The sequence below is a fragment of the Fischerella muscicola PCC 7414 genome, from assembly GCF_000317205.1.
In the GTDB taxonomy this organism is placed as follows: domain Bacteria; phylum Cyanobacteriota; class Cyanobacteriia; order Cyanobacteriales; family Nostocaceae; genus Fischerella; species Fischerella muscicola.
In genome coordinates this window covers 1-57,671 of the sequence record NZ_AJLK01000020.1, presented here as the reverse complement: position 1 = coordinate 57,671, position 57,671 = coordinate 1, and the positions used below count along the sequence as shown (strand labels likewise).

Genomic DNA, 57,671 nt, shown 5'->3' with positions numbered 1-57,671 from the left:
TTGACTGAGAATTTGTATTTATTTTTCCTAATATTAATATACTGGACAAAAATACAATGCACCATATTTTTAGCAGTTATTTTTATAAAGAAATATAAAATATTTTTTGCCTAAATTTAAAAATAGTTTATGAAAAAATAATTGTAAACATCAGCGTTTAGTTTGAAACTAAACGCTGATTAATTAAAGATCGTTATTGGTTATCGCAAGGAAATTATATGTGGGCGAGATTCTAAATTTTTAGTGGCAGTCAAAACTTCTTGCCTAGCCCATTGATCGGCAAGCAAAATGTCATCTAAAGTGGGATTTGAACGGTTATTGGGTGAGAAGCGATCGCACACCGATTCAATACACCGGGCAATATCTAAATAACTAATTTTTTCTTCCAAAAATAATGCTACGGCTTGTTCATTTGCCGCATTCAAAACAGCGGGCATAGAACCACCAGCTTTACCAGCAGCATAGGCCAACTGCATACAAGGATACTTCTCGTGGTCTGGTTCCCGGAAGGTCAAATTGCCAGCTTTTACCAAATTTAATCGTTCCCAGTCGGTGTAAATGCGTTCCGGCCAAGATAAAGCATAAAGCAAAGGTAAGCGCATATCAGGCCAGCCGAGTTGAGCTAACACCGAGGTATCCTGAAGTTCTATTAAAGAGTGAATAATACTTTGGGGATGGATGACAATTTCAATGTCCTCATAATCCAAGCCAAACAAAAAATGAGCTTCAATTACTTCCAATCCCTTATTCATCAAAGTGGCTGAGTCTACAGTAATTTTCCGCCCCATCGACCAATTGGGATGTTTCAGGGCATCAGCAACAGTCACTTCTGCTAATTTTTCTGTAGGCCAATCGCGGAAAGCGCCACCAGAAGCTGTAAGTAAAATTTTTCGCAAACCACCTTGTGGTACGCCTTGTAAACACTGAAATATTGCCGAATGTTCTGAATCTGCTGGTAATAATTTTATCCCATGTTTCTCAATCAGAGGTAGAACAATAGGCCCGCCAGCAATAAGAGTTTCTTTGTTAGCTAAAGCGATATCCTTACCAGCTTCAATGGCGGCGATCGTCGGTAATAATCCTGCACAGCCAACAATACCCGTTACCACAGTTTGGGCATCACCGTAACGGGCGACTTCTACAATTCCCGCATCACCAGCCATGAGAATTGGTTGGGGATCAAGATCAGCGATCGCTTCCTTGAGTGCTGGTAATTTTTCCTCTGCACAAATCGCTGCTATACTCGGTCGAAACTGCCGAATTTGAGCAGCTAACAATTCCACATTATTCCCAGCCGCTAAGCCAACAATCCGAAACTTATCGGGGTTATTAGCGACAATATCTAAGGTTTGAGTACCAATAGAGCCAGTAGAACCAAGAAGAGTTATTGCTTTCACAATTATTTAGGGATCGACAGACAACTCAATCTTAAATTGCTTAGGACTCTCAAATAACAACAAATAAATTACATTTTTCGTTAATATTTGTCATTTGACCAATGACAAATGATTTTTCCCTAATCACCTCTTCTGAGATTTTGCAGCAGCTTTTCATGCCGCCAATAAATAAATTTCAAAGGCTCACAGCTCAACTAAGCTAAAGCTTACTGAAAATACATTTGCTCTTCCCCAATAACCAATGACCAATGACCGATGACTAATGACCAATAACAAAAGCTTATTCAAAAACGATTTATTCTTTCCAGCAACAATATGGCTAACCAGTAGGCTGGTGATTTGGAGTGTCATGTTATTGCTTGCTCCTTTTTTGGATGCACCGCCAGGAGGTAAAGACGCGATTTTTGGCTGGGGGGTTTTTGATGCTTGGGATAGTGTTCATTACCGCAATATCGCCACCTTAGGATATGAATACCTCAATGATGGCAAGGGTCACAATGTAGCCTTTTTTCCCTTATTTCCTCTGATTGTGCGGGGGATGATGAATTTTGGCTTGCCATTTGAAGTCGCAGGGGTAATAGTAAACAATGTTGCTTTTTTAGCCGCACTTTACTGTGTGTACTTTTGGGTAAAGGAATTTCACAATCTCCAGGGAGCAAGATGGGCAACAGCTGTACTGGCATGGTGTCCGCTGTCAATGTTTACAGCAGTAATTTATACTGAAGGACTGTATTTATTTTTGAGTACAGCAGCTTTACGGGCTTTTGATCAACATCGGTACACTTGGACTGCTGTTTGTGGGGCAATGGCAACAGCGACACGTCCCACAGGATTAGCATTGATCCCAGCTTTTTTAATTACTGCTTGGAAACAAAAGCGATCGCCTATTGCTTATCTTGCTGGTTTAGCCACTTCTGGTGGCATACTGCTGTTCAGCCTGTATTGTCAAATCCAGTTTGACGATCCTCTGGCATTTATTCATGCCCAAAAAGGCTGGCGTTCAACTGTGGGATTTGATTGGCAAGGTTGGTGGAAAATGCTAATGCAAATTACAGTAGGCACAGCTAATTGGAAACATGGCTGGATTAAAGATCCCCTGCATCCGCTATTATTTGCTGCGATCGTGATTATTGGTTTTTTGATTTGGCGCGATCGCCAACGCCTGGGTGCAGCCAAGGCAGATTATGGATTTGCAGCTTTATTTTTACTTTTATGGATACTGGCAGGTGATCCTCTGCTGAACACTATTTCGGTTTTAGGTAGTGCTTACTTGTTATGGCATTTGCGCACAAAATTAACCCTGATCACAGTAATCTATGGTTTTTGTGGTTTGGGATTAATTTTTGCCTCTGGCGGTACTTGGTCACTTAGTCGCATTGCTTACGGCATTGTGTCATTCAGTATCGCCCTTGGTGTGTTATTGTCTCGCTATCCTCGTTACGGATATTTAACCTTATGCTTCTTCACAATTTTACTCGCCAGTTTCTCTATGCGGTTTGCCCAGGAACTTTGGGTGGGGTGATGGGGAGGTGGGAGGTGGGGCTGTGGGGAGGTGGGGAGATGGGGAGGTGGGGAACTCACCGGCCCCCGCGACCGACAGGGAGTGGGGATTAGGGGCAGTGGGGAGGTGGGGAGATGGGGAGGTGGGGAGGTGTGAGGAGTGTGAGGAGTATGAGGAGTGTGAGGAGTATGAGGAGTGTGAGGAGTGTGAGGAGTAAAGAACTAAACACTAACCACTAATGTAGAGACGCGAGGAACATCGCGTCTCTACAACCAACAACCAACAAACAACCACCAACAACCAACAACAACCAACAACAACCAACAATCAACAACCAACAACCAACAAACAACCACCAACAACTAACCAATAACCAGTGAAAACATTACCTTTTCGGCTTGGCACTGTTGGTTTCATAACTGGCGCTAGTGCCTTAGTGTTATTTGGGTGTAGCAGTTTACGACATGTACTGTTTCACTCAGCCGCTTGGGATTTGGGAATTTTTGATCAAGCCGTCTACTTGATTAGCCAAGGACAGTCCCCTATTTCCTCATTCTTGGGGTTTCACATTCTTGGGGATCATGCCGCTATAATTTTCTATCCATTAGCTTTACTTTATAAAATCTATCCTACTGTTTACTGGTTGTTGCTTGTGCAGGCAATTGCCTTAGCATCAGGTGCGCTGTTTACCAATTTGATCGCGCGTCAAACTGGACTCACGACGCGGCAAGCCATAGCGATCGCAGTAGTTTATCTGTTATATCCATTGGTATTTAACGTTAATCTGTATGACTTTCACCCAGAAGTCATCGCCCTACCTGCACTCTTAGGAGCAATTTTAGCTGCTCGTTTAGCAAAATTTGGCTGGTTTTGTTTCACTATCTTCTTAGTGTTGGGATGTAAGGTAGTATTGTCTCTCACAGTTGCAGCAATGGGAGTCTGGCTACTGGTATTTGAAAAAAGGCGGCTATGTGGTGCGATCGCTGTACTTAGTGGTATTGTTTGGTTTGCGATCGCGACCAAAGTAATCATCCCTTTTTTTGGTGGAGAAGCAGCCTCAGTCACTCGTCACATCTCACGCTATAGCTACCTGGGGAATTCCTTTGCTGAAATAGTCCAGAATCTGCTGTTCAATCCAAACTTAGTTCTGGGAAAAATTTTCTCCCTCGATACTCTAGAATATTTAGCTTTACTGTTTGCACCAGTTATTTGGGGAATTGCACCTCGATATCTGCTACCCCTGATTGGTGCAATTCCCACACTCATGTTGAATATTCTTGCTGATGCTAGCCAGCAAAGAAACTTAGTGCATCAGTATTCTCTCCCAATATTACCTTTTTTGTTAGTGGTCGTCATCCAAACCCTAGCTGCTGGCCAAGGATGGATACAAAAACCAAGAAAAATTATCCTCTGGTCTTTAGTAGCTTTTTTTGCATTAGGTAAATACGGTTATTTCTGGACAATTTATCTGGATTCGTTGGATACTTGGCAAGCGACACGGCAAGCGATCGCCCAAGTTCAAACTCAAGGAGGTGTTTATACTACTGCCGAAATTGCCACTCATTTAGCCCATCGCCCACAGATCGAGTTTACAGATGCAAACTCGCCGCAAGCAGATCTGACGAAATTTGAATATATACTCTTAAATGCCCGTCATCCTGGTTGGCTAAGTAATCGCGATTTTGCGATCAATTTGATCAATCAACTCAAAAATACTAAACAGTTTCAACTCAGCTATCAGCAAGACGACGTTTATTTATTTGTGAAAAACTCTTCTGTTAGAGATAAAACGAGTTAATTTAAACTTAAAAATCTCTAAATAAGTCGATGAGAATAAACATAACTATGTCACGAAAAGTAAACATACTTAAAACCCTTACCAATGACAAATGACGAATGACGACCCCAACTTGTACCAGACGTGCCATGCCACGTCTGGTACATTCGTGCCGACTTACTTCTGTCTTTTTTCCAGAAAACCGTAAAATAATTAGGTTAAGAAAACATTAACAATCTTTTTTACTGTTTACGAGGAGTGAAAAAACAACTTTTTCAGCTTGGCATTATAGGTTGGATGACTGGCATTAGTGCCTTAGTGTTATTTGCGTGCAGCAGCATCAGGCATACACTGTATCAGTCAGGAGTTCTCGATCTGGGAATTTACGATCAGGTTGTTTACTTAATCAGCCAAGGACAGCCGCCTATTTCCTCTTTTTTGGGCTTTCATCACATGGGGAACCATGCAGCTTGGGCAGTCTATCCATTGGCTTTACTCTACAAAATTTATCCCAGCGCCTACTGGTTGTTAGCTGTACAAGCTGTTTCTTTGGCTTTGGGTGCTGTACCAACTTATTATCTTGCCCTACAAGCAGGACTGAAGGAAAGCCAAGCAGTGGCAATGGCAGCAGTTTATCTGCTGTATCCATTGATTTTTAATGTCAATCTCTTTGAATTCCACCCAGAAGTGATGGCAATTCCTGTATTTTTAGGGGTTGTTTTGGCAGCACGGTTAGGTAAGATAGTGTGGTTTTGCCTTGGCACTATTTTTATTTTGGGTTGTAAAGCCGTGTTATCGCTGACGGTAACGGCAATGGGTTTTTGGTTGCTGGTATTTGAACGACGGCGTTTTTACGGTACATTCGCCCTGATTGCTGGCATCAGTTGGTTTTTAATAGCTAGCCAAGTGATCATTCCCTTTTTTAGTAATAGTGAGGTAGCAGCAGTTTCACGTTACAGCTATTTAGGCGATTCTGTAATCGCAATTGCTAGCAATCTTGTGCTGAAGCCAAATATTGTTTTAGAGAGGGTATTTTCACTCAAGACGCTGGAATATTTAGCATTATTAGTTGCACCCTTAATTTGGGGACTCACACCTAAACATTTAACTCCTTTGGTAAGTGCAATTCCAGCATTAGTTTTGAATATTCTTTCTGACAAGCCAGCCCAACGTGACTTAATTCATCAATATTCTTTACCTATACTGCCTTTCTTAATAGTGGCTGTAATTGCTAGTCTTGCTGCTGATAAAGGATGGCTGCGTACCAGAAGGGCAATAATTTTGTGGGCATTATTGGCTTTTATGGTGTTAGGAAAATACGGCTATTTTTGGTCACGATATCTCAGAACAGTTGACAATTGGCAAGCAACGACCGAAGCGATCGCTCAAGTGCAGACAAAAGGCCCTGTTTTAACTACCCACAGCATTGCCCCACATTTAAGTCACCGTCCGATGATTCAATTTGTGGATGATATTAGTGGCCAGCCCGTAAGCTTCACTCCATTTGATTATATATTGCTAAACGTGCGTCACCCAGACGGTACTCGCAACCCAGAGTTTGCCGCCAACTTAGTAAATCAACTGAAAAATAATCAATTATTTCAACTGGTTTACCAACGCGACGACGTTTATTTATTTGTGAAGCAGTCTCAATAAAATTAGTTAGAAATTGATGGTAATCACTAAGTTTTATAGGCAGGGCTACTTCATTTTTGGCTAATAGCCAAAGTACAATCTTTGTGGACTAAAAGATTTTTTAGTCGTCTTTACACAACTTTAACTCTAAGCCAAGAATTAAAATTATTGACAGACTTTATTAACTAAAATATTTATCAATACTCGACCCTAGCAACTATCTCCAACCTACAATTGGCAAGAGTATGTCCAAACTAAAGAATATTTTATTGCAGCTATCTCTCATATTACTTTTTATAAGTTTGGTCATTGCCATTAGATTTGCGCCGATGACAGAAACTTTTCAATTTGACTATGATGAAGGCTTTAATTTAATGAAAGCCGTTCTTTACTCCAAAGGTTTTTCGCTTTATAGCCAAATTTGGAATGATCAACCACCTCTTTTTACAGTGATTTTATCAAAATGGCTAAATTTATTTGGTCATTCTATCTTTGCTGCCCGCTTACTAACGCTTTTATTTTCAGCGATATTAATCTGGTGTTTTTATCAAATAGTCTTTTTTGAATTAGGTCATTTTCCAGCTATAGTAGCAACATTTTTATTATTTACCTCTTGGTTATATATTCGTCTAAGTATTTCTGTAATGATAGGCATTCCCTCATTGGCTTTAGCAATGCTAGCTATTTATTTTTTATATAGATATAAACAAAATTACTATAAAATTTATCTAATTTTATCTGGTGGATGCTTGGCATTATCTTTACAAACGAAATTATTCACTGTATTTTTAATTCCTTTAATATTGTTGCAGATATTAGATTTTTGTAGCAAAATCAAGAAAATTAAAAACAATCGGTTATTCTTTTTCAAATCTATATCTTTATGGCTAATTTCTTTAGGATTAATTTATAGCCTGCTTGGAGTTTTCTATCAGCAATTCTGGAATAAAGAACAATTACTTCTTACCCATCTCCAACAACCCCCAGATTCCAGAGTAGAAAATTTTAATAACCTGCAATATCTCAATTACATGAGCCATCAAGATTATGATTATATATTTCTCGCTGCCATCGGTATCTGGGCAATTATTTCTCAAAAACAAAAGAAAGGAGTATTACCGTTGACTTGGCTAGTTACCGCCACATTAATTTTACTGAAACATCAACCGCTTTGGTATCACTATTATCCCTTACTTGCTATTCCTATATGTTGGCTTGCTGCTTATGGAGTGTGCTTATTATATAATTTATTTTCTCAAAAAATACAGAAAAAATTTCAGCTGATCAATATAAAAAATTAATTTTACCTGCTTCTTTAGTTGTAATACTCATTGGCTTAATAATTATCACTCCCCCAAATCCTCGTGGTAGTGTACCCAAAAATTTAGAGTTAATGCAAATGATTCTAAAATACAAAAGTTTGACAAATTGGGTATTTACTGATAATCCTATGTACGCTTTTTACAATGATTTAATTGTGCCGCCTGAAATTGCTGTTATCTCCTATAAAAGAATAAACTCTGGAGATTTGACGTTTGCAGAAATGCTTGCCATATTAAACAAATATCACCCAGAACAAATTATCTTGACCAGATGGACTACTCAGATGAAAAGTGATAAAAATCTTATGGATTATATCAATGCTAATTATTCCATAACTTACACAAACTCAACCAAAACTGAAGAACACTATGTTTTGAAAAATCTCTCAACAATCCTAAACCATTTGTAAAATTATTTGTTCTTTGCCCTCTCTTCCTCTGCTTACTCTGTGTCTGGTGCGGTTTTTTACTCCAATTTAATTTTCACAAATCGGATAGAACTAAAATAGCGATCGCACCTCTATTTGTAGCTGTATATCATCAAGATTGAGGATTATTATGGCAAAGTAAGATGAAGTTTTTATCCTTAAAAATTGTTAATATCAATACCATAATTGTGCATATAAATTATTAGGATATTATCAATAATATTTCAGCATTAACTACTGAATATAAACTTCAAAAATATTAGTTGCTTGAATTGCTTTTCAGTAGATGATTGAATTTGGTGGAGGAGTGAAATGTACAAAATATTGCCAAGAGACATTTCGTTTGCAGTCATAAGCAAAAACATTTACTAAGGAGTTTAAAGATAAATGCTTATGGCTCAAGTTCAGATATTTATCAAAAAAAGTATATGGGAAAGTGATTTCCTTTTTCCAGGAGCAATTTGGTTAATCAGCCGATTATTTATTTGGATTGCCATGTTGCTTATTGCACCAAACCTACCCAAACCTGTGGAGGGAGTATTACCCAGTTTTGGTTTGGGAGTATTTGATGCTTGGGATAGCGTACATTATCGTAGCATTGCCACTTCTGGATATGAATTTATTAATGACGGGCGTCAACACAATATTGCTTTTTTCCCATTGTTTCCCCTCATGGTTCGTGGTGTCATGAATCTAGGCCTGCCGTTTGAAGTGGCAGGGTTACTAGTGAATAACATCACCTTTTTAGCAGCCCTTTATTGTGTATACTTTTGGGTTGCAGAACATCATGGAACAAACGGGGCTAGATGGACAACTACTGTGTTAGCTTGGTGTCCTCTTTCGTTATTTGGAACAGTAATTTATACCGAAGGGCTATATCTGTTTTTAAGTGCAGCAGCTTTGCGTGCCTTTGATCGTCAGCAATATCGCTGGACTGCCTTTTGGGGTGCAATGGCGACAGCAACACGCCCTACAGGTATGGCATTAATTCCAGCCCTGTTACTTGCAGCTTGGAGAGAACGTCGTCCCAGGATCGCCTACCTAGCTGCTGCTGCTACGACGATAGGTCTGCTTCTGTTCAGTCTATATTGTGCAATTGATTTTGGTGATGCGATCGCTTTTATCAATGCCCAAAAAGGATGGCGTCCTTCTTTAGGATTTGATGGGCAAGGTTGGTGGAATATGCTGTTAGAGATCGCACTAGGTAAATCAGACGGACAGCACAGCTGGATTCAGAGATTATTACATCCACTGTTGTGTAGCATTATAGTTAGCAGTGGTTATCTGTTGTGGCGCGAACAACAAAAGTTAAGTTCTGTCATTAAGATTTACGTCTTTTACGCTGTAGTAACAATTTCTCTCATACTGGCTAGCGATCGATATATTACTAATCTACTCAACGCAGTCATGGTGCTAGGAGGTGCTTACCTTTTATGGCGCTTACGTAAAGAATTGACCTCGGTTACTGTTTTTTACGGTTTTTGCGGTATTGCTTTGTTACTAGCATCTGGTGGTACGATATCCCTGAGCCGTCTCGCCTACGGTATTGTACCCTTGAGTATAGCTCTGGGTGTTTTTTTGGAGCGTTATCCTCGTCAAGGATACCTGATTATAGGCTGGTTTTCTGTTTTGCTAGCCAGGATTGCCATCGGCTTTGCTCAGGATCGGTGGGTAGGTTAAATAAAATACATGGTCAGAGACGGTTATTAGGTATTGCCTCATACCCAACTCTGACTAGTTTCAAAATCAATATTATTAAAATTTGTTACAGAAGTATTTACATACCTAGAAAGCGCATCAATCATCAGATAATTAGAGGGCTTTAGTATTTATACTGTATAGGTATGTGTTTAATTGTAATCTTGATGATGTAAACAATATGGTTTACTTTAAATTAGTAGATAGTAAGATTCAATTCTTACTCATCTTTAGAACAGGAGTTAGCATCATAACTTGAGATCAAGAAACTGAGTTTGTTTACTACACCTAAACAAAGCTCAATTTTTGTTGCTTCTAATCCAAAGGAGCATCCTAAATGTTTAAAAGCCCCATAAGCTCGAAGTCTGTAGCTATACAAACCAAGTCCGCCTTTACGGACTAATCGCAGCCTGCGTAGGCAAGCTTTCTTTGTGTAGCTGTGATTTCTAATCGCCAGAGATTTTTCAAAAATTGGGATGCTGACTAAGTTTTTGGGATCAACAAATTATTATTTTAGTGACTAGATTACTAAAGTATCGGCATCAAAAATAGTACTTGAGTTAACTGTCCACAAATTCAGCTATTGCTAAAATAGCACTTGTTGACTCGCTTAAGAGTAGCTGTACATATATATTGCACATTGCTTTCATAAAGCCTATCACTAAAGTTCTAGGCTTCTAGCAAAACTCATCTAAGAATGAATAAGATTAATCTGTCTACTAAAGTAGATTGAAGATATTAGCCAACAAATTTATTGGCTAAATAAAATCTGTGCAAGATGATGATGGTATAGCTTAAATTTTAAATGTTTAAAATAGACAAGAAACTATTTTGACCGATACACGTCTAGCTAGTTTACGTAGATTTAATTGCGAAACTAGACTCGAAATTTAAGATTTTTTTCAAGCTCAAAATATTATCTAGCCGTAGAATATAATTGAATAGATTATGAAATCAATACTTTAAAATCTTAAAAATCAAGAAATATTAATAAATATAGTAAATTACAAGCATTGGCCTTCCAAAGCTAAATCATATAGGATTCAGTTAGACTTCTGTAATATCTCTGTCCAATATCTAATTTTCTGTTAATCTGTGTGAATTTTTTAGGATTAACAGAAAACAGCAGGCTATTTCAAAAATATCTGAAAAACTGTGTTATAAATTACCGTCAGCAAGGTGACTGATGGTTAATTCTGTGAAGGAGTTATGAAGTGGAAAACAATAAGTCTGTTGTCTGGCCGCAAGGAATACTAATTTCACTAATTGCACTGTGCGGCAGCTTGAGTCTTGGTTTGATTATGCCTATTAATCAGAGTACCTCTGAGATTAACACTAAACATAATATAGAAAATACAAATGACAAAGAAGTCAAAACAGGGACTCAAAAACGACTCAAACAATTCAAAGTTGCAATGCTAGCAAGTTGGCAACAACAGGCAAAATTAAAGGGTATTTCTTATATCATACCATCGCGTTTTCAAGGAGCAGTAATTAATCAGGCAAAACTTCCTCCTAAGGATAAAGTCATAGCTCTTACCTTTGATGATGGCCCTTGGCCTGACCACACTGCACAAGTCCTAAATATATTAAGAGAAAATAATATTAAGGCTACATTCTTTGTTGTTGGACAAAATCTTAAGAATTATCCCAATTTAGGCAAACAAATTGTGGCAGAAGGTCACGTCATTGGCAATCACACTTGGCATCACTGGTATCACTTTTTTAATCCACAAGCAGCAGCTTTTGAAATTGACAATACATCAGAATTAATCTCTCAAATTACAGGTGCAAAAACAACTTTGTTTCGCCCTCCTGGTGGGATGCTGCACAATGGTTTAGCTAGTTATGCGAAAAGCAATAAATATACAGTAGTAATGTGGTCGGTTGATTCAGTAGATTACAGTCGTCCAAGTGCCCCTATTTTAACGAGTCGAGTTCTAAAATCTTCTAAACCTGGTAGTATTGTGTTAATGCATGATGGTGGCGGCAATCGTTCTCATACAGTAGCAGCTTTACCGCAAATTATTAGTAAATTAAGGCAACAAGGCTATCGTTTTGTCACGATCCCAGAATTATTAGAATTACAAGATAAGAACTATAAGTTGATTGCAAATACAAAGAAATAGTTTGCTTGATTAAAATAAGTATTACTTGTAGTTAGTTATTGTTAATTGATAGGGTGGTCTGGTTTTACGCTTGGGCAATTATCTTTTTTAAGTCGAACACAGATGCACACAGATAAACACCGATGAATGCAGATAGATTTTGCGTTAGTGGTTATTATTTATTAACAATAATCGCTATAGCAGTCCTAAATTAGTTGTTAAATTCTCTTGTATCTCTTTCTCTGCGTCCTCTGCGTCTGGTGTGGTTAGTTCCTTAACTAAAAATAGAAAAGGCGCAGATTTTTGCGCCTTTTCTCTATCAATCTGAAAAAATCAAGGCAAAATCACAACGATAAGTGCCTTCTGCCTTTTGAATTAAACTGGACTCAACTGCTTTTCTTGTTGAGGATTAGCTTCTGGACCATCGGCTTCAGAAGGTGGAACTAACTGCCAGAATTTAGGCAAGAATTCTTGCCAATTTTCTAGGATCATCTTCGCCTTTGGTGATTCGGTGCGATACAGATGAGCTGTGATTAACTCTTTGAGTTGCTTTTCACCAGCTGCTGTCATAACTCGCTGAATTGTCACAATTTCCCGGTTGACTAATTCTGGGAAGTTACCATCTTCATCCAAAAAGTAAGCTAGTCCGCCAGTCATACCAGCACCTACGTTACGTCCGACTTTACCAAGGACAACAACTACCCCACCAGTCATATACTCGCAGCAGTGATCACCTGCTCCTTCAATCACGGCTGTACCTTTCGAGTTGCGGACAGCAAAGCGTTCTCCAGCCAAACCGTTGGCAAATAATATTCCACCAGTAGCACCGTAGAGACAGGTATTACCAATAATTACGTTTTGTGATGAGTCGTAGTTGGCAATCGCAGGCGGTTTAATGATAATTTCACCGCCATTCATCCCCTTGCCTACGTAGTCGTTGGCTTCGCCTTCCAAGGTAAGAATCATTCCGGGTAGGTTAAAAGCACCAAAGCTTTGTCCCACACTACCTTGGAAGTTGAGGTGAATCTGTCCACCAAAGCCATCGTCGCCGTATTGAGAAGCGATCGCTCCTGCTAAGCGCGCGCCGACGGTTCTGTCAGTGTTGACAACAGGTACAGTCTTCGTGACAACAGTATGATTACTAATCGCAGCTTGGATATCAGGATCAGCAAGCAATTGATCATCCAAAACCACACCATTGCTGTGGACTTCTTCATGCACTAACCAGCTACGGTCTGTTTTAGTGTTTGGTAGCTGTAATAAGCAGTCGAGGTTCAATGCTTGGGTTTTGTTCAGATGCACATCTTGCCGTGCTTTCAACAAATCAGCGCGTCCAACTATATCTAGCAATGAACGATAACCAAGTCTTGCTAGCAAGCTCCGCACTTCTTCGGCGATAAAGTAGAAGAAGTTGACTACGTGTTCTGGCATACCCGTAAACCGCCTGCGTAGTTCTTCTCTCTGGGAAGCAACGCCCACAGGGCAATTATTGGTATGACAGATGCGGGCCATGATACAACCTTCGGCAATCATGGCGATGGAACCGAAGCCGAATTCTTCTGCTCCCATCAACGCACCCATAATTATATCCCAGCCGCTCTTGATCCCACCGTCTACACGCAGAATCACGCGAGCCCGCAAGCTATTCTCCATCAGGACGCGATGCACTTCTGTTAAACCGAGTTCCCACGGCGAACCAGCGTGCTTAATCGAACTCAGTGGTGATGCGCCTGTACCACCATCGTGACCGGAAACCTGAATAATATCAGCGTTGGCTTTCGCTACACCAGCTGCGATCGTGCCGATCCCGATTTCTGCAACTAGTTTCACCGATACTTGGGCTTTGGGGTTAATTTGGTGCAAATCAAAAATTAGCTGCGCTAGGTCTTCAATCGAGTAAATATCATGGTGTGGTGGTGGTGAAATCAGGGTGACACCAGGCTTCGAGCGCCGCAGCATGGCAATGTAGGGGCTGACTTTTTTCCCTGGTAGTTGTCCGCCTTCCCCTGGTTTTGCACCTTGGGCGATTTTGATTTCAATTTGTTTAGCGCTCATCAGGTACTCTGGTGTGACACCAAAGCGTCCCGATGCTACTTGCTTGATGGCGCTGGAAGCGGTATCACCGTTGCGTAATCCTTTGAGGTGAGCGAGGGTCGGTGAATGACCAGAAGTGTCTACATCATCCAAGACTGTGAACCGGACTGGATCTTCACCGCCTTCTCCAGAATTAGATTTACCACCGATACGATTCATGGCGATCGCCAAAGTTTCATGAGCTTCCCGTGACAACGCCCCTAAGGACATACCGCCTGTACAGAAGCGCTTGACAATTTCGCTGACTGGTTCTACTTCTTCTATCGGAATGGGCGCGCGATCGCTTTGGAAATCTAGCAAGTCCCGCAGTGCAGTTAACGGTCTTTGTTGCAGATACTTCTTATAAACTTCGTAGTGGTCGTAGTTTTTGCCATCAACAGCTTTGTGCAGTGCTTTCGCCAGTTCCGGGCTGTTCATGTGGTACTCGCCACCGGGACGATAATTGACAAAACCAAGGTTTTCTAGCTTCTTGGTTGTCAGTTCCGGGAAAGCCTTGCTGTGGAAAGATAACACCTCTTGGGCTAGGTCGCTGACACTCAAACCGCCGATGCGGGAAGTTGTACCCTTGAAACCCAGTTGCAGCAGGTCGCCACCAATACCAATCGCTTCAAATATTTGGGCTGCTTGGTAGCTAGCGAGTAAGGAAATTCCCATCTTTGAGAGAATTTTCAGCAAACCACCTTCTACAGCTTGACGATAGTTACCGATCGCTTGGTCTAGGGTGAGGGTAGCAATTTTACCGCGCTCCATGAATTGCTGTGTTTTCGGATCTGCCCACCAATCACGCACTGTTTCTAAAGCCATGTACGGGCAAACCGCACCTGCACCGTAGCCAATTAAACAAGCAAAATGATGAGTACTCCAGCATTGCGCTGTATCAACCACCAGGGATGCTTTCATCCGCAATCCCTCCTCAATGAGGTGATGGTGTACTGCACCCACCGCCAACAAGGGAGGAATGTAAGAGTATTCTGAACTGATGCCTTCACCAGCGCGATCGCTGAGGACTAAAATCTTGGCGCCAGCACGCACTGCCTCTGTTGCTTTGATTTGCAAAGCCTTGACTGCGGCTTTTAACTCTTCTGGGCCTTTGGCGATTGTAAATAGTGTGGATAACTCAGCTGTCGTAAACTCGGAATTTTTAATGGCTTCCAGTTCCGCTTCTGTCAATACTGGTGACTCTAGTTTCAACCGTCGCGCATATTCGGGTTTGGGGTCTAACAAATTACCCCGTTCGCCTAGTTCTACTTTTAACGACATCACCAATTTTTCCCGCAATGGGTCAATAGCGGGGTTTGTCACCTGGGCAAAACGTTGCTTGAAGTAGTCGTACAGCAGGTGGGGTTTTTCTGAGAGAACTGCTAAAGGAATATCATCACCCATGCAGAAAGTTGGTTCTTTGCCATCTATTGCCATTGGCTGAATTACCATTTCCACATCTTCTGTGGTATAGCCAAAGGCAATTTGATGCCGTAGCAGGGTTTGTCTATCTATATGGGGTGTTGGTTGATCGTTGGTGGTTGTTCGGAGTCCATTGCCATTTCCGTTGGCGTGGATTCCATTACCATTAACTGATGACCAATGACCATTAACCAAAGTTTTAAGTTCTTGCCGATGTTGCCGCAACCATTCTCCATAGGGTTGTTTTTTCGCAATGCGCTGCTTGATGTCCCAGTTTTTCAGGACTTCATTGCTTTCTAAATCTACAGCAATCATTTGTCCTGGCCCGAGTCTGCCTTTTTCGATGATGTTGGCTTCATCTAATGACACAACTCCAGCTTCGGAAGCAACGATGATGTAGTCATCTTTGGTGATGCAATAACGCGCAGGTCTTAAACCATTCCGATCCAGGGTTGCGCCTACTTTGCGACCATCGCTAAATACTAAAAGTGCTGGCCCGTCCCATGCTTCCTGGAGACCACTATAGTATTCATAGAAATCGATAATCTCCGGGTAATCACGCAGAGATGGTTGATTTTGATAGGCTTCTGGAACCATGATCATCAAGGCTTCCAGGGGGCTACGACCGGAACGAACCAGTAACTCAAAGACATTATCTAAAGTTGCCGAGTCACTGTTATTAATATTGACAAAGGGCTTGAGTTCCTCAATGCGATCGCCCCACACTGGATGCTCTAAACTTGCTTGTCTAGCTGTCATCCAGTTGATATTACCCAATAAGGTGTTGATTTCGCCGTTATGACCCAAAAGCCGCATCGGTTGTGCCAATGGCCACTTAGGCATGGTGTTGGTGCTAAAGCGACGGTGATATACAGCAAAAGCACTTTGATAAGCTGAGTTTTTTAAATCGAGATAAAAATCTCCCAAAACAGCTGAACGCACCATGCCTTTGTAGACGATTGTGCGAGTAGACAGGGAACAAATATAAAATTCTTCTGACCAGTTGTGATTGTGATTGCGGATAGCTTTAGCGATCAGGCGACGGGTAATATACAATTGCCGTTCCAGTTCGTCACCACTTTTCTCAGCAGAGACTAAAAAAACTTGTTCGATTTGGGGTTGATTTTCTTTTGCTTGTATACCCAATAACTCTGGTTGTACTGGTACTACTCTCCAACCCAGTACAGTCAATTTTTCTTCTGCTGCTACTTGCTCAACTACCGCTTTAGCCTTTTGTGCGGCTTGGGGATTTTGTGGTAAAAATATCATCCCCACAGCAACATTATTATTACTAGGAAATTCTATTCCCCGTGTGGCAAAATCTTGTTGGAACAACTCCCAGGGAATAGCGGTCAAAATCCCTGCACCGTCACCAGAGTCTTGATCAGCACTGCAACCACCTCGGTGTTCTAGACAAGTCAAAGCTGCTAAAGCTTTTGAGACAATTTCGTGACTAGCATGATTTAAACGATGGGCAATAAAACCCACACCACAAGCATCTCTTTCTTCAACTAGCCACCTTTGTCCTTGGTAGGTACACTGCTGTGAGTTATCCACAAATCTCATGTCCTGGTCTTGATTCACCGATTTTTTATTCATAGACTATCCCTGTCATCCTAATGCCGATATGAATTCACAATTGGGTCTTTGCTAGTGAGAAAAATTATCTAAATTGACAGATGAAGAAATTCACAACCACCGAAATTTAAGGAAAAAAAATTTTAACTTCGGGCTGATATTTGCTAGGCCCGTGTTAAAATCTATGCGTCGTTTCTTATGGGTTTTTGCTGAGTAAAGCAAACGAGGTTTGCTCACCCAGTATTTTATTTATTTCGTGAAGCTATGTACTCCTCAATGCCCTTTATTTTCCAATAAAATTCACTACTTTTGTGTAGCCTTTTTCGGCTTAACTAAAAAAATCAAATTCTTGAGTTGTCTATCTTTTGAGACAAAAATGATCCTGATTCAAAAACAAAATCAGCGTATTACACTATATACCCATTTGGCAATTCCTAAATATCTCTGGAGTAACTCTCTAGATTTTTACTGACCACCCTTTGTCACCTGTGTTGCTGCTAGCTAAACCTCACTTAAGTAGCAAGTAATTAGTGAGGATGGCCCACCTAGATCCAGCTTAAAAGCTTTTGACTGCTGTCATGTATTTGTTTAGCGCTAGTTGTGATTTAGCGCTCTTAAAATCGCAGTCTTCATAGTGGCAGAATTGCTTGTTGCTTTAACAAGAGACAAAAAGCCCATATATACATTATCACGTTCGTGTTCCAAACTCACGTCATGATTTTTTGATATTTGAAAAAGTTTGGTTAGTTTGTGTGTGAGTTGATTGTTTTCAAAAATACCTGATCATATATGGTAAAAACATCGAATTTTAGCCGATACAATCGCAGTTATGTTGTAGTTGTTAACATCAGCAAGCTTGTCAAGTTTTTGGCATCACCAATGGTTTTATCTGTACTGTGCTTAACAGCACTTGGAGATAGTGCGATCGCTTATAGTAGTGTTTCTCAAAAGTTAATCACTTCGGAAAAACAAACCAAGACAAAAATTACCCAATCCCCAAATGTAACTCAATCAAAACCAACACTGATTCCCAAACCACCTGCACCTCCTTTGCAAGGGGTAATATACTATGGTAATCAAATTTCTCTCAATGGTCGAATCGTGCCAGGGGCATGGTTACAAAGACGTCTGAAAGCTGGTCAATTGACAACTCACATCAGCGATGCAGCAATTAGGCAATTCATCGGCGTAGATTTATTAAACAGCAATATTTCTACTAAACAACCAATCCAGTGGTATTCATCTGCGACTAAACCACCGATTTTAGTTAGCACATTGGCAGGAGGGTATCGCTACTTGGATATGACCAATTTTGCCAAAACATCTGGATGGCAAATGCAAGTGCAGGGTAATACCTTAGTCATATCCACACCCAACACCAAAATCACAGATATTACTCAGACAAAACAATCTTTAATAGAACGCATCACCGTCAATTTAGATCGTCCTACTCCTTGGCAAATTAACCAAGAACCACTAGTTAAACAAAATCAACCTTTAAGCGACGATCCAAATAACCCAGTTCCCAAACCAGCTGCTCCCACTACAAGAGACTGGACAATAACCTTAAATGGCATCGCCGATCCAGTTTTAATCCAACGTTACACCCCTCCACCACCACCCCCGGTAGAAAAAATTCCTACTCCTGCACCATTTCCAGAAAACCTACTCAAACAGTTATTGCCACCAAATGAGAATCAACAAAACACTCCTCCACCTCCCCCGCCATTAATCAAGCAAGTGCAGGTAGTTAACAACCAAACAATTATTCGTCTCCAAGTTCCGATTGGGTTAGCTCCCTTAGTTAGCACTGTACCCAATCCTAACCGCCTGCTCATCGATATTCGCCCTGATACACTACTACCACGAGCAATTACTTGGGCTCCGGGATTAAACTGGCGTCAGCAGTATATCAATTTAGGTCAAGAACGCTTTCCACTCGTGTGGTTAGAAATCAATCCGCGTACCGTCGGCTTAAAAATCAAACCCATTTTAACCAACTCCAATACTCTGGAAGGAACTGCTCCCCTATTGCAGACAGCGCAACAGCAATTAGCAGTCGCAGCCATTAATGGTGGTTATTTTAACCGCAATAATCGCTTACCTTTGGGGGCAATTCGTCGGGATGGTCAATGGCTGTCAAGTCCAATTTTGAATCGAGGTGCGATCGCTTGGAATGATTCTGGACAATTTTACATGGGTCGTCTGGCTCTGTTGGAAAATTTAATCACTCCTAACAACCAAAAATTGCCGATCTTAACCCTCAATAGTGGTTATGTCCAAAGTGGCATAGCTCGTTATACTCCTGCATGGGGAGCGAACTATTCTCCCTTAACCGACAACGAAATTATCCTTACTGTCCAGAAAAATCAAATTATTAATCAGTTACCAGCAGGCAAAGTTGGTCAAAGTACTTTTCCGATTCCTGTAGATGGATATTTGCTCACCTTACGCGGTAATGGTACAAATATTGCTTCGCTGTTACCTGTTGGTTCTTCAGTTCGCATCGAAAGTTCCACCACTCCTGCTGAATTTAGCAATTACCCCAATATTTTAGGAGCAGGGCCCCTGCTAGTACAAAATCGTCAAATTGTCCTTGATGCCAAAAGCGAACAATTCAGTAATGCCTTTATTGTCCAAAAAGCAGTCCGTAGTGCCATTTGTAAAACTACAACAGGCAACCTCATGATCGCTGCTGTTCATAGTCGTGTTGGTGGTGCTGGCCCTACCTTGGCAGAACACGCTCAACTAATGCAGCAAATGGGATGCGTAGATGCGTTAAATCTGGACGGTGGTAGTTCTACCAGTCTTTACTTAGGAGGGCAACTTCTAGACCGTTTCCCCAATACCGCAGCTCGTGTTCATAATGGCATAGGAATTTTCTTGCAACCACGTTGAAGAAGATGGGGAGATGGGGCAATGGGGTGATGGGGAGATGGGGAGATGGGGGGAGTGTGAGAAGTAGGCATTGAAGATTAGTTATTTCTCCTTTGTCTCCCTTGTCTGGTTTATCCCCCAAGTCGTCCCCCTTGTCCCTGATCCCCTATCCCCTATCCCCTATCCCTTAATTTAAAGCTAACTAAAAGTTGACAGCTAATTTGATGAAGACTTGATATAGATACGTTAGCGATCGCAGTTATTGATTACACCCTAGACAGTGATTTTGCTATGTTTGGCAGGTGTGGGCTAGATTGCTGATTTATACGGTTGCAACATAGCGCCATATTTTTACATCAATGGTTAAGAGTACTAACGGTTTTGTTATGTCTCCAAACGAGGTAACTATGGCTCAATACCAAGAAACAACACAAACTAATGCGCTGCCTTTGCCTTCAGCTATTACTGCCAGGGGTGTTGCAGCAACAGAACTGCGTCCTTGGGGTTCTTTTACAGTTTTGGAAGAAGGGCGCGGTTATAAAATTAAGCGTATCGAAGTTAAGCCTGGACATCGGCTAAGCCTACAAATGCACCATCACCGCAGCGAACACTGGATAGTTGTTTCAGGTACAGCAAAGGTGGTTTGTGGTGATCAAGAAGTGTTGCTGGGCAATAATCAGTCTACATATGTACCCCAATGTACAGCCCATCGTTTGGAGAATCCTGGTGTAATTCCTTTAGTTTTAATTGAGGTACAAAACGGAGAATACTTAGGCGAAGATGATATTATCCGTTTCCAAGACGATTATGCTCGTACAGAAGATTAAAGCCATAACAGTCACGTACTAGATTCAATTACTCACAAATTTTGAATTTGTTGGTTTTAATCTAGAACTAGAAATAGAACAATATTTCATTGCATAAAGATTTTTCTTTAACTATTGCGCGCGGTATGCTCCTGTTGTTGTCAGGTTTGGTATGCCGCGCGTTAATAATGAGAGGAGGTGGGGTGATGGGGGGCTAGGGGTCCCCACTTTGTGGGGTTGGGGGGCAATGGGGTGATGGGGTGATGGGGGGAGTATGAGGAGTGTGAAGAGTCGAGAATTACCACTAACCAATGTACAGACGTGCCATGGCACGTCTGTACAACAACCAACAATTAACAATCAACAACCAACAAACAACCACCAACAATTCACTGATACATGTAATATTTTTAAGATCAAGCTTTCAATTCCCAGACCCATTCTATGATTCATCTGAGTCCAGCAGCCGTAAGTGAGATTAAAAGATTAAAATCTAGACAGCAGCAACCAAATCCGTTGTTTCGGTTGGCAGTTAAACTCGGTGGTTGTTCTGGTTGGTATTATGATACTTCTTTTGATGAAATTGCTTCATCAGGCGATCGCACCTTTGAATGTGAGGGCATTCAAGTAGTCATAGATGCTGAAAGCTTTAATTACGTTGATGGCTTAACCATCGATTATTCTGAAGACCTCATGGGTGGAGCTTTTCGCTTCCACAACCCTCAAGCAAATGCTAGTTGTGGCTGTGGTAATTCATTTGCTATTGGTTAGTGGTTGGTGGTTGTTTGTTGTTTGGCATCAACAACCAACAACCAACAATCAACAACCAACAATCAACAATCAACAACCAACAACCAACAACCAACAATCAACAACCAACAAATTTCCCTTGACTCTTGACACCCAAAAAAGATATAATCAGAATTTGTTGTCAAAAGTTAAACTATAAGCAGCTTCACGCGCTGTAACTCATGCCCACAATACAGCAGCTAATACGTAACGAACGCGAAAAAGCGCGTCAGAAAACCAAGTCCCCAGCTCTGAAACAATGCCCACAACGTCGGGGCGTTTGTACCAGAGTATACACGACCACACCGAAAAAACCTAACTCGGCTCTGCGTAAAGTCGCAAGGGTAAGACTGACATCTGGATTTGAAGTCACAGCCTACATTCCAGGAATTGGTCATAACTTGCAAGAACACTCTGTTGTGATGATTCGTGGCGGTCGGGTTAAGGACTTACCAGGCGTGAGATACCACATCATTCGTGGCACTTTAGATACAGCCGGAGTCAAAGACCGCAAGCAAGGTCGTTCCAAATATGGAACCAAACGTCCAAAACAATAGAGAAGGCGCGATTAATCGAGTATTCACGCGATTAATTGCGTTTGTCGCTAATGCGCCTTTACATTAATGTATGGAGCGGTAAGTCATACAGACTAGCCTTTAGTTTAAATCCTTCTGCGGAAGGGCATCACGTGGAAGTAAAACAATACTCGTGTAGGCGAGAAGCTCATGCCGTTAAATCGAGTAGCCCAGGACTCCGAACCCGCGCAGTATGCATAGCATCAGCGTCGGGTAGAGGAGAAACCGGGATATGCCACTAACTAACTGAAGCGTCTGTCTACATCAGCAAAAATAAAAGTTTACTTTTTGTTTTTGCGATGCTTGTAGTACTGCTGTTCTAATAAACTCGGTGATAGAATTTGAATTGGTTCCGTGCAAACACACGAAAATAATTTTCACGGAAGCTAGTTGCAGTCCCGAAGTTTCCTGAGGGATAAAAGTTATGTACATCAGAACGTAAGACCTGAATGAAAGTAATTACTCACAGGCGGTTTGAAGTTCAAGCAGCTAGCTTCTATGAATCAAGTGTGAGTATCACTAGAACTCTAAGTTAAATTTGTTAGGTGTCCTACACCTGTTTGCTGTGAGTGTAGGAATTTTTTAGAATGCTATCAGCGACAACAGCATTTTAAATAGGGTTTTATTAGCTATTAAATTAGCTATTAAGGTATATAATTATTGTCGCCTTGTATGTCAGTTGAGGGCAGCAAGTTATATAGGTCAGTGTGATTGCGATTTCAGCAATAAAAACTGCCTAAACACAAACCATCTAGTAGCTAAATTCAAAAATCTAAGGTTTAAGTATGTCTCGTCGTGGTGTTACTCAAAAGCGCCCAGTTCCACCTGACTCTGTTTATAACAGTCGCTTAGTGAGCATGATGATCCGTCGGGTGATGCGTAGTGGCAAAAAATCACTTGCCGCACGGATTGTTTATGATGCGATGAAAAATATCGAGGAAAGAACCGGAAGCGATCCATTGGAAACGTTTGAAAGAGCAGTGCGGAATGCAACGCCATTGGTAGAAGTAAAAGCTCGACGAGTAGGCGGTGCGACCTATCAAGTCCCAATGGAAGTACGTGCAGAACGTGGCACAAGTTTGGCATTGCGTTGGCTAGTACAGTTTTCTAGATCTAGACCTGGTCGGACAATGGCTGGCAGACTCGCTCAAGAATTGATGGATGCTGCCAACGAAACTGGTAGTTCAATTCGTAAGCGTGAAGAAACGCATCGGATGGCAGAAGCAAATAAAGCCTTTGCACATTATCGCTACTAAGTGTAGGGACGCGCCTCTTGCGCGTTTCTACAAAGGGCAAAAATATATCGTGGTATTTACTAAAAGAAAAAGACGGTTTACCGAAAAGATAGAATCTTAACAAAGTGTAATATACAAGATATCATGAGGCGAAAAGTATAGGAGGCAGCTGTGGCACGTACGAACCCGCTAGAGAAAGTACGCAATATCGGTATTGCGGCGCATATAGATGCGGGCAAGACAACAACAACAGAGAGAATTTTATTTTACTCTGGCATAATTCATAAAATTGGTGAAGTCCATGAGGGAACCGCTGTCACAGACTGGATGGATCAGGAGCGAGAGCGGGGAATTACTATTACAGCTGCTGCCATTAGTAGCAGTTGGAGAGATCATCAAATTAACATTATCGACACTCCAGGACACGTAGACTTCACAATTGAAGTGGAACGTTCCATGCGCGTTTTGGATGGTGTAATCACAGTTTTATGTTCTGTGGGTGGTGTGCAACCGCAAACAGAAACAGTATGGCGTCAAGCGGATCGCTACAGGGTTCCCCGTATCGTCTTTGTTAACAAGATGGATCGCACAGGCGCAAACTTCTACAAAGTTTACGAACAAGTGCGCGATCGCTTGCGGGCTAACGCTATTCCTGTTCAACTGCCTATTGGTAGCGAAAGCGATTTCCTGGGTCTAGTTGATCTTGTGAAGATGCGGGCTTATATCTACACCAATGACCAAGGAACAGACATCAAGGAAGAGGATATTCCCGCAGACATGCAGGAACTGGTCGAAGAGTACCGTACCAAGCTAATTGAAGCGGTAGCTGAAACTGATGACGACTTGATGACCAAGTACTTTGAAGGTGAGGAACTCACAGAGGAAGAAATCCGTACTGCTCTACGTAAAGGCACGATTGCTGGTACGATTGTGCCCATGCTTTGTGGTTCTGCCTTCAAAAACAAAGGTGTACAATTACTCCTTGATGCAGTAGTAGATTACCTGCCTGCCCCCCCTGACGTACCTCCAATTCAAGGTACACTGCCCAATGGCGAAACAGTGGAACGCCATGCCGATGACAACGAACCCTTGGCAGCGCTGGCGTTCAAGATTATGGCAGACCCTTACGGTCGTCTGACTTTCGTTCGTGTTTATTCCGGCGTTTTGAAAAAGGGTAGCTACGTCCTTAACGCCACCAAGAACAAGAAAGAAAGAATTTCTCGTTTGGTGGTTTTAAAGGCAGATGACCGGATTGACGTAGATGAACTCAGAGCAGGGGATTTGGGAGCCGCACTAGGTTTGAAAGAGACTTTAACAGGTGACACCCTCACTGATGAAAGTTCACCAGTAATTCTGGAATCTCTATTCATTCCAGAGCCTGTAATCTCGGTAGCGGTAGAGCCTAAAACCAAAAACGACATGGACAAACTGTCCAAAGCTCTACAAGCTCTCTCCGAAGAAGATCCGACCTTCCGCGTCAACGTCGATCCGGAAACCAACCAAACCGTGATTGCTGGAATGGGAGAGTTGCACCTAGAAATTCTGGTAGACCGGATGTTGCGGGAATTCAAGGTAGAAGCTAATGTCGGTGCGCCACAAGTAGCTTACCGTGAAACCATTCGCAAACACGTCAGCAGAATTGAAGGTAAATTCATCCGTCAAAGCGGTGGTAAAGGTCAGTATGGTCATGTAGTAATTGACCTAGAACCAGGAGAACCAGGAAGCGGCTTTGAATTCGTCTCCAAGATTGTTGGTGGTGCTGTACCGAAAGAGTACATCTCGCCAGTAGAAGCAGGTATGAAAGAAACCTGTGAATCGGGTATTCTAGCTGGATATCCGCTAATTGACGTCAAAGCTACCCTGGTTGATGGGTCTTACCACGAAGTGGACTCCTCGGAAATGGCCTTCAAAATCGCTGGCTCAATGGCAATGAAAGAAGCTGTAATGAAAGCTTCACCTGTCCTTTTAGAGCCTATGATGAAAGTTGAGGTTGAAGTTCCCGAAAACTTCCTTGGGGATGTGATGGGCGACCTCAATTCCCGTCGTGGACAAATTGAGGGGATGGGTTCCGAGCAGGGTATCGCCAAAGTGACTGCTAAAGTCCCATTGGCAGAAATGTTTGGCTACGCCACTGACATCCGGTCGAAGACCCAAGGTCGAGGCATATTCTCGATGGAATTTAGCCACTACGATGAAGTGCCTCGCAACGTGGCTGAGGCAATCATAGCTAAAAGCAAAGGGAACGCTTAATTAAAAAAGGAAACGAGCATTCATGGCACGCGCAAAGTTTGAAAGGACTAAACCCCACGTTAATATCGGCACTATTGGCCACGTTGACCACGGTAAAACCACATTAACAGCAGCTATCACCATGACTTTGGCTGCGATCGGTAAGGCTACCGGTAAAGGTTACGACCAAATCGATAACGCACCCGAAGAAAAAGCGCGGGGTATTACTATTAATACCGCTCACGTTGAGTATGAAACCGACAATCGTCACTATGCTCACGTTGACTGTCCCGGACATGCTGACTATGTGAAGAACATGATCACTGGTGCGGCGCAGATGGATGGTGCAATCCTCGTGGTTTCCGCAGCGGATGGCCCAATGCCCCAAACCCGCGAACACATTCTACTAGCACGCCAGGTGGGTGTACCCAACCTAGTAGTCTTCCTAAACAAAGAAGACATGGTGGATGACGAAGAATTGTTGGAACTGGTAGAGTTGGAAGTTCGTGAACTACTTTCCAGCTATGATTTTCCTGGTGACGACATCCCTGTGATCAAAGGTTCTGGTCTACAAGCTCTAGAACAAATGACAGCTAACCCCAAAACACAACGGGGTGAAAACAAGTGGGTAGATAAAATCTACGAACTGATGGATGCTGTAGATTCTTACATCCCCACACCAGAGCGTGATGTTGACAAGCCCTTCTTGATGGCTGTAGAAGACGTGTTCTCAATTACAGGTCGTGGTACAGTAGCAACCGGACGTATTGAACGGGGTAAAGTCAAAATCGGCGATAACGTGGAACTGGTTGGTATTAAACCAACTCGTGCTACCACCGTCACTGGTATCGAGATGTTCAAGAAGAGTCTCGAAGAAGGTATGGCTGGAGATAACGCCGGTATACTGTTGCGCGGTGTCCAAAAAACCGATATTGAACGGGGCATGGTAATCGCTAAGCCTGGTTCTATCACTCCTCATACTGAGTTTGAAGGGGAAGTGTACGTTCTCACCGAGAAAGAAGGCGGTCGTAAAACTCCTTTCTTCGCAGGTTATCGTCCCCAGTTCTATGTACGGACAACCGACGTAACTGGCACTATCAAGACCTTTACCTCCGATGACGGCAGTGCCGCAGAAATGGTTATGCCCGGAGACCGGATTAAGATGACAGTAGAACTGATCAACCCGATCGCTATCGAACAAGGAATGCGCTTCGCTATCCGTGAAGGTGGTCGTACCATCGGTGCTGGCGTTGTTTCCAAGATTGTCAAATAGCATCTGTTTATCTTGATTAAACAAGGAGCAGAGGTGGTATAATTCCTCTCTGCTCCTTTATATTCCCCCAAATATTTAAGGGTGTAAGGGGGTAAGAGTTTAAGGGTTTAGGGGAAAATAATTACCCTACTCATCTACACCCCCACACTCTCATACCCCTATACCCCCAATTACAATTCATCAGAACCAGGACAACCGAAAATGGCTACTTTGCAGCAGCAAAAGATTAGAATTCGCTTACAGGCATTTGACCGTCGCTTACTAGATACATCTTGCGAGAAGATTGTAGATACTGCAAACCGTACCAATGCTACAGCGATTGGCCCGATTCCCTTACCTACAAAACGCCGGATCTACTGTGTGCTGCGATCGCCACACGTGGATAAAGATTCACGAGAACACTTTGAAACCCGCACCCATCGCCGCATTATTGATATTTATCAGCCTTCTTCTAAAACTATTGATGCTTTGATGAAACTAGATTTGCCCTCAGGTGTGGATATTGAAGTAAAACTCTAAATTAGTTGGTAGTTGATAGTTGTTTGTTGGTTGGATGTGCCAAACAGCAAGCTCAATGAGTCGATTGTTGATAGTTGTTTGTTGGTTGGATGTGCCAAACAGCAAGCTCAATGAGTCGATTGTTGATTAGACTTCTTGTCAAAATCGAATTAACCCCCCTTAATCCCCCCGAAACGGGGAAATCTTACTCCCTCCCCGTTTCGCTTAAGGTTGGGGAGAGGTTATTTTTATTTTTGCAAGAAGTCTATTGTTTTCATCCAAACAACAACCAACAACCAACAATCAACAAATAAATGTGTGAATATTTACCTTGCCCTGAAAGATATATCTTCAGGGCTTTTTATTAGCTGGGAAACAGATGATAGAATGTAGACATAGTGCGGCAAAAGCAAAAAATAAAAGAATATTTTAAAGAGAATCATCAGATAAAACTTATACCAAAGTCGTAACAAGGTAAAAATGACATCCTCTTCTAAAATTGCCGTTCGTGAGCTACCTCTGTTCCCTTTGTCAGAAGTAGTTTTGTTCCCCACAAAGCAGTTACCCCTGCACATCTTTGAATTTCGCTACAGAATTATGATGAACACAATTCTGGAAAGTGATCGCAGGTTTGGTGTATTAATGGTCGATCCGGTTAAAGGCATGATCGCAAATGTCGGTTGTTGTGCTGAAATTGTTCATTTTCAGCGACTACAAGATGATCGGATGAAAATGATCACTTTGGGGCAACAAAGGTTTCGCGTTTTAGAGTATGTGCGTGAGAAGCCTTACCCCGTTGGTTTAGTCGAATGGATTGAAGATCACCCGCCAACAAAAGATTTGCGTCCTTTGGCTAGCGAACTAAGTCAGTTGTTACGAGATGTTGTTCGTCTGTCAGCCAAGTTAACTGAACAACAGATCGAACTACCAGAAGATTTACCTGATTTACCTCTAGAACTATCCTATTGGGTAGCAAGTAATCTCTTGGGTGTACCTTTAGAGCAGCAAGCGTTACTAGAAATGCAAGACACTGTTGCTCGTTTAGAACGGGAAACAGAAATTTTGACTTCTACTCGTAATCACTTAGCAGCTCGTACTGTTCTCAAAGACACTTTTAATCAGAAGTTGTGAGTGGTTAGTAGTTAGTAGTTAGTAGTTAGTAGTTACCACTAACCACTATCAACTAATAACTAACCCATAGGCAAAACACCATAACTGCCAAAGATTTTTAGTATTTCTGTGTATTTAGTTAATTCTTGTAAAGCAGATTGCATTTGGGCTTGAGATGTGTCTGCTTCTGCGTCGATAAAAAATAAGTATTCCCCTAACGATCGCTTTGTCGGACGAGACTCAATTCGACTCAGGTTAATACCTAATTCGGCAAATACTTGTAGTGGCTTAACTAAGGCTCCCGGTACATTAGCACCAACGCTAAAACCTAGGGAAGTGTGGCTAATTTTGAGAGAAGATTTTTCATAACTATTAGGCATATCACCCTGACTTACTACCCAAAAGCGAGTACAGTTTTCTGGGTAATCGTTGATGCCATTGACTAGTACAGGTAAATTATAAAGTTGTGCTGCTCGCTCAGAGGAGATAGCTGCTGCTGTCAAATCTTGCTTGAGTGTTTGCAATGCCTCGGTTGTAGAATTAGCAGGAATTATCTGCACCCTTGGCAGAAATTCCTCCAACCATTTTTGGCATTGTGCTAAAGCTTGCGGGTGAGAATAAACTGTTTTAATGCTTTCTAGGCTATGAGCGCAGGAAATCAAAGTGTGAACAATTGGTATCACTAAAGCCAACTGAATTTGTAAATTGTCCAGTTGCCATAGGGTGTCCATAGTCATAGTCACACTGCCTTCAATCGAATTTTCTACAGGTACAACAGCCAGGTGTACCTGAGATTGGGCGACAGCTCGCAGTGTTTGGGCAATACTAGGATAAGGACATAAAATAGCCTTAAGTCCTTGATTTTTGCTCAACCAGCTGACATACAAAAGTGCTGCTTGTTCTGCGTAAGTGCCAGGGGGGCCTAAATGTGCGATCGATAGAGTCATGAGGTTTTATTGAAAATGTAAGTTTGTTTAGGGTGGCAAAAGGTAGTGATGCTAAAGAAAGTTAGTTAGGGAATAGAGACTTCTATCCTAAATCCAAACTGCTAAAATTTCTCTGCACGAAGTCTGCACTTCAGATTTGGTAGATACTTTTTCAATCTCTGTTGAGAATAAAAACTTGAATGGGAAAATTTGCACCTAATACTTGATAGAATAGACTTTATAACCTATAGTCACCTAGCTGCAAATAAAAGACAAAGTAATTAAAATATAAATTTACGCCTTATGTAAATTAAAACTATGACAACAATCATGTTTTTATAATCGAACACAGATGAACACAGATGAATACAGATAGATTATCGGTGTGTATCTATGTGTATCTGTGTTCGTTAATCAAATCAAATTCTAGTCAATTACGCAAAAACCTTATATTGCTTATTCAGTTCACATTAGGCGTTATTTTTAATTTATAATATATGACTCTCAGTCAATACTCATTGAAAAAAATTTTTAGTCGCTTACTCTGATTTTTTATCAAAAACCCCAGAAATTAAAAAATAATAGAATTATAAAACAATTATTTTCATGAACGCATGTCTACCAAATTTACCGCTTCCCAATCGGTAGAAATTGCTGTTCCACAACAGCCTATTCCCATTCAACACTACTTGCGTCAGCCCCGACGTCTGGTTTATGCATTAGTAGACACGAATCGAATCCAGCCCTTAGCTGATGATATTTTTCGTTTAAAAATGCGTCCCCTTGCTTTTATGTCACTCAGTATTCAGCCTACCGTAGACATGAAAGTTTGGGCAGAATCTAATGGTAAAATTCATTTGCGATCGCAAGGTTGTGAAATCCTTGGTATTGAGTATATTAACCAGCGCTTCAATCTAAATTTAAAAGGGTATTTATCACCATATCAATTAAGCACTGGCACTTATTTACGAGGCAGAGCGGATTTAGAAGTCGAGGTAGAGTTACCACCACCATTTTCCTTTACTCCCAAACCCATTTTAGAAACCACAGGCAACGGTTTATTGAAAAGTGTACTCTTAACGATTAAGCAAAGACTGCTACATCAATTAATAGCTGATTATCGTCGCTGGGTAATGTTGCAAACCCAAGAAGGAAAGCTGATTAGTGATGATCAAAATCCAGAGTTACCCATTCTCAATATTGAGTAATCATCGTCGAGACTGGTAGGGGGAGGGGGAACGCAGGGGACAAGGAGGACGACTTGGGGGACATGGAAGGGGAAGTTAGAGAAACATTCTCCGCGTCTTCTTCCCTCTCCCTTGTCCATTAAATTCGACAAGGACGAAAAGACCTGCGATGTAAAGGTGAAGGCCCATGTTCTTGCAGCGCTAGCAAATGCTTTGGACTTCCATAACCTTTGTTTTGCTCCAAGTCGTACATGGGATATTTAGAGGCAAGCCGCACGATTAACTCGTCTCGCCACACCTTAGCAATAATACTAGCAGCAGCAATAGCCAGCGATCGCTCGTCTCCCTTGACAATATTTTGTTGCAGGAGTGGCAAATCTTTAATTGATTGCTTACCATCAATTAAGCAGAGTGTAGGCTGCACCTTTAGCTTCAGCACTGCTCGCTTCATCGCTAAAAGTGTAGCTTGCAAAATATTTATTTGGTCAATTTCAACAACTGAAGCAAAGCCTATTTTACAGTCAATAGCAGCAGACCGGATATGCTGAGCTAGCTTACTTCTGCGAGAGCTAGACAGCTTTTTACTATCCTTGATTTTTGCTGCCATCAGTGCAGGCAGAGCATCATTTGGTAATATCACTGCTGCTGCAACTACAGGCCCAAACAAACAGCCCCGCCCTACTTCATCCACACCTGCAACTGGCCCACAGATGTCTGAAAACGCGGAGAATTCTAGCCAACTAGCTTGCTGCTGAAGTGTTGGCAAATCAACAGAAGCTTTATCTGGCTTGAGCTTGGCCATATTCAATGTTTTGAACTTTTAGCTTTAGCTTTCATCTGTTGAATCTGTCTCCAAAGCAGAAGAACGACGGCGACGACGACGGACAACAGTAGTGGCAGTAGCTTCTGTTTCATCTGCCATCATAGGCAAGTCAGATGTCTCAGTTGCTACTGGTGGGGATGGTTCTGTTTCGACAGGAGCCTCTATAGTGCTAGTTGCTGTTTGAGCAACGACTTCCGGGGTTGTTTCTGGGGGCATAGTAGCAGCTTGACCAGGCAGAGTGACGTTAATAATCACAGACTTGGGATTTCTCACTTCCCGGTTCAACTTCACTAATGGTGAAACTCCCATCAAAGCGTACACATCTTGTTCCGGTGGTGTCATTTCTACGGTGACAATCTCCGGTGGTTCTACCACTGGTTTGACTATCTCTGGTCTTGAGATTTTAGCTCGTTCTCCTCTTTCCACCCAACCTGATTTATTAATATTAGGTATTGGTAGATCAGAAGGCTCTACTAAGTCTCTGTCTGCATCAATGTCCATATCTGGCTCATTCACCAGTGATAACGGGTTGCCATTGATGCGTGGTTCTTCTTTACCATTACCGCCATTGATTCCAATGCGACGACGACGACGTCTTTTGCTATCACTAATTTCTTGATAGCTGGGATGGTTGCTAAGATTCAATCCACCTAAATCGGTATCGTGTTCGTATCCTTCCCCGAATCCTTCGTAACTTTCCCGTGGTTCACTCAAGCGAGGAGATGGCAGACGGGGTTCTCTGTGAGGCAAAGACACAAAGCGTTCTGGTAACTCGACTGGTGATGCAATTGAACGACTTTCTGTTTCTCCGGGTAAATGCACAACATGCCCTAAACCACCACAGGTTTGGCAAGGTTCGCTAAACAATTCGTAAATATTTTGGCCTTGACGCTTACGGGTGAGTTCTACTAGACCCAGTTCTGTGAGTTGAGCAATCTGAGGACGAGCTTTGTCTGCTTTCAGGGCTTTGTTAAAGTGTTCCAGGACGTGCTGTTGGTCACGTCGTGTTTCCATATCAATGAAATCAACGACGATCACACCAGCAATATTGCGTAAACGTAGCTGGCGGGCTATTTCTGTAGCAGCTTCGCAGTTTGTCCACAACACTGTTTCCCTAGCTGTTGCTGATCGCGTAAATGAACCAGAGTTGACATCGATCACTGTTAATGCTTCGGTGGGCTGGATGATAATGTAGCCACCAGAAGGGAGGTCTACTCTGGGTTTCAGGGCTTCTTTGATCGCTGCGTTGATCCGGAAGTATTCTAAAATTGCTGTGCGATCGCGGTGGTGGTCGATTAACAATCCTTGTGGTACTTGTCCACCACTCCAGTTTTGCAAGTACTGCTTCACCCGTTTTAAGCCAGTACTGGAGTCTACGACTATACGGTTGACATCCGCACCGTACATATCGCGCAATACACGCTGGATAAAGTCATCATCCCGGTTGAGCAGTGCAGGGGCGCGGGTAGAAACTGCTTCTTGCTGAATAGCTTCCCATTGTTTTTGTAGGTTTTCTAAATCCTCAATGATTGCTTCTTCTGGTTTGCCTTCTGCTTCCGTGCGAACCAACAAACCCATCCCCGCAGGTTTAATTAAAATTGCTAATGCCCGCAAGCGGTTACGCTCATTTTCATTTTTGATTCGCCGGGATAAATTTACACCCCGTCCGTAGGGCATGAGTACGACGTAACGTCCGGGTAAGGTAATGTTTCCTGTCAGCCTTGGCCCCTTTGTTCCTGTTGGCTCCTTCATTACTTGCACCAAGACTTTTTGTTGTGGTGCTAGTAATTCTGTGATGGCTGCTGCTGTACGCTTTAGCCGTAATGGGCCTAAGTCTGTAACGTGAATAAATCCGTTGCGTTCTGGGTCGCCGATATTTACGAAAGCAGCATCTATCCCAGGTAATACATTTTCTACTACTCCTAAGTAGATATCACCAATTTGGTGATGACCTGTAGCAACAACTAATTCTTGTATTTGATCTTCAGAAAAGACGGCAGCTATTTGATGCTGCTCCGCGATAATAATTTGTTTTGGCATTCAATTTCCTCAAAAATTGGCAGCAAAAATAGACTTGGAGGCACGTTGTCCCTATTGCCCCTACAAGCCCAAACAGGCGCTGCTGTTAGTAAAAACTGCGAACCAAAGCCCACACTTAAAGAGCGATCAACTGAGAAAATGCGTTTACACGCCCGATTCTTCCAGAACGGCTGCATATTATTTAAGCAATTTAATCACCCGTCCATGGTTAATTTTTAATGCAATGCACTCATTCTCTAAGAATTAGGCATTCAGCATGTGTGTTAAAAATCATAAAGTTGAGAGAAGCCGACGAAGCCTTTTATGTAGTCACTGATTCACAAGGTAGCCATCAAGAGAGAGTGTTCTTGAATCTGCCTGGTGGTGGTCTGGGATAAAATCCTAGATGTTGCTCTCTAAATCTTTGCTTTCAAACCCTGAGTACCAGGATTGTGAACCAAATAACTCAATGCAGCGCCAGAAAATTCTCTTCATATCATTCTAACGCAACCTTGTTAAAAATCAATTCCCTATATCCAAAATTGAGGGGCAACTAAATAGCAAGTTACCCCTGAAACTATTAACTAGTCCTGCAACAGCAAACGACGGCGATGGATTTGTAGTAGTTGTAATTCTTTACCAGACACTTGTTCTAGCATAAACAGAACTTGTTCAGGACGCAACAGCGTACCATCTGGACGACAACTACCCAAATAACGCAAACTCACTGCTGATTGTGCATCGACATTAGTAATTTCCAGCAATTCCATCTCAAATAAGTGATCGCGCAGATTTACTAACTGAGTTTTGCCTGACTTAGTAGTTTGCTCATACCAAAGCTCACTTTTTTGTGTAATTGTATTCAGCCATTCTTGCCATTGTGTTGCTGTTGATGATTCTGGGACAGCGATCGTAAGTACATACTCCGCAGCTTCTAGCCCTTGGGTAGCAGCAGGAGCTTTTAAATCCAACTCCACCACATCATATATAGGTATGTCACTCGGTAGTACCTCTACTAATCTCTGGCGAAAAGTAGCCACATCCAGTCGCTGGGTTAACTCAAAATCCACAATTTCACCACTACTGGTAGCCCCCAAAGGCAAAGCTGAAGCCACAGAAATCCGTGGTGATGGATGATACCCACCAGTAAAGGCAATTGGCAATCCGGCTCGCCGCATGGCTCGATCAAACAAGCGCATGATATCGAGGTGGCTAATCAGAGCCATATCGCCCTGTTTACCAAACCATACCCGTAGTCTCTGAACTCTTGTAGTATTAGGTACAAACTGTCCCGCAAATTCTGGAATTGGTAGTGGGGGAATGACAATGTTATGACCAAAGTCTGGGCCACAGACACCACAGTGAGAACAACCATCAAAAGAGCAATCAGGAACGATCGCAGCTTCGAGGGCGCGTTTTAAGTCTTCTTGTAGCCACTTTTTGTCGATACCCGTATCTATGTGGTCCCAAGGTAGGGGGTTGTTGAGGGAGGGACGGAGGGGAGTGGGGGGAGACAAGGGAGACATGGGAGACATGGGAGAAATTCTTCCTTGTCCTCCCTGTCCTCCCTGTCCTCCCTGTCCCCTGATCTCCTCTGTTCCAAACAAATTCCACTCGCCATTCTCAACTTGACGATATTTCCAAGTTAAACCAGCTTCAGCGATCGCAACTCCCCAAGCATTGTATGCACGCTCGATGCTGTCATACCAGGAGTCCATACCTGCACCTAATTCCCAGGCTCGATGTAAAACTTTACCAAGAGAGCGATCGCCTCTACCGATAAAGTCTTCCATTGCCGACAGCCGCACATCGGTAAAGTTTACCTTCACGCCTTTCATGCGGCGGAATTCTTGTTGCAGCAATTTTTGCTTACGTTCAAACTCAGCAGTAGCAACTGAGTGCCACTGAAATGGTGTATGGGGCTTGGGTGTAAAGTTAGAAATTGTTAAATTGAACGCCAGTGGTTTTCTACCTTTGGCTCGACATTCCCGTTGTAACCAACTGACTGTCTCCGCAATACCCAACACATCTGCATCGGTTTCACCAGGTAAACCGATCATAAAATATAACTTGATTTTGTCCCAGCCTTGTTCCCAAGCTGTTTTTACACCCCGTAACAACTCTTCATTCGTCAAACCTTTGTTGACAATATCTCGCATTCTTTGAGTGCCAGCCTCTGGGGCAAAGGTTAGACCACTTTGTCGCATTCCACCCAGGATATTAGCGATATTTTCATCAAATCTGTCTACCCTCTGGCTGGGTAAAGAAAGAGAAATATTGTCATTTTTGAGGCGATTTTTGATTTCCATGCCCACTGCTGGCAGGGACAAATAATCAGAACAACTCAAAGAAAGTAAAGAAAATTCATTGTACCCAGTTTCCCGCATTCCCTTCTCAATTGCTGCCACTACCTTTTCTGGTTCCACATCCCGCGCTGGACGGGTGAGCATTCCTGGTTGACAGAAGCGACAACCACGAGTACAACCGCGTCGAATTTCAATCGTCAAGCGGTCATGGACTGTTTCAACGTAAGGAACCAACCCAATCGAATAAGCAGGAATGGGCGTAGCAACTCGTCGCAAAATCCGTTTGGGTACATCTGGGCGGTTGGGATGTACAGAACCATCCGCAGCCATATCGTAAAACTGGGGAACGTATACACCCGGTATCTGTGCCAAGTCTAACAAAAGTTCTTGCCGACTTAACCCTGCTTGTTTACCTTCTTCTAAAACTAAACCAATTTCTGGCAAAAGTTCTTCACCGTCCCCTAAGGCGAAAAAGTCAAAGAAATCGGTGTAGGGTTCGGGGTTGGATGTCGCCGTCTGTCCACCAGCAAAAATCAAAGGATAAGAAGAGGATTGGGGAATACTGCCATGTCCCCTTGTCTCTTCATTTCTTTCTTTCCAGGTCAAGGGAATCTCAGCCAAATCCAACATTTCTAAAATGTTGGTGGCTCCGAGTTCGTAACTGAGGCTAAAACCCAAAATGTCAAATTCCGTGAGCGATCGCTTTGACTCCACAGCAAATAATGGCGTTTTGGTTGCCCGCAATTTAGCAGCTAAGTCTGAATTTGGTAGGTAAGCGCGATCGCATAATTGACGTGGTTGGGCATTCAAGATGTTATAGAGAATGATATGCCCTAAATTAGAGGCTCCTACTTCGTATACTTCAGGATAAGTTAATACCCAACGTATCACTGCCGTTTCCCACGGCTTGTGTATTGCCAGACGCTCATTACCCAGGTAACGACCTGGTTTGACGATATCTGAGGTGATTAATTTTTCAACTGCAATAGCCACTGTGCTATTCTTCTAGCTATTTTTAATAAATTTCTTTGACACCAACTTGGATATAGATTAAATCATTTAAGATTTGCTGAACAGCATTCTGCTAAAGAATTTTAATCCGTCTTAAAAAGCTTTGAGATTCCCTCCGGGACGCTGCCCGCAGATGCAAAGCATCTACAAACTTTTCGCAAAATCCGTCTTGAAAAGCTTTCAGCCTCGCTATCGCTTTTGTACTTACGTTAATGCCGGAAGCCACTACTCTTACAGGAAGACGCTCCGCGTCTACGTGTCTACAAACTTTTCGCAAAATCTAAAATCCAAAATTGGTATTACTCACCTCCAACCTTAGCATTGATTAGGTCGTTTCAGAATGTTAATTAGTGTTTACAAAATTTTTCATGGCAATAAACTCAAAAGACAGTGAGAAGCAACTTAAAATACCACTTTAGCTTCAAAATATGTCAAAAACTTTATCGAGTTGGGTAAGTTCAAATACAATTCTGATAGATGGGGAAACCGAGCAAAGGCTAAATTGTCTACCTAAGTCTTGAGCAAACTTGAGTGCAGATACTAGCGCCATTAAGCCAGCACTATCTAATGCTTCTACTTGCTCCAAATCTACCAGCAATCTACTGCTTGTATTTTGTGCCAGTGCTTTTGTTAAATCTTGTTGAAATTCCAGAGCATTAGCAGCATTTAAACTACCCTGAGGACGAATGACCGTAATTGTTGGATTCTTAAGCACCGCTTGCATAGTGGCATCCTAAATGTAAATTTTTTGAATAGTTAAAGATATATGTATTTGACCATATACTCTTTCTCGTTACATCGACCATTCGTATTACTTCTCTTTGCTGAATCTTTATTGGTCTAATATTTCTATTTAAAGATTGTCAAATCCCAGACAAAATGTATTTAAGTATACTTTTGTTAAAATAAAGATTAAATATTATTGCTTGCCATGTCCCTCAGTTTTTAATCAGTTATTACTAAAGTTGGTGGATGTCAACATTAAAGTCATGTTAAAGGTTCTGCCTGTACCTCAACCATGTGATAGATACAGGAAGCGATCGCTAATCAAATCACTTCTAACCAGTGATTCAGATCACTGCTAACCTAAGTGTCAGATCACATTTTATACAAAATAGTGGCTGGGATAATAACTATATAAAGTTGGTTGGTTAATTACGTATGAAAACTAGATATGTTATTCGTCAACTAGTAGAAAGAGCGCTTCTGATTAAAAAATTAACTCCTGAAATAGAAAATGAAATTAACTCAGAACTAACAGAAATGGGTTACATCTCTGACATTGATTATGAAGCATTGGAATTGTTAATGGCAGAAATGGATGCTGGTCATATCCAATTAGTGCCAAATATCTAAAGAATACTTGCTACTACAGTAATTTATGTTACTAAATATACCTAAAAATCAACTGCAAATAATTAAACTTAGGCATTTGGTGACACAAGTCTTAGTAACAGCAACGTTTGCTGATATTTTGTTTAAAAAATTTTTCAATATTGAAAATTAATTACAGGACACGCTTTGTTTGCAGAAAAAGGAAAAAGGGCTTTGGATTTCCTTTTGTGGTGTGAGCAGTTTAAAAGCGTGTACATAAACTTAACAACTATTTATTTTTTAGCATCGCTTAAACTTTTCTCAAAGGAGATTATAAACTCTTCATCAAAGCTTTGATTATTTAGAAATCATGTCCAATGTGAATTAATATAGCTAAGACATTATATTTTCATAGAGACATGGGAAATTTTGCGTATTTATTTAGATATAACCTAAAAAGCTTTGAGTAAGTATCATTTTTTATCCCACACAACGCTAATAGCCTGTACATCCTTTCTTATAGGCTTGCCAAACTTTATGAATAAACTGATGAAGTAGCTGTTTTGCAGGTGAGTCTAATTCAGGTTTTGGTTCTTTTGCGAATACCTGACTCAATATATCAATGACTTCTGTATCTAAAGCTGGTCGAAATAAATTTATAGGCCAAAGTAGGTCAGACGCTTCACGTAAATCATTAATGATTGGTGGTTCCGAAGATTTGACCAATAACAGCAAAGGACGTACCCAGCACAACTGACGGGAAATCACAACTTGAATCACTTCCGCATATAGCTTGCTATCATCATGCTCTAAAGATACTATTTGCCCTGGTTGAAAATTAGGTGTAATCTCCATATTCACATAGCTTCGGCAGTGGCAATCATTGTGCTGCTGCTCTTTTAATTTTAAAAGCTAGCATAGGCAATAGCAATTTGGGGATAGGGGAAGGGGAGGACAAGGGTCGGAGTCGGGGATTGGGGATTGGAAGGAAGACCAGGGGGACACGGGAGAGTGGGGAGTGTAGGGAGTGTGTAGACGCGCCCATCGGCTTCCCGTAGGGTGGAGTGTGGGGAGTATAGAATAACCACTAATGTATAGATGCGATGTTCCTCGCTTCTGTACCCACTAATCACTAACAACCATCAACCAATAACTACCAACAGCCTTTTCAGTGCTATACAATAGTTTAAGTAACTGTGAAGCTAATTCTAGTAAACAACCTTTAAACAAAAATTTGTTGTAGTAAATTACCAAAAGAGCAAACAACCGTGTCAGTCGAAACCCAACAGAAGCGTTCAACATCCAGAAAACTAGCGCCTCAGTATCGCGTTTTGCTCCATAACGACGACTACAACACTATGGAGTATGTGGTACAGGTTCTATTAACCACGGTGCCCAGCCTGACTCAACCTCAGGCTGTTAGCATTATGATGGAAGCCCATAGTAACGGTCTTGCTTTAGTTATTACCTGCGCTCAGGAACCTGCTGAGTTTTATTGTGAGACATTAAAAAATCATGGTTTGACCAGCACAATTGAACCAGAAGAATGAATCAGTTAATAGTTAATAGTTATTAGTGGTCAGTTTGATCACTAAGAAATTTTAAAACCAAGTTGGTTTCTCAGTGAGATAAACTAACTTAAATTCCTAAAATTATATCCAACTTGGTATGAAAATAAACCTTGCTTCTATAGCCCAGCGTTCTGTATTCATCAGGCTGGGTTATTTTATTTTCGCTTTATTAGTACTGTGGTCGCCTTTTGCCATACCAATATATTTACTAGTTAATGACAAAAATTTGGTAAATATTATTACCATGGCACTACTGTATATAGAATTTATTGTTCTACTAAGAATATGGAGTAAGCAAGTTTACAAACAACCTCACATTTTTCAGCACTACGGTTTACAATTTACGCGATTAAACGGCGTAGATTTACTGAAGGGTTTGGCTATTGGATTTATTAGCATTTTGATTTTATTTGGTTTAGAAGGTTTGCTAGGTTTATTGGTATGGCAACAACCCAAAGTTTTTTTACTAAAAGTAGTATTAGAAGGTTCCCTCACAGGTTTAAGTGTTGGGTTTGCTGAAGAATTGTTATTTCGAGGCTGGTTGCTGGATGAGTTACAGCGAGATTATTCTCCTCGTGTAGCACTTTGGGCAAATGCAATGATTTTTGGGGTATCGCATTTTATTAAGCCAGTCCAAGCAATTATTCACACATTGCCACAACTCCCTGCTTTGGTGCTGCTGGGGTTGACTCAGGTATGGGGAAAGCGCTGGCGTAGGGGACGTTTGGGTTTACCTATTGGTTTGCATGGTGGTTTAGTTTGGGGTTATTACATCATTAATGTTGGGGGATTGATTGAATACACCAATCGGGTTCCTGATTGGGTGACTGGGGTAGATAAGAATCCTTTGATGGGGGTGATGGGGTTAGTGTTGATGGGCGTTTTGGCGTTTTGGATGAGGGGACAAGCATCCAGAGTGGCCATAAGTGGATCTAAGAATGCATAATTGAACATATAAAATTGCGAATAGATCGATGATTTCTTGATGATACAAGCCGCCAAATTTGTCAGTGGGGTGAATCTAAAATTTTCTGACGTAATTACTGAACTGTTAAGGGATTGCGAATATAGCCATCTTTTTCACTATCAATCCATGCCAACCCTTCAGAAAAGGTTCCAGCACTGTTAAATTGTGGTTGAATTACGAAGTTACCATTTTTGTTAATATAGCCCCACTTATTGTCAATTTTAACCGGAGCTAGTTCTTCAAAAAAGTTGTAAGCTTCAGTAAATTGTGGTTGGATCACGACTGTGCCACGCTTGTCAATGTAGCCCCATTTACTATTCGTCTTTATCCCTGCTAAGCCTTCAGAAAAATTATAAGCATGATCAAATTGCGGTTGAATTATGATTTTACCTGTCTTGTCGATGTAACCCCATTTGTCACCAATCTTGACTCTCGCCAGTCCTTCGGCAAAGCGATAACCATCATCAAATTGTGGCTGAATTACGATTTTACCTGTCTTGTCGATGTAACCCCATTTGTCACCAATCTTGACCTCCGCATGTCCTTCAGAAAAGTTCCCAACACCATCAAACTGTATCTGGGTAATGAGGTTACCGCTTTTGTCAATAAAACCCCATTTACCACGATTCTTGACAGGTGCTAGCCCTTCTTTAAAATCGCCAGCACCAGTGAATTTTCTCTCAATGACAAAATTCCCTGTTTTATCAATAAAACCACAAGTACTGACAACACATGCCCTTGCTAACCCCTCAGAAAAATTATTTGCATTGTCTTTAGTAAATTGCTGAGGGATGACAAAATTTCCGGTCTTATCGATATAGCCCCAGTTTTGTCCCGCAATCCATGCTTTTGCTAGTCCTTCAGAGAATTTACTCACGTCGTCAAACTGCGGTTGAATCACTATTTTGCCACTCTTGTCAATATAGCCCCACTTACCGTCTACCTTTACCTCTGCAAGCCCTTCAGAAAAACTACCAACACTATCAAATTGTGCTTGAATGGCAAAATTGACATTTTCTGAAGAGGTAGGGGAAGTTGATGCTGTAGTTGATGTATCTGCTGGTGTAGGAGAACTAGCTATTAGTGACGGAGTTGAAGTTGGTACGGGTGGTGGAGATGGAGAACGACTTAGTAGAGCAACAATAGAAATAACTCCTATTCCCAATCCACCTAGTCCAATTAAACTTCCCCATAGTAATGGTTTGGGAATTTGTGAAATTATAGCAGTTAGTGTAGAAGATACAAAAGGTTGTGAATGTGGTTGTGAATGTGGTGTTATTGCATTTAGCGCTTGTAATGCCTCAGATGCAGACTGGTAGCGTTGGCTAAAGTGATAGCGTACCATTGTGGTTAAAATATTGGCTAGCTGATCGCTCACCTGTACATAATTGCGCCAAATCAATTCACCTGTTGTATTATCCATCAGTAACTGTTGCGGCATCAAGCCTGTGAGAGCTTGGATACCAATCATACCCACCGCATAGATATCGCTGCATAATTTGGGGTCACGATTAGCTTGTTCACTTGGCATATAGCCAGCAGTACCGATCGCAATGGTAGATCTGACCTGACCTTGAGTATTCATTGCTAAACTGCCAATTTCTTTGACTGCCCCAAAGTCAATCAATACAATCTTTCCATCACTTCGACGCCGCATTAAATTTTGGGGTTTAATATCTCGGTGGATGATATTGCGCTGATGGACGATCGCCAATACTTCTAAGATTTCCTGCAACAGTTTGACAACTTCATTTTCACTAAAACGCCTACCAGGAGTCAGTTCTTTGCTCAAATCATGCCCATCAACAAATTCCTGAACTAAATAAAATTCGCCATTTTCTTCAAAGTGAGCAAACAGCCTTGGTATTCGATCATTTTGCCCTAATTGGTACAAAACTTGTGCTTCTGTTTCAAACAATCTTCTAGCAATAGGTAAAACAGATGGATCGGGACTAGTTGGTTTTAGGTGTTTGACCACACATTGGGCATAAGTGGGTAAATCCATATCTTTTGCTAAATATGTGTCAGCAAATCCACCACTCCCCAGTTGTTGGACTATCTGGTAGTGATTACGCAGGATTGTTCCATTGACCAGCATAAGGTTGAACCAGTAGGGCTAAAGCTAATGTGATTGTATTAATCAACATCAATGCTCAACCATTTGATTACTGAAAAAATAATATTTTAGTTACTTTTGTTTAAGAAGTAACCTCAGCCATTGTCCCCACTAAGCAAGCCCGATCTAAATTCACTCCACTTAAATTTGTCCCTTCTAACTCTGCACACAGTAAATTTGCACCCGTCAAATTTGCCCCTGCTAGATTTGCCTCTCTCATATCTGCTTCTTCTAAATTTGCTTCACTCAACAATGCTCCTTGTAAATCTGTACGACTTAAGTCTGCACCTTTGAGATTAGCTCCTGTAAGGTTGGCACCTCGCAAGTCAGCACCCCGCAAGTCAACCCCTTGTAAGTTGACATTCATCAAATTTGCACCACTGAGAAAAGCACCAGCAAAAGATACTTCACTCAGTCTCGCCCCCATTAAATTAGCACCACGTAAATTGCTACCCCGTAAGTCAGCGCCTGTCAAATCTGCTTGCATTAAATTTGCACCCATTAAATTAGCGCGCAAATCAGTTGCTTGTAGGTTTGCCCCCATTAAATTTGCACCTTCCAAATGGGCGCCTTCAAGTTTAGAAGCAGTAAAATTTGTACCTACAAGAGTAGCACCAGCAAAATTGATGCGGTTTAAATCCAAGTTTGATAAATCTTCGTCTTCTAAATTGGCTCCTGCTAAGTGCTTGGTTTTTCCTGATTTAATAGCTTCGATGTTCATGTGGTTGTTAAAAAATTTATTTAACAGTTAATTGGAGGTTTGGGTGAAGTCGTAATTTTGGAAACGCAGAGGGACGCAGAGTAGGCGCAGAGGTACGCAGAATTTCTCTACGTAGAATTCACTAGGAATGAATGGAAATTTGTACTACGATAGAAACAAATTACTAAGTTAAAAAAGCGTTCATTGTATACGTGAATTCTGATTTATTTCTACACTGCTTTTAGTTTCACTCTCTAGTCGAGAATCTAATAACCACATACCAGCACTGACTTTGGGTGTAATTATGGGTAACTCTAGTCCTTGTTGTAAGCCCATAACTAATAGTGTCAAGGTATCTATCAGTTTTGGATCGAACCGTCGCGATTGTTGTCTGCATTCTTCTAAAGCTTGATTGATGATTTCTTCACGGCTTAACTGAGATGATTGTTTTTGATGCACTCGCCATTGAAATTCAACTATGAGCGCCAAAATTCTCGATTCTAGAGGAATTTCATCGCCAGCTAGTCCCGCAGGTTCACCAGTTCCATCCCACCACTCACTTTGGTGAGTTATAATTTGTGCTGCTGCTCGTAGCCTGGGCATGGTTCGCAGTACCTGCACGCCTGGTACAAGAGGACAAGTTAAGGGACAACTGGGTGCATCTTCTTGGTAAGAGGTAGTGATACCAGAAGTGAGTACACTTTCTACTCTTTGTAGTGGCTCAATACGGTGTAGTAATCCGGCTAAGCGCAATCTTTTGATTTGCCATGCGGGTAAATCTAAAAGTTGCCCCATTGTTTCTGCCAACGCTACAACTTCTGCTGCTGCCATGGGATTGGTTATATCAGCAGCATCTATAATTTGTGCCATCCGCAAAAATGCCTGGATTTCATTAGAAACTAGGTTATTATCTAGGGCTTGGTGGCGGATGGTGGTGGGAACGGATATGTTTACTTGTTCGGTTTGGAGGTAATCAACTACACGAGATACTACTGCACTTAATTCTTCTGGTGTAGCTAAGCTGGGTTGAATAGCTTGTTGCTCAGCAGTGAGTTTTGCTGCTAATTCTGGATTGTAGCGTTGGATGTGAGCGATCGCTAATGTGGCTGTTTCTTTGACTAACTCTGGTTCAAATGTCCACAAGCCGTAAAATTTTCTTTCTAAATCTGACCCAGGCAATCCAGAACTACCATAATCAGCAGCAGATAATTCTTGACAAATTACCATTGCTGTGTATTTAGGTGATAAAATAATCAAGTGCCATTCTTGGGCTACCGGATCAGCCGGATCTAAAGCAACTAAGTTGACATTAGGTAACTGACTCGTGGAATGTTCTGCCCAGCCAGTATCTGGGGCTGCCATGATGGCTATTTGACGCGATTTTTTGGCGATGTCTGCGTATCGTTCTGCCTCTTGGAGATACCATTTTCCTCGTTCAAAGGCGGTAATTACCAAGGGTGAGGTGACATCATTCAATATATGGTCTTCTAGAGCATGACAGAGGGCGACTAGGGTATTTTTATAGTACACCCCGAATCTAATCGGTCTTTTGCTATGGCGATGAGCTATTTCCAGCTGTTGGAGTATGGAGCCTTCTAACATGAGGTTTGATTAAACGAACCGCGAGTGATGCCTCTGGGCAATGAGGAAAAATAAGGGCTTATGACACTTTAGTTTACAGTTTGATACTGAATTATGCTATCCAAAATTAGAGTGCTAATATTCTGTAAAAAACTTAAGCCAAAGCACCCAAAGCTATCAGGGTAGATTTTTGTGCTGTAGTTAAACCATAAGCTCCTGTAATATTCATGCCTTCATATAATCTAGGAGTTTTTAAAGTTTTTAGACACTCACCTGTTTTGATATCCCAGACTTTTATTGTCTCATCTTGGGAGCCAGTGGCGAGTATCTTGCCTTGAGGACTGAAGGCAACTTCACATTCCAGAGTTTGACTAGACCATCTAGTCCAGCACTGGCGACAACTTTACCATCTGGACTAAAAGTAACAGAAGATATTCCATGATAATGTCCCGTGTAAGTTCTAATTTCTTTGCCGCTGCTAACATCCCAAATTTTTAATAAAGAGTCAAAACTGCCACTGGCAAGAATATTTCCTTGAGGACTAAAAGCAACGGAAAAGACTTGATTGGTATGTCCTCTTAAGGTAAGAAGATGCTTTCCTGTTTGCACTTGCCACAAGTAAACATTACCATTGGCATCACCTGTCGCTAACAATTTACCATCTGGACTTAAGGCTAAAGATAACACAGCAACCAAAATCTCAGAAAAAACAGATTTTGTTAAATCTGAATTAGTAAAATTGACATTATGCAATTTTATTCCTTGAAGATTAGCTTGCCAAACCCGAAGCTGAGAAAAGTTGTAACCACTTAAATCTATGTCTAACTGACGTAGCAAATTGATGAGATTGCCACTGATATATCCGGTTTCTCTTAAAGATTCACTCCTTAATGTCGCGAGAATTTTTTGACAGTGATTTTCTATATTTTTGACAGAGCCAAAACTGGTAAGCAATTTCTCAATTACTGGTAGTAGTATCAAGCAAATTTGACTATCTTTAATATAATCTTTAGCAGTAGATATAATCAAAGCATGAGTAGTAAATAATTCCAGTTGCCCAGAAAGGATTTCTGTATAAACTTTCTCGAGCAATTGAGCGGTTACGTACTCCATGACAACAGGTTGCTGGGTGAAATAAGCAGCATTTTTTTCAATTAATGACCGCCTTTGCAAACAAGCGATCGCTTGCATAATTTCACTCTGGGGAATGTTGGAAATAAAATTATCTTTTAGTTCTAACAATGTAATTGGCTCTCTATTGATAGCAAGCCAGTACATAATATCTTGTTCTAATTTACTCAAACGCTGAAATTGTCTATCTAATAAATCGCGAATATCGTCAAAGACGAATGTACCTTGATTTAAAAATTTTAAAAATTCGGAAATATTACTATCAAAACAATCCCGAATCGCGGAAGCTACAATCTTTAATGCTAAGGGATTTCCTGCATAATGAGAAATCAAAACTTGCCATTCTGTTTCTAAACCAGTAAAAGACCCTTTAGTAGAGAAAATTTCGCGAACAGCAGTCAAAGGTAAACCAGTTAGTTGTAAGCTGTGGACAGGTAAATTTTCGCCTTCGGATGTCGCAAATCCTCGCGGTTTTTCACGAGAGGTCAGGATTAAGCAACTGTTGTGGCGTGTGTCTGCAATACATTGCAGCATCTGACCATAGCCGGAGTACCCTTGACGATAACCTCCAGTGCGATCGCCACTTTGGAGTACCGCCTCAATATTATCTAAAACAAGCAAACAGCGCCTAGTACGTAGGTAATTCATCAACCGCAAGATTTTTCCATCCAAGCTGCTTGGTAATTGTGTTTCTTGTTGGTTGGAGAAAAAATAAATTACTTCTGCTAAAATCTCTTCTACCAAGGGAGCGTTACGAAGACTTCGCCAAATAATAAAATCAAATTCATTTTGAAGTTGCTGTACTAATTTGGCAGCAAGAGCAGTTTTACCGATTCCACCCATGCCTAACAATAACAGCAAACGGCAGTTATCTTGAACAATCCATTGTTTGAGGGTATGCAATTCCTCTGTACGACCAAAGAAAATCGATACATCTGGTGCTTCTCCCCAATCCTGCTGTCCGTTGCGTTCAACAATTTCGTTCCAGTTCAATCCTAAAACTTGACAGTAAGCTTTAAAAGCTCCAGCATTAATAGGCACTTTTCCTGCTAAAAAACGTTTCCAAGTTCCTTCAGAAATTCCCTCAGCAAGAAAACCCTCTGCTTCCGAATCTGTTCCTAAAACTTTACTTGCTTGCTGAAGCCATCTGGGGTTGTCGATTGTCCAGCCTTTTTCAATTCTTGCTTGTTTAATTTTCGCTCTTCCATACACAGATGCTTTGAGAGTAGACATTATTCTTGCAAAAGAATACTTTTGCGATCGCATATCTATTTAGAAATCAAGTTTTTATTTGCTATTTACGTAAAATTTCAATTGTCAAGATCAGTTCTTATAACTGCTGCTGATCCGAAACCGATCTTGTGACATTTAGATAAAGTAAGCCACCTTAAAAATATAGAAAGTCAAGTTGCTGTAGCCAAAGCCGATTAGCTACAGGAGCTTTCTCACCTTTACTAACAAATGCATTTACAGCAGATTTCAACTCTTTGTGAGGTACAGAATACCCCACCCGCACTATCGCGCACCCTCCTCTCCCCGCTTACGGGGAGGGTTAAGGAGGTGAAGCGAAGAATTAGAATCTTGGCAATTTTTATTGTCACTGTTGCTATTTTTGTAGTCACAAATTTAGCAGTAAGTAATGTGTATGTTCCCATAGCACAAGCACGGGATGCTGTAGAGGATGTTCCAGAGACTCAAAATCCTACACCTGAACCCGGTGTTTTGCGTAACCTTCCCAGCAACGCTGTAGAACAAAAAACAAATACAAACCAAACTATTACTCAACCACCATCAACCCAGGCACAAAGTGGAGATTTGGCTTGTAATAACGATAACTTTACTTCTTCAATAGCAGGTGGATTTTTATCAAATAATCCATTTATCAGGACAGACAAAACACCTAATAATTATTCTGCTTTCAAAACAGACTGTCTTAATCCTGCTGCTAGTGAACAGTGTTGGGGACAACCCCGTTATCGTTACTACGCTAGATGGAACAATATTAAAGAATGGCGGGGGAAAATTTGTGCTAAGTCAGTACAAAATACTTACAACAATCATGTAGTCTCTTATCAAAGTTCATCTGATTCATCTTGCCCAATTGGAGGACAAAATTATTGTCAGATATACTACGGTCCTATTATTAGTTTCCAAGTAAAGGGACATAATGAGTCGGAAAATCAGTGGAGATCGATAGAGAAAGATGGAAAATTAGCCTCCTACGAAATTCCCGCAAACGAAAGGAGGTGGTATCACTGGGCATGGAAGACATCCCAACCTAGCGACTTTCGTCTAGTAGTTAGATATGCTAAACCTTACGATGAATTTGATTTTATGATGGATAAGAAGATGTAGAGTAAATACGGGCAAAAGATTTTTTCAAAGGGAACCCAGGTTTTTAAACATGGGATCGAATTAGGTTAATTACGAACACAGATGCACACAGATGAACACTGATTTTATCGGTGTTCATCTGTGTTAGTTTTTTTTGAAAATAGACTTTTGCTATCAAACACCCACCAATTGTTTTGGTTTTGTTTCAATGGGTGCAGAAAGTGCTTCTTCTAGTTCAGCACACCCTAGTCTTTCCTCTAATATTTTCATAACTTCGCGTCCAAAGTCGTTGGGGTTTTGTTGCCAAGCTTGCAAGCAGACTTCGCCAAAGAAGGAACCAAGGGGTTCGGGGTTCCACAGCATCTTCTGGACAGTCCAAGGTGTGATGTTCATCGGATCGTACCCTGGTTTGAGAATATTTTCTTTGAAAGCATATTCTTCTAGGTGGGTGTGGGGTTGCAATCCGATAAAGAAGATGGCAGGTTCGACTTTATCTGCACCAAAAATCCGTTCCAGTTCGCGGTGGTAGGCAATAGTTTGACGAATTGTTTCTGGACGTTCGTCAATCACATTAAAAGAATAATTCACCGAAACTAAGTCGTTAAACCCAGCGGCTTTTAAATCCCGACAGTTTTGTAAAACAGTACGGAGATTGTAGCCCATCCGCATTTTCCGTACCAATTCTTGGGAACCGCTGGTGATACCGATTTCAAAGTAGTTCATCCCGGTTTTTACCATCAATTCACATAACTCGGGTGTGAGGTTATCAGCCCGGATATATGCTGCCCAGTGAATGTCTGTCATTCCCGAATCGACGATTTTTTGTAAGAGTTCAACGGCATCATCTATAAATTTGCGGGCGGGGATAAATTGGGCATCGGTAAACCAGAAATTGCGAACACCGCGATCATATAATTGTCGCATTTCGGCAACGACTTCATCGGCGGGATTAATGCGTACTTGCTTACCTTCAACAACGGTGTAAACACAATAGCAGCAGTTGTGAGGACAGCCGCGTTTGGTTTGGACACCAATGTAAAAGTCTCCGTCTTGCAGGTAATATTTAAACTCTGGCCAGATTGTTTCGATATAGTCGTAGTTACAAGCGGTTTTCTCTAATGGTGTGGGTTGTTCATGAATGAGGCGATCGCGTGGTTGTTCTTCGCCAACAACATAACACCGTTCATCCCGAAATTCTTGTCCGCTCAGTAGTTTTGTCAGCAAAGTTTCGCCTTCACCCACAGAGACAATAGTCCCTTTAGGCAAGCTTTTGCCCACCTGTTCATAAAAGACGCTGACTGCACCACCACCGACAATTACACGAGCATTAGGGTTATAACGTTGAGCGCGTTTGATACCCCGCTTTAGTAAGCCTAGATTCCGCCACAGTTCGCCGTAGTATCCTGATGCAATCCGCAGCAAACCCATTGCTCCCTGTAGCTTGAGAAATGGATTGCGGGAGTAGAAAAACTCAAAGGTATACTGTAGTGGATTACCGCCACGTCCACCTACTGGTGCATAAATTTGAATATCCCGCCACGAGAATACTAGCAGTGTCGGCTGAAATTCATCGATACAGCGATCTAGGGCTTTAGCATAATCTAGAGGTGGCACTGTTCCTAAATCAAAGATCCGCTGTTCAATGTTAGGAAACTGTTTGTGGACATGATCGCTAAGATATACAACCCCAATAGGAAAGATGGGGTTACAAGGAAGGCGAACATAGAGAATCCTGTTGAATGTTTTAGCTTCCATCTTGCCGATTGTCTGGGGTAAAAGAGCAAATTTTGGTTCTGTAATCGGTTTGTTTTGATTTTTGTCTTCTATTACAATCGTACTTGACATTAATGACGATTATTGGTACAGACATTTTTTAAATGATGAGCAAAATAGCTAATATTGTCCGGTATCACAAATGCATAGCATAAGTTAAGTTTTATGAAAGTAATATATCTATAGCTTTACAATAACATTGAGTTCATTCTGTAAGCGATAAGCTGCACTTGATACGTCTGAGCAGGAAAAATACAAAATAAGTCTTAAGGTTAATGTAAAGTAACTAGACAGTTTTTAATGAATGGGATCACACAATCAACAGGAGAAAAAAGTGTAAGTTATTTGCTTTGTCCTGATCCCAATGTCCATAAGAGTTACAACTGATTGATTTACCTCTAAATTATTGATGAATTGTTCACGCATAATGTATAATTGCGATAAAAGCATAGATTTTTACGAAAATTTCATAACTACAGTCTGTATTTCTTTAGGTAGAAATAATTTAGAAAACTTCAGTTGGTAGTCGGGGTTACAGCAACTGGGGATCACTCAGTGTTAGCGTTGCATATGTAAGATAAAAATGTGGCGTAAAGCTCCTCAGCAGTTATGGCTCAAATATTAGATCCTCTACCACCGGAGCAATCGGGAAAGATTCTCTGCTGTTACGTAAATGCCACGAGCAAAATCCAGGTGGCTCGCATCTCTAACATTCCTAACTGGTACTTTGAAAGGGTTGTTTTCCCTGGACAAAGGCTAGTGTTTGAAGCACCCGTTGAAGCTCAACTTGAAATTCATACGGGTATGATGGCAAGTGCAATTTTGTCGGATAAAATTCCGTGCGATCGCCTTGCACTCAACGAACCTAGCAGTTATGAGTTGGAAGGCTCAGAAAAAGCAAGTGACTCTATCAATAAAAAAACGATAGCACAGTCAATTAATACAAGAACCGAAGATACTACAAAACCATTAACAATAGCTGGTTTCGTATCCGTTGATTAAAAAAATTCATTTAATTTCTAGCAGGGTTGCACAATTTAGCAGCCCTTTTTTATTTCTAGTTATTTGTCATTTGTTAGGGGTTAGTGGTTAGTGGTTAGTGGTTAGTGGTTATTTGTTTAATACTTACTCCCCATCACCCCATCTCCCCACCTCCCCACTGCCCACCTCCCCATCTCCCCACCTCCCCATCTACAATCATTAATTATGGATCTACCTTCATTTTTGTGGTTGTGGAGAATAGCAGCGTGGTCGATGGGTTTGTCGCTAGTAGCCTATGTGCTATTAGCGCTCATTGGTATACGGATGTTTAGTGCCAGAACTTTGTGGCAAAGAGAATCTGGCTGGTTGCGCTCTCTCCACTATAAAATCGGTATCTGCCTGGTCATTTTGGTATTATTATTACTACTTATTGGAATTGTTGGTACTTACGGTCACTTTGGTTCTTTAGGACACTCACAGCATCTCTGGGCTGGATTAACGACTGTGATGCTAGTTTTACTATCAGCTGGAAGTGCTACACAAATTGGTGTTGGACATCCTTGGGCTAGACGTATTCACATCGGCGCTAATATTGCCATATTCTTTGCTTTTGCTTGGGTATCAATAACTGGTTGGAGTGTGGTGCAAAAGTATTTACCTTAATATCATTTTCGCTTGACTAGTTAATATTATCTGCCCATGTCGGTAATTGATAATAGGGATATTAACTAATAGTTGCGATCGCTTTATTTAAACACTTTTCAACTAGATAAAATCAAACTAAATCTTGGCAATAAGCCAGACGGGGATAACCATGAAACAAGCTATTGAAGGAGTACGATGGACAATTTATGATCTAGAAGTTCTGCCTGAAAATGAGTGGACGCGCTATGAAATTATTGACGGAGAACTTTTCATGACTCGCTCTCCTCACCGCCGCCATCAACAAGTTTGCGGTAAAATATTCCGACAACTCGATGTTTGGTCAGATGCGAGTGGTTTAGGAGAAACAATTTTTGCTCCCGGTTTAATTTTTTCTGAGGCGGATAGCGTCATACCGGATGTGGTTTGGGTAAGTCGAGAACGACTGGCTCAAATTGAAGATGAAGCGGGACATTTGACAGGCGCACCAGAATTAGTTGTAGAAGTTTTATCTGCTGGAAAACAACACGAACTTCGAGATAAGAAAGCAAAACTTAAACTTTATTCAGTTCAAGGTGTACAGGAATATTGGATCGTTGATCGCTTTACCAAACAAGTCGAAGTTTATCGACGAGAGAAAGCACGATTAGTTTTAGTTGCGACATTGTTAGGTGATGATGAAATATCCTCACCACTTTTACCAGGATTTTGTTGTTCTATTAGTTGCTTTTTTCCTGAATAGTAGCAAGTTCAAAAAAAATTATTGAAGTTAAAAGCTCTGAATGTTGAGTATTTGGGAAAAGGCGATCGCATTTACAATCTTGATTCCCGGTGATGAGATGGCAAGATTTCCAAAGTGCGATCGCCTGACTTTTTAAATAGTTTTCAACTTTTATAAAGTCCTAAAAGTAATAAAGCTAATATTGCAGGTAGTGATTGGATTAAAAACGCTGTTGGACGTTTGAGGCTAAGACTGCCATAAATACCCGCGATCGCAACACAGATGAGAAAGAAAACCCAAATCCAAGCAGCTTCAATCTGTGGCAAATTTTGCGATACAAATAATCCCCAAATTAAACCCGCAGCGATAAACCCGTTGTATAACCCTTGATTGTGAGCCAAAATAGCAGCAATCTCTTCTGAAGTAAAATTTGCAACTATTCTTTTTTGAACAAAATTTGTGTTCCAGAAAAATATCTGTACGACAAGAAAAACAATGTGAATCAAGGCAACAATACCTATGAGTAGTTTGACAAATATTTCCATGTTATTTTTTATAAATTCTAATTTATGAAGTAAGCAGGTGGGAATAAACATAACGCGAGTTACGAAAAGTAAACATGCACTAAACCCTTACCAATAACAAATGACGACCCCAACTAGTAGAGACGTGCCATGGCACGTCTCTACATTTGTGCCGACTTATTTATTTAACTTGAAGATATGATTATTGAGTTTCAACTTTTGCAGCTTCAATGCTCAGTTGTCGAAATTGAGAAGAAATATTTTTTAATTCTTCTGTGTTTTCTACATATTGAACATCAATTAATAAGTTACTAGCTTGAGCTTGGAGGAGACGATAACTTCCAGCTTTTTGTTTGACTGGAAAGGCATTGCCAATAGCTTGAATAGCTACAATTACTGCCCCTAAAACGCTAGTAGCAACTTTTTTATTTTGCTCATCTATTTGATTCAAAGAAGCCAAAATCGTAATAATTAAAGTGAGAAAAATAGTGCTAATTGTTAAACCTGCATTCCAGCTAGCATTAATTCACCTGAGCCTGGTCATGTCTTGAGTGAGTTTTTCAATTTTATTTTGCAAATTTTTTGCTTGGTCTTGAATGTCTTGCACTTTAGTCTTTTCCTACTTTTTCATTTGGCTTAGAGTATATACACCTTTTAGTTAGCAATAGTCAGGATAGAGACTCACTCTGAGTCAATAATGAGCGATCGCTCAGGTCTTCAGATCCCTGACTTTTTAAAAAAGTCGGGGATCTATAACCTTTCATAATCAACCCAGAATTAGATTTTCGCGGGTGGGTTGATTTCAAAGTGAATGTGATGATCGTGACCATTTGCCCAAGTACATAGCTTTTCTTCGATCAACTTCTTGTCATTGAAGAAAACTGCCCGCACTAGCTTCTGCTTGCGAATGGATTTGAGGAGAGATCGCGTAGCGCTTTGATCGTAACTTGTATCCCACAAATAAATACCACCAAATTTCCCATCTTTTCTTGGCAAAAGAACATCACACATCAAGCCAGTCTCATGTCCGGCATGATCGGGAGTATCACCACCATGAGGAATGCTGACATCATTGATTGCAAATGGAGCAGCATTGAGATTAGAACTGCGATAACTGGCTTGAAAATCCTTAGCGATCACTAGGATGAACTTCAACTTCTTGAGGAAAACGGCTAACTTGCAAGTTCACAGGTGATAAGGGAATCGTAACCCCTTTGACTTTCGCAAATAACTGCTGGGCTTCCGGAAGTAAACCCATCACCTTGCCCAGACATTATTATCATTTGCTTTATTCACTCTCTTTTGCAGAGATTCATCTACACTTCTAGTAATATTAGGAGTACAATTAATGACGCTATGACCTGCGGCTGATAACTTTTCCATCAGCTTGGTTCCTACTGCTTTAGTTAAGTCATCTTCTTTTTTAATGCTGACTGCACCTGTATCTGGTTTGCAATTATGTCCTATATCAATACCAAATTTCATTTTGTGTTTCCTTTTTTGCCTCTTAAGAAAAATTTTCTTCCTGTATTACATTACGAATAACCCATCTCTAATTGCTTTGTCGGTGAGAAAAAGTGAGTTATCTATGTAAATTTACGTAAAATTTCTGTAATATCACTAGCAAGCGACGAAAGAAGACTAGTTAGATTACAAACACAGCCTTGCAATTGGAAGAATCTTCAGCATGAAGCGATCGCATTTACAACCTTGATTTTTGGTGATGAGATGATCAGGTTTTGAAGTGCGATCGCCTGACTGGCTTCTGCGTGAGAAAAAGTAAATTACTTATGTAAATTTACGTAAATTTTCCGTGAAATGACTAACAACGCGCTGAATAAGCAGTTCATAACACGCAAATAAAGCAATACTACTCACAAGAACTAGGCATGAAGGGACAAGAGGCGCTTAACTTAGTCGAGAAGCTCTTACAAGCTGCTAACCAAGGACAAAGACTGAGTTATGTTCAATCTGTTGTATTTTTAGAAACTTGGGCAGGACGCACTTATACGGAGATTGCCGATCAGTTAGATTACCAACACGACTACATTAAACAGGTTGGTTCACAGTTGTGGCGTAGTCTTTCTCAAATCCTTGGTGAACCCGTCTCGAAGCAAAATATTCAAGCAGTTTTGCATCGTTACCAACAATCGTCAGCCATCAGACAAGGTAAGCAAGATTGGGGAGAAGCAATTGACGTTTCCCGATTTTACGGTCGCCAAGAAGAACTGCAAACTTTAGAGAGTTGGATTATTGAGGATCGCTGTCGCTTAATTGGAATTTTTGGACTCGGTGGAATCGGTAAAACTGCCCTCTCGGTAAAAATTGCTCAACAGGTGCGATCGCAATTTGAATGTCTGATTTGGCGTTCTTTGCAGCAAGCACCACTCCTAAATGCTTTACTTGATGAGATTTTACCGATTTTCACACAAACAACTCAAACCCCAGAGGCTTCAATTAACAGTCTCATGGAACAGTTACGCTCAAAACGCTGTTTGTTAGTTCTTGATAACGTCGAATCAATCTTGTCAGGTGGAAATCGCAGCGGAAAGTACCAATCTGGTTATGAAGATTATCGCTCTTTGTTCGAGCGGATTGGCGATGAACCCCATCAAAGTTGTCTTGTAATCACCGGACGCGAAAAACCTGGTGGTTTTACGGTGCGAGAAGGCAAAAAGTTCCCGGTGCGATCGCTCACACTTCCAGGACTCTTAGGGGCAGATGGTGAGCAAATCCTCATTGCTAAAGGCGTAGATGCTAAGAATACACAACTTAGAGCAATTGTCAACTATTTTGGAGGCAACCCCCTTGCCCTCAAGATTGCCGCAACCACTATCCAAGAACTCTTTAGCGGCAATATACAAGCATTTGAGCAACAAGGCAGTATTATTTTTAGCGATTTGTGGGACTTACTCGAACAACAATTTGAGCGTTTAACGCCTCTACAACAACAGATTATGTACTGGCTGGCAATTCACCGAGAAGAAATAATGCCAGCAGATTTACAAGCAAAAATTTTGCCTCAAACCCCTTTAATAAAACTCCTAGAAGTTTTAGAATCGCTTAAAAATCGCTCTCTGGTAGAAACTACTGACATCGGCATCACGCAACAACCCGTAATTATGGAATATGTTACGGAACGTCTGATTCAAACTATTGAGCAAGAGATTACAACAAACAATCTAAATTTATTTAGAACCCATGCTTTAATTGAAGCCCAAACCCAAGACTATTTGCGCGATGCTCAAATTCAATTTATCTTACACCCCTTGAGTGAGCGACTATTAACTTACTTTGTTACACAGTCACAACTTGAACAACATCTGTGCGATATTTTAGCGTCCCTACGGCATCAAACAGCAAACGAAACTGGTTATGCGGGGGGCAATTTATTGAATTTATTTTGTCATCTTAAAACTGATCTCAGAGCATTTATTGAGTGCTAGCTTTGACCAAACTATTAAACTCTGGTCAATCTCGACCGGAAAATGTCTCCAGGTATTTACAGGTTATCAGGTGTCTGTTACAGTTGCCAAGTTTAGTACGGATAGTCAGTATATAGTAAGTGGCAGTACTGATCACACTTTAAAAGTTTGGAATATTGTTACAGGAAAATGCCAACAGACGTTGACAGGACACTCTGATCTAATTTCCACTTTGCTCGTTACTAATAATACTCCCCTCACAGATGTAACCCCAATCAAACTTGTGGCATTCAGTGGTAGTTTTGATGAAAGCATCAAACTCTGGGAGCTACAACAGAACAAGTGTTGGCAAACTTTAAAAGTACCTTGCCCCTACACAGGCATGAAATTTAAGGGTATGAAAGGGCTAAGCGAGGCACAATGGGCAACTTTAGAGGCATTAGGGGCTAATTCCGAAGTAGGGTAAGTATGAAGCGTTCTTTGCTTAATTCTAGATAAATATTTGATTGGACTGTTTTATCCGTTTTAACACTTGTTTTCCTCCTTCTGGCTCACCAACATTGGCTGCTGTAACTAAAATCCTCAACACTAACCCTCTTGTGTCACTTTAGGCAGAAGAAAAATAGAAATCAGGGTGAGACAGGAAACGACTTTTTATACCACAGAAAATATTCGTCCACAAAGAAAGATGTTTGATATCGGTGGATGAGGCTCTACCATGCTCTGTATTATTTTTACAAAATTTGTATATTATTATACTAAAATTCATGTTAAAGTGATACAACAGAGTTAATATTATCTAATAATTTTTAATCTCGAATTTTTATTAATATCTATTTTTATTTCTTTATTAATTAAGTACTTTCACGAGAAGGAAATAATTGAAATATAAAAAGTTTATATTTACATCCATATTTATAAAATTTAAACAAGTTTTAAATATATGAATTTGTCAACAAAATGTGGAAATAACGGAAGCCAAAATAATGAATAAACAAGATAATTGGTTACACCATAAAAATAGGGTGCATATGAGCAAAGAGATTATTAATTGAAAAACTTGTAAGGAAAATATACGATGTACAAGCTTTGGGGAAAAATAGTTTTTGGAATATCTACAGCATCATTAGTGGGACTTTATTGTTTGAGCTTTATGCCTTCAGCTTTAGCAGGTAATGGCAAAAATCAAAACAATACTACCACTACTTCTAACAGCAGCAACTCCAACAGTAATAACGGAGGTGGTAACAACAACCAAAATAGCAATACCTCAACTACTACCAGTTCC

The 57,671-nt window shown here is 41.1% G+C and carries 46 protein-coding genes and 2 pseudogenes; 27 read left to right on the top strand and 21 right to left on the bottom strand.

Annotated features, from left to right (window positions below; genetic code table 11):
- Positions 1-200 precede the first annotated feature (200 nt).
- On the bottom strand, positions 201-1,397 hold the full coding sequence (locus tag UYI_RS0102885; RefSeq protein WP_016865179.1) for a 1-deoxy-D-xylulose-5-phosphate reductoisomerase: 1,197 nt from the start codon (positions 1,395-1,397) through the stop codon (positions 201-203).
- Between the two features lie 262 nt (positions 1,398-1,659).
- On the opposite strand from UYI_RS0102885, the gene UYI_RS0102880 reads away from it, so the two are divergent.
- Positions 1,660-2,919: a mannosyltransferase family protein gene (locus UYI_RS0102880; RefSeq protein WP_026085705.1), complete on the top strand. Its 1,260-nt coding sequence runs from the start codon at positions 1,660-1,662 to the stop codon at positions 2,917-2,919.
- 355 nt (positions 2,920-3,274) lie between these two features.
- A complete protein-coding gene (locus UYI_RS0102870; RefSeq protein WP_016865175.1) occupies positions 3,275-4,696 on the top strand; it encodes a DUF2079 domain-containing protein in 1,422 nt (473 codons plus the stop codon).
- 7 nt (positions 4,697-4,703) lie between these two features.
- Here the strand turns inward: UYI_RS0102870 and UYI_RS39530 are convergent, their stop codons facing one another.
- Entirely contained in the window at positions 4,704-4,826 is a 123-nt protein-coding gene (locus UYI_RS39530) for a hypothetical protein (protein WP_258003531.1), read from the bottom strand.
- Positions 4,827-4,933: 107 nt separating this feature from the next.
- Here UYI_RS39530 and UYI_RS0102865 point away from each other — a divergent pair, with 107 nt between their 5' ends.
- The 4 genes and pseudogenes from UYI_RS0102865 to UYI_RS0102850 all read left to right on the top strand — a co-directional run bounded on the left by UYI_RS0102865 (position 4,934) and on the right by UYI_RS0102850 (position 11,887).
- Complete coding sequence (locus tag UYI_RS0102865) at positions 4,934-6,331, top strand: DUF2079 domain-containing protein (RefSeq protein WP_016865174.1); 1,398 nt, start codon at positions 4,934-4,936, stop codon at positions 6,329-6,331.
- A 224-nt stretch (positions 6,332-6,555) separates the two neighbouring features.
- Positions 6,556-8,042 (top strand): annotated as a pseudogene (locus tag UYI_RS31825) (ArnT family glycosyltransferase).
- A 411-nt stretch (positions 8,043-8,453) separates the two neighbouring features.
- On the top strand, positions 8,454-9,740 hold the full coding sequence (locus tag UYI_RS0102855) for a mannosyltransferase family protein (RefSeq protein ID WP_016865173.1): 1,287 nt from the start codon (positions 8,454-8,456) through the stop codon (positions 9,738-9,740).
- Positions 9,741-10,972: 1,232 nt separating this feature from the next.
- Positions 10,973-11,887 carry a polysaccharide deacetylase family protein gene (locus UYI_RS0102850; RefSeq protein ID WP_016865172.1) on the top strand — a complete coding sequence of 305 codons (915 nt, stop codon included), beginning with the start codon at positions 10,973-10,975 and terminating at the stop codon, positions 11,885-11,887.
- Positions 11,888-12,241: 354 nt separating this feature from the next.
- Here UYI_RS0102850 and UYI_RS0102845 read toward each other — a convergent pair whose 3' ends face one another.
- A complete protein-coding gene (locus UYI_RS0102845) occupies positions 12,242-16,960 on the bottom strand; it encodes a glutamate synthase-related protein (protein WP_016865171.1) in 4,719 nt (1,572 codons plus the stop codon).
- Between the two features lie 768 nt (positions 16,961-17,728).
- On the opposite strand from UYI_RS0102845, the gene UYI_RS0102840 reads away from it, so the two are divergent.
- The 10 genes from UYI_RS0102840 (at position 17,729) to UYI_RS0102795 (ending at position 28,352) form a co-directional block, all read left to right on the top strand.
- Complete coding sequence (locus UYI_RS0102840) at positions 17,729-19,837, top strand: phosphodiester glycosidase family protein (protein WP_016865170.1); 2,109 nt, start codon at positions 17,729-17,731, stop codon at positions 19,835-19,837.
- Between the two features lie 386 nt (positions 19,838-20,223).
- Positions 20,224-20,643 (top strand): phosphomannose isomerase type II C-terminal cupin domain, encoded by a 420-nt coding sequence (locus UYI_RS0102835; RefSeq protein ID WP_016865169.1) that lies wholly within the window; start codon positions 20,224-20,226, stop codon positions 20,641-20,643.
- 423 nt (positions 20,644-21,066) lie between these two features.
- Positions 21,067-21,393: a HesB/IscA family protein gene (locus tag UYI_RS0102830; RefSeq protein WP_016865168.1), complete on the top strand. Its 327-nt coding sequence runs from the start codon at positions 21,067-21,069 to the stop codon at positions 21,391-21,393.
- Positions 21,362-21,571, top strand: a complete 210-nt coding sequence (locus UYI_RS35595) for a hypothetical protein (protein ID WP_157226287.1) — start codon at positions 21,362-21,364, stop codon at positions 21,569-21,571. The genes UYI_RS0102830 and UYI_RS35595 overlap by 32 nt, the downstream gene beginning before the upstream one ends.
- 22 nt (positions 21,572-21,593) lie before the next feature.
- A complete protein-coding gene (gene rpsL, locus UYI_RS0102820; protein WP_009456043.1) occupies positions 21,594-21,968 on the top strand; it encodes a 30S ribosomal protein S12 in 375 nt (124 codons plus the stop codon).
- Positions 21,969-22,771: 803 nt separating this feature from the next.
- On the top strand, positions 22,772-23,242 hold the full coding sequence (gene rpsG, locus UYI_RS0102815; protein WP_009456044.1) for a 30S ribosomal protein S7: 471 nt from the start codon (positions 22,772-22,774) through the stop codon (positions 23,240-23,242).
- 150 nt (positions 23,243-23,392) lie between these two features.
- Entirely contained in the window at positions 23,393-25,471 is a 2,079-nt protein-coding gene (gene fusA / locus UYI_RS0102810) for an elongation factor G (RefSeq protein WP_016865166.1), read from the top strand.
- Positions 25,472-25,493: 22 nt separating this feature from the next.
- Positions 25,494-26,723 carry an elongation factor Tu gene (tuf, locus tag UYI_RS0102805; protein ID WP_016865165.1) on the top strand — a complete coding sequence of 410 codons (1,230 nt, stop codon included), beginning with the start codon at positions 25,494-25,496 and terminating at the stop codon, positions 26,721-26,723.
- A 201-nt stretch (positions 26,724-26,924) separates the two neighbouring features.
- Complete coding sequence (gene rpsJ, locus UYI_RS0102800; protein ID WP_008232935.1) at positions 26,925-27,242, top strand: 30S ribosomal protein S10; 318 nt, start codon at positions 26,925-26,927, stop codon at positions 27,240-27,242.
- A gap of 459 nt (positions 27,243-27,701) precedes the next feature.
- A complete protein-coding gene (locus UYI_RS0102795; protein WP_016865164.1) occupies positions 27,702-28,352 on the top strand; it encodes an LON peptidase substrate-binding domain-containing protein in 651 nt (216 codons plus the stop codon).
- A gap of 59 nt (positions 28,353-28,411) precedes the next feature.
- Here the strand turns inward: UYI_RS0102795 and pheA are convergent, their stop codons facing one another.
- On the bottom strand, positions 28,412-29,278 hold the full coding sequence (pheA, locus tag UYI_RS0102790; RefSeq protein WP_016865163.1) for a prephenate dehydratase: 867 nt from the start codon (positions 29,276-29,278) through the stop codon (positions 28,412-28,414).
- A 593-nt stretch (positions 29,279-29,871) separates the two neighbouring features.
- Between pheA and UYI_RS0102785 the strand changes: the two genes are divergently transcribed.
- On the top strand, positions 29,872-30,465 hold the full coding sequence (locus UYI_RS0102785; RefSeq protein ID WP_016865162.1) for a DUF1997 domain-containing protein: 594 nt from the start codon (positions 29,872-29,874) through the stop codon (positions 30,463-30,465).
- A 118-nt stretch (positions 30,466-30,583) separates the two neighbouring features.
- Here UYI_RS0102785 and UYI_RS0102780 read toward each other — a convergent pair whose 3' ends face one another.
- The 5 genes from UYI_RS0102780 to UYI_RS0102765 all read right to left on the bottom strand — a co-directional run bounded on the left by UYI_RS0102780 (position 30,584) and on the right by UYI_RS0102765 (position 37,327).
- Positions 30,584-31,246 carry a ribonuclease HII gene (locus UYI_RS0102780; RefSeq protein ID WP_016865161.1) on the bottom strand — a complete coding sequence of 221 codons (663 nt, stop codon included), beginning with the start codon at positions 31,244-31,246 and terminating at the stop codon, positions 30,584-30,586.
- A 24-nt stretch (positions 31,247-31,270) separates the two neighbouring features.
- The gene (locus UYI_RS0102775; protein ID WP_016865160.1) at positions 31,271-33,307 is read right to left on the bottom strand and encodes an Rne/Rng family ribonuclease; all 2,037 of its coding nucleotides are present in this window, start codon (positions 33,305-33,307) and stop codon (positions 31,271-31,273) included.
- A gap of 563 nt (positions 33,308-33,870) precedes the next feature.
- On the bottom strand, positions 33,871-36,585 hold the full coding sequence (locus UYI_RS0102770) for a TIGR03960 family B12-binding radical SAM protein (RefSeq protein ID WP_016865159.1): 2,715 nt from the start codon (positions 36,583-36,585) through the stop codon (positions 33,871-33,873).
- Positions 36,586-36,676: 91 nt separating this feature from the next.
- On the bottom strand, positions 36,677-36,880 hold the full coding sequence (locus tag UYI_RS37495; protein ID WP_146007624.1) for a hypothetical protein: 204 nt from the start codon (positions 36,878-36,880) through the stop codon (positions 36,677-36,679).
- 144 nt (positions 36,881-37,024) lie between these two features.
- A complete protein-coding gene (locus tag UYI_RS0102765) occupies positions 37,025-37,327 on the bottom strand; it encodes an STAS domain-containing protein (protein ID WP_016865158.1) in 303 nt (100 codons plus the stop codon).
- 437 nt (positions 37,328-37,764) lie between these two features.
- Between UYI_RS0102765 and UYI_RS0102760 the strand changes: the two genes are divergently transcribed.
- Positions 37,765-37,959, top strand: coding sequence for a hypothetical protein (locus UYI_RS0102760; RefSeq protein WP_016865157.1), 195 nt, complete (start codon positions 37,765-37,767; stop codon positions 37,957-37,959).
- A gap of 453 nt (positions 37,960-38,412) precedes the next feature.
- Here UYI_RS0102760 and UYI_RS0102755 read toward each other — a convergent pair whose 3' ends face one another.
- A complete protein-coding gene (locus UYI_RS0102755; RefSeq protein WP_016865156.1) occupies positions 38,413-38,772 on the bottom strand; it encodes a hypothetical protein in 360 nt (119 codons plus the stop codon).
- Between the two features lie 413 nt (positions 38,773-39,185).
- On the opposite strand from UYI_RS0102755, the gene clpS reads away from it, so the two are divergent.
- Complete coding sequence (gene clpS, locus UYI_RS0102745; protein ID WP_009456056.1) at positions 39,186-39,467, top strand: ATP-dependent Clp protease adapter ClpS; 282 nt, start codon at positions 39,186-39,188, stop codon at positions 39,465-39,467.
- A gap of 118 nt (positions 39,468-39,585) precedes the next feature.
- The gene (locus tag UYI_RS0102740; RefSeq protein WP_016865153.1) at positions 39,586-40,434 is read left to right on the top strand and encodes a CPBP family intramembrane glutamic endopeptidase; all 849 of its coding nucleotides are present in this window, start codon (positions 39,586-39,588) and stop codon (positions 40,432-40,434) included.
- A gap of 94 nt (positions 40,435-40,528) precedes the next feature.
- On the opposite strand, the gene UYI_RS0102735 is transcribed toward UYI_RS0102740, so the two are convergent.
- The 5 genes from UYI_RS0102735 to UYI_RS31815 all read right to left on the bottom strand — a co-directional run bounded on the left by UYI_RS0102735 (position 40,529) and on the right by UYI_RS31815 (position 47,216).
- Positions 40,529-42,553, bottom strand: coding sequence for a WG repeat-containing protein (locus UYI_RS0102735; protein WP_016865152.1), 2,025 nt, complete (start codon positions 42,551-42,553; stop codon positions 40,529-40,531).
- Between the two features lie 100 nt (positions 42,554-42,653).
- Positions 42,654-43,292 carry a pentapeptide repeat-containing protein gene (locus tag UYI_RS0102730; RefSeq protein ID WP_016865151.1) on the bottom strand — a complete coding sequence of 213 codons (639 nt, stop codon included), beginning with the start codon at positions 43,290-43,292 and terminating at the stop codon, positions 42,654-42,656.
- 180 nt (positions 43,293-43,472) lie between these two features.
- Entirely contained in the window at positions 43,473-44,873 is a 1,401-nt protein-coding gene (locus UYI_RS0102725; protein WP_016865150.1) for a DICT sensory domain-containing protein, read from the bottom strand.
- Between the two features lie 133 nt (positions 44,874-45,006).
- Entirely contained in the window at positions 45,007-45,180 is a 174-nt protein-coding gene (locus tag UYI_RS40100; RefSeq protein ID WP_407636584.1) for a hypothetical protein, read from the bottom strand.
- The gene (locus UYI_RS31815; RefSeq protein WP_051035539.1) at positions 45,147-47,216 is read right to left on the bottom strand and encodes an NB-ARC domain-containing protein; all 2,070 of its coding nucleotides are present in this window, start codon (positions 47,214-47,216) and stop codon (positions 45,147-45,149) included. Before UYI_RS31815 ends, UYI_RS40100 begins: the two co-directional genes overlap by 34 nt.
- A 327-nt stretch (positions 47,217-47,543) precedes the next feature.
- On the opposite strand from UYI_RS31815, the gene UYI_RS0102715 reads away from it, so the two are divergent.
- A complete protein-coding gene (locus UYI_RS0102715) occupies positions 47,544-48,338 on the top strand; it encodes a hypothetical protein (protein WP_157226286.1) in 795 nt (264 codons plus the stop codon).
- A 153-nt stretch (positions 48,339-48,491) separates the two neighbouring features.
- Here the strand turns inward: UYI_RS0102715 and UYI_RS0102710 are convergent, their stop codons facing one another.
- Positions 48,492-50,072, bottom strand: a complete 1,581-nt coding sequence (locus UYI_RS0102710) for a photosystem II high light acclimation radical SAM protein (protein WP_026085704.1) — start codon at positions 50,070-50,072, stop codon at positions 48,492-48,494.
- 627 nt (positions 50,073-50,699) lie between these two features.
- Here UYI_RS0102710 and UYI_RS0102705 point away from each other — a divergent pair.
- The 3 genes from UYI_RS0102705 to UYI_RS0102695 all read left to right on the top strand — a co-directional run bounded on the left by UYI_RS0102705 (position 50,700) and on the right by UYI_RS0102695 (position 52,455).
- Complete coding sequence (locus UYI_RS0102705) at positions 50,700-51,092, top strand: DUF1830 domain-containing protein (protein ID WP_016865147.1); 393 nt, start codon at positions 50,700-50,702, stop codon at positions 51,090-51,092.
- 204 nt (positions 51,093-51,296) lie between these two features.
- Positions 51,297-51,734, top strand: a complete 438-nt coding sequence (locus tag UYI_RS0102700; RefSeq protein WP_071588808.1) for a DUF4079 domain-containing protein — start codon at positions 51,297-51,299, stop codon at positions 51,732-51,734.
- A gap of 151 nt (positions 51,735-51,885) precedes the next feature.
- Complete coding sequence (locus UYI_RS0102695; protein ID WP_016865145.1) at positions 51,886-52,455, top strand: Uma2 family endonuclease; 570 nt, start codon at positions 51,886-51,888, stop codon at positions 52,453-52,455.
- Positions 52,456-52,598: 143 nt separating this feature from the next.
- Here the strand turns inward: UYI_RS0102695 and UYI_RS0102690 are convergent, their stop codons facing one another.
- The 5 genes from UYI_RS0102690 to UYI_RS0102670 all read right to left on the bottom strand — a co-directional run bounded on the left by UYI_RS0102690 (position 52,599) and on the right by UYI_RS0102670 (position 54,443).
- A complete protein-coding gene (locus UYI_RS0102690; protein ID WP_016865144.1) occupies positions 52,599-52,979 on the bottom strand; it encodes a DUF1304 domain-containing protein in 381 nt (126 codons plus the stop codon).
- A 181-nt stretch (positions 52,980-53,160) separates the two neighbouring features.
- The gene (locus UYI_RS0102685; protein ID WP_016865143.1) at positions 53,161-53,418 is read right to left on the bottom strand and encodes a hypothetical protein; all 258 of its coding nucleotides are present in this window, start codon (positions 53,416-53,418) and stop codon (positions 53,161-53,163) included.
- A gap of 317 nt (positions 53,419-53,735) precedes the next feature.
- Positions 53,736-54,113: a hypothetical protein gene (locus tag UYI_RS0102680; protein WP_180977244.1), complete on the bottom strand. Its 378-nt coding sequence runs from the start codon at positions 54,111-54,113 to the stop codon at positions 53,736-53,738.
- Positions 54,088-54,216 carry a hypothetical protein gene (locus UYI_RS39525; protein ID WP_016865141.1) on the bottom strand — a complete coding sequence of 43 codons (129 nt, stop codon included), beginning with the start codon at positions 54,214-54,216 and terminating at the stop codon, positions 54,088-54,090. Before UYI_RS39525 ends, UYI_RS0102680 begins: the two co-directional genes overlap by 26 nt.
- On the bottom strand, positions 54,216-54,443 hold the full coding sequence (locus UYI_RS0102670) for an N-acetylmuramoyl-L-alanine amidase (protein WP_016865140.1): 228 nt from the start codon (positions 54,441-54,443) through the stop codon (positions 54,216-54,218). The genes UYI_RS39525 and UYI_RS0102670 overlap by 1 nt, the downstream gene beginning before the upstream one ends.
- Before the next feature lie 404 nt (positions 54,444-54,847).
- Between UYI_RS0102670 and UYI_RS31810 the strand changes: the two genes are divergently transcribed.
- The 3 genes and pseudogenes from UYI_RS31810 to UYI_RS31800 all read left to right on the top strand — a co-directional run.
- Complete coding sequence (locus UYI_RS31810; protein WP_016865139.1) at positions 54,848-56,404, top strand: NB-ARC domain-containing protein; 1,557 nt, start codon at positions 54,848-54,850, stop codon at positions 56,402-56,404.
- Positions 56,394-56,849, top strand: coding sequence for a WD40 repeat domain-containing protein (locus tag UYI_RS31805; protein ID WP_016865138.1), 456 nt, complete (start codon positions 56,394-56,396; stop codon positions 56,847-56,849). Before UYI_RS31810 ends, UYI_RS31805 begins: the two co-directional genes overlap by 11 nt.
- A gap of 612 nt (positions 56,850-57,461) precedes the next feature.
- Positions 57,462-57,671: pseudogene (locus tag UYI_RS31800) on the top strand (hypothetical protein); the annotation flags it as partial.

What these genes read in the sequence shown, in the direction of transcription:
- UYI_RS0102880 (WP_026085705.1), top strand. Translation starts at nt 1,660, where the DNA reads ATGACCAATAACAAAAGCTTATTCAAAAACGATTTATTCTTTCCAGCA.
- UYI_RS39530 (WP_258003531.1), bottom strand. Translation starts at nt 4,826, where the DNA reads ATGGCACGTCTGGTACAAGTTGGGGTCGTCATTCGTCATTTGTCATTG.
- UYI_RS0102855 (WP_016865173.1), top strand. Translation starts at nt 8,454, where the DNA reads ATGGCTCAAGTTCAGATATTTATCAAAAAAAGTATATGGGAAAGTGAT.
- UYI_RS0102845 (WP_016865171.1), bottom strand. Translation starts at nt 16,960, where the DNA reads ATGAATAAAAAATCGGTGAATCAAGACCAGGACATGAGATTTGTGGAT.
- UYI_RS0102840 (WP_016865170.1), top strand. Translation starts at nt 17,729, where the DNA reads ATGGTAAAAACATCGAATTTTAGCCGATACAATCGCAGTTATGTTGTA.
- UYI_RS0102835 (WP_016865169.1), top strand. Translation starts at nt 20,224, where the DNA reads ATGGCTCAATACCAAGAAACAACACAAACTAATGCGCTGCCTTTGCCT.
- UYI_RS0102830 (WP_016865168.1), top strand. Translation starts at nt 21,067, where the DNA reads ATGATTCATCTGAGTCCAGCAGCCGTAAGTGAGATTAAAAGATTAAAA.
- rpsL (WP_009456043.1), top strand. Translation starts at nt 21,594, where the DNA reads ATGCCCACAATACAGCAGCTAATACGTAACGAACGCGAAAAAGCGCGT.
- rpsG (WP_009456044.1), top strand. Translation starts at nt 22,772, where the DNA reads ATGTCTCGTCGTGGTGTTACTCAAAAGCGCCCAGTTCCACCTGACTCT.
- tuf (WP_016865165.1), top strand. Translation starts at nt 25,494, where the DNA reads ATGGCACGCGCAAAGTTTGAAAGGACTAAACCCCACGTTAATATCGGC.
- rpsJ (WP_008232935.1), top strand. Translation starts at nt 26,925, where the DNA reads ATGGCTACTTTGCAGCAGCAAAAGATTAGAATTCGCTTACAGGCATTT.
- UYI_RS0102795 (WP_016865164.1), top strand. Translation starts at nt 27,702, where the DNA reads ATGACATCCTCTTCTAAAATTGCCGTTCGTGAGCTACCTCTGTTCCCT.
- pheA (WP_016865163.1), bottom strand. Translation starts at nt 29,278, where the DNA reads ATGACTCTATCGATCGCACATTTAGGCCCCCCTGGCACTTACGCAGAA.
- UYI_RS0102785 (WP_016865162.1), top strand. Translation starts at nt 29,872, where the DNA reads ATGTCTACCAAATTTACCGCTTCCCAATCGGTAGAAATTGCTGTTCCA.
- UYI_RS0102780 (WP_016865161.1), bottom strand. Translation starts at nt 31,246, where the DNA reads ATGGCCAAGCTCAAGCCAGATAAAGCTTCTGTTGATTTGCCAACACTT.
- UYI_RS0102775 (WP_016865160.1), bottom strand. Translation starts at nt 33,307, where the DNA reads ATGCCAAAACAAATTATTATCGCGGAGCAGCATCAAATAGCTGCCGTC.
- UYI_RS0102765 (WP_016865158.1), bottom strand. Translation starts at nt 37,327, where the DNA reads ATGCAAGCGGTGCTTAAGAATCCAACAATTACGGTCATTCGTCCTCAG.
- UYI_RS0102760 (WP_016865157.1), top strand. Translation starts at nt 37,765, where the DNA reads ATGAAAACTAGATATGTTATTCGTCAACTAGTAGAAAGAGCGCTTCTG.
- UYI_RS0102755 (WP_016865156.1), bottom strand. Translation starts at nt 38,772, where the DNA reads ATGGAGATTACACCTAATTTTCAACCAGGGCAAATAGTATCTTTAGAG.
- UYI_RS0102740 (WP_016865153.1), top strand. Translation starts at nt 39,586, where the DNA reads ATGAAAATAAACCTTGCTTCTATAGCCCAGCGTTCTGTATTCATCAGG.
- UYI_RS0102735 (WP_016865152.1), bottom strand. Translation starts at nt 42,553, where the DNA reads ATGCTGGTCAATGGAACAATCCTGCGTAATCACTACCAGATAGTCCAA.
- UYI_RS0102730 (WP_016865151.1), bottom strand. Translation starts at nt 43,292, where the DNA reads ATGAACATCGAAGCTATTAAATCAGGAAAAACCAAGCACTTAGCAGGA.
- UYI_RS0102725 (WP_016865150.1), bottom strand. Translation starts at nt 44,873, where the DNA reads ATGTTAGAAGGCTCCATACTCCAACAGCTGGAAATAGCTCATCGCCAT.
- UYI_RS31815 (WP_051035539.1), bottom strand. Translation starts at nt 47,216, where the DNA reads ATGTCTACTCTCAAAGCATCTGTGTATGGAAGAGCGAAAATTAAACAA.
- UYI_RS0102710 (WP_026085704.1), bottom strand. Translation starts at nt 50,072, where the DNA reads ATGGAAGCTAAAACATTCAACAGGATTCTCTATGTTCGCCTTCCTTGT.
- UYI_RS0102705 (WP_016865147.1), top strand. Translation starts at nt 50,700, where the DNA reads ATGGCTCAAATATTAGATCCTCTACCACCGGAGCAATCGGGAAAGATT.
- UYI_RS0102700 (WP_071588808.1), top strand. Translation starts at nt 51,297, where the DNA reads ATGGATCTACCTTCATTTTTGTGGTTGTGGAGAATAGCAGCGTGGTCG.
- UYI_RS0102695 (WP_016865145.1), top strand. Translation starts at nt 51,886, where the DNA reads ATGAAACAAGCTATTGAAGGAGTACGATGGACAATTTATGATCTAGAA.
- UYI_RS0102690 (WP_016865144.1), bottom strand. Translation starts at nt 52,979, where the DNA reads ATGGAAATATTTGTCAAACTACTCATAGGTATTGTTGCCTTGATTCAC.
- UYI_RS39525 (WP_016865141.1), bottom strand. Translation starts at nt 54,216, where the DNA reads ATGGGTTTACTTCCGGAAGCCCAGCAGTTATTTGCGAAAGTCAAAGGG.
- UYI_RS0102670 (WP_016865140.1), bottom strand. Translation starts at nt 54,443, where the DNA reads ATGAAATTTGGTATTGATATAGGACATAATTGCAAACCAGATACAGGT.
- UYI_RS31810 (WP_016865139.1), top strand. Translation starts at nt 54,848, where the DNA reads ATGAAGGGACAAGAGGCGCTTAACTTAGTCGAGAAGCTCTTACAAGCT.